The sequence below is a fragment of the Ancylomarina longa genome (assembly GCF_003996985.1).
In the GTDB taxonomy this organism is placed as follows: Bacteria; Bacteroidota; Bacteroidia; order Bacteroidales; family Marinifilaceae; genus Ancylomarina_A; species Ancylomarina_A longa.
The window spans coordinates 230,686-283,955 of the sequence record NZ_RJJX01000002.1 but is presented as its reverse complement, the minus strand read 5'-3'; the positions used below and the strand labels follow the sequence as shown (position 1 = coordinate 283,955).

Below are 53,270 nucleotides of genomic sequence, written 5' to 3'. Positions count from 1 at the left end.
TTGATGCAAAAAGAACCAAAAAATCAAGAAAAAAATATGCTATCCCCACACTCTGGATATTCTTAACGACTTTTCTGGTTAGCAGAAAAGTCTAAATATCCATTCACCCCACCGCCGGCCCGCATTTTTTTCAGGCCACCGCGCATCCACACATCAGCAGACTGCTCCATTTCTTCAGAGCGCCTCCAACAAACTGCACATGCGTTAATTCATAGCTGTCATTGTGAGCGCAGCGTGGCAATCTGCCCAAACATTGCTAGACCAAAAAAAGAAATAGCAACGGATTGCTTCATCCGCTATCGCTACTGTTATTGTGGGGATTCTTTTTATTGTGAGTCATTATCTTAAAAAAAAGAGCCTTCCTCCAAAACCTACTGACAATTAATTCGGGACTAAAATAAACTATCCAAAATATAATAATACATTTGAAGCATCGGGATCCATTGGAACAAAGCAACATTTCAAAGTGAGGATCGTTGGATCGCAGCAGATGCTGCAGATTATTACTAGAACCATTAAGAATACAATCAGCCATATGATTAGAGAAATGACGGAACAGGATGCTAGTAGGATTCTGGAAATCTACGAAATGGGACTGCTCACCAGAAATGCCACATTTGAAACCAGAGTTCCTTCCTGGTCTGATTGGGATTTAAATCATCTAAGGCATACCCGATTTGTTTATGAGGAGAATGGAAAAGTAATTGGATGGCTTGCACTATCTCCTGTATCGCAAAGAAAGGCTTATGAGGGCGTGGCTGAAGTTAGTGTTTATCTCGATACGAATCATCTTGGCAAAGGAATAGGGTCCCTGCTAATGGATAAAGGAATAGGATCTTCTGAAAAAGAAGGAATATGGACCTTATTCTCCAGCGTATTTCCAGAAAATGTAGCTACCATTAAATTGCACGAAAAATTCGGTTTTAGAATTATAGGAACAAGAGAAAAAATTGCACAAATGGATGGCAAATGGAGAGATACCCTATTATTGGAGAGAAGAAGTAGCGTGATAGGAATCTAAAAAACAAGCACTATACCAACTATCTATACCATATTAAGAATGCTGGTAAAAGCCAGAAATAATGCCTTCCCATCCGTCAGAAAATGAACTTGTCAATTTTTCGGTTGTTTGAGATTCTTCTTCTCGCGATATTTGCAATACACTTTTAAGACCGGAATAGTATGTATCAGGAATTATCATTTGAAGAAAAATATAATGCTATAGGGAAAAAAGAATCTTTATATGAAGGATCTTTTGTTACCGCTGTTACTACCACAGGCATATTTTGCAAACCTTCCTGCAGGGCCAAAAAACCAAATGCAAAAAACGTGATCTTTTATGATACGCCTCAGCAAGCTATTCAAAATGGATTTAGACCTTGTAAGATATGTAAGCCAATGAATTTAGAAGGGGAAGCCCCTGAGTATATCAATAATATCATCACAGAATTACAAGATAATCCATACCTTAAAATTAAAGATTTTGATTTAAGACAGAGAGGAGTAGAGCCAAGTAAAATAAGAAGATGGTTCAAAAAACACCATAACATGACATTTCATTCTTATCAGCGAATGCTTCGAATTAACAAAGCATATAATCAAATAAAAGGAGGAAATTCAATAACGAATACTGCTTTTGGTTTAGGCTATGAATCGCTTAGTGGTTTTAATGAGGGATGGCAGAATATATTTGGAAAATCACCTAAAAATCTAAAAGAAAGAAATGTTATTAGTATAATTCGATTTACTACTCCCTTGGGAGCTATGTTTGCCTGTGCCACAGATCAGGGAATTTGTTTATTGGAATTTACGGATAGGAGAATGTTAGAAACAGAATTTCAAGATTTGTGTAGGAGATTAAATGCCGTTATATTGCCTGGTAAAAACAAATATCTGGACTTGTTACAAATTCAATTATTGGAATATTTTGAAGGAAAAAGAAGAGAATTCAGTATTCCCTTGCATACTCCTGGTACCGAATTTCAACAATCTGTATGGAAAATGCTTCAGCAAATTCCGTATGGAGAAACATGGTCTTATAAAGAACAAGCTATTAAACTGAATAAACCTAAAGCTATTCGGGCAGTAGCTAGCGCCAATGGATATAACCGAATTGCTATTCTTATCCCCTGTCATAGAGTAATTGGTAGTAATGGAGATCTAACAGGATACGGAGGAGGGCTTGGCCGGAAAAAATACTTGCTGCAATTGGAAAATAATAACGAGGAATCATCTAAATAGAGAGAATTAACATTTACTTAGACAGCGCCAACAAAAATATAATTATTCAAGTATTCGCACTCATCGGTCGTGATTGATAAAGGAATCATTGACTATCAATAGGGGAATACTATAAAATAGGAAGAAATGGAAAAAAAATACGATTACAATCAGAAGATGGACATTAAATTCAATCATCAGGAATTAATAGATGTTCCAAAAATTGTGGAGGAATGCCAGGAAAATTGGTTCAATCAAACACTTACCAAAATAAATGAGAGTGTGGCAAGAATTGGTATTGTTGAAGGGGACTATCACTGGCATAAGCACGAGGAGGAGGATGAATTTTTCTTTGTTTTAAGCGGTAAATTATACATTGATTTAGAGGATAAAACCATTGAATTGAATCCTCACCAAGGTACTACGATTTCAAAAGGCCTAATGCATAGACCGAGAGCCCCGAAGAAAACTGTGATGCTAATGGTGGAATCCGCTTCTATTGATCCTATTGGAAATGATAAGGTTTAGGAAGGAACCCAATTGAAACAAATTTGCAATGGTGATAATTGTAAGGAATTTGCTTTTAACAGGAAAGGATATTAATGAATTAATTTGGTAGCTATGTCTTTGAAAATATTAGAATTAAAAATAGAAGGAATGACTTGCCCAAGTTGTTCGGCAGCAGTTGAAAGATGTTTGGATGAATTGGAAGGAATACAAGAAAAAATTGTAGATCATCATACCGACAGTGGAAAAATAGCTTTTGATGAGAGTATCATTTCTGAAGAAGAAATTATTGCAAAAATAAACGAAGGCCATTATAAAGTTGCGGGTTTTGAAAATATAGAGAATGCACTGGTAATTCCTGAATGCCCTGAATGTGCCAAATCGGGGCAGTTGGTTCCCAATACCGTTTTTCAATCGAATTTAAAAACCGAGAGTCTCAGGAAAATAAATTTGGGAACTAAGAATTTCATCTGTTTCAATCCTGATTGTAAGATTGCCTATTACAATGAAGAAATTAAAATTGATCTGTCGGAATTGAAAAGAGAACTTTGGTTTAAGAAGGGCTCAAAACGAAAAATCATTTGTTATTGTAATAATATTGACAGCGAACAAATTAAGGAAGCTATTCTTAACCATCAATTAACAACATGGGAAGAAATAACTTCGCATTACAGATCAAAAGTGCTGGAGAAATGCGAAATAATTAACCCAACAGGATATTGTTGCAGAGCAAATTTCAAGAAGGAAATAGATAAGTTTACAAATCAATAATAAGAGAATTCAATACACATTTTCCATCGGGGATAGTTGTGCTTTCCCGTATTGGAATACGATACGGGATACTTCTTAGCTTCTAAATAAATACTCGTTTACATTCAAAATACTGCTTCCGCTATAAAAAGCTGTTAAGAAAATTACTTAGAATAATTATAAATCAGGTTTAATAAATAGAGGCTCAAAAAAAATTCATAGATTTACCTCGCACGAGATTAAAGGTATGAATAGAATAATACACCTACTGCACAATCATTCCTACAAAGGACTCTACGAATGCTGGATTTGTTGATCCGGTAAAATTCTATTACCCATATGTCAATGGGATCAATCTACATTTTATTACAGTTTATAGAACAGTCTTCCTGGGAGGACTAGTTCCTAATATCTAATGACTAAGAGTATGGATGGTGTCGTATTTGATATCAAGCGCTATGCAGTACACGATGGTCCGGGAATTCGAACAACAATATTCCTGAAGGGCTGTCCTTTACGCTGCTTGTGGTGTCATAATCCGGAGAGTTTTTCTCCTGAGATAGAAACCTATGCCCGAATCAATCGATTGGGAGAAAAAGAGGTAAGCGAGAATGTTTTTATAGGCAAGGATTACACATCGGAACACTTATTACGAGAGCTTGCAAAAGATCAGCTTTTCTTTGATGAATCGGGGGGAGGAGTAACTTTTTCGGGAGGAGAGCCCTTGCTTCAAATTGATTTTCTAGAGGATATGTTGCGAGCATGCAAGCGTATGGATTTTCACACTGTAGTGGATACTTCGGGTTTTGCACCATTGGAAAATGTGAAGCGGATTATGGAATTCACCGATCTCTTTCTGTTTGATGTAAAGCACATGAACCAAGCGGAACATATGAAATTAACAGGTGTTTCGAACAAGCAGATTCTGGATAATCTTAAGTTTTTACTGCAAAACGAGAAAGCGCTGATCATTCGGTATCCGATGATACCGGGGTATAACGACTCACAGGAGAATATCAGTCAATTACTTGATTTTCTCAAGGGATTTTCCTGGAAACCAGAAATCAATATCTTGCCTTATCACCGAATAGGAAGGGATAAGTACAATCGGTTTAATAAAGAAAATCGAATGCCAGCGATTTCAAGCTTGAAGCCAGAAGATACAGATTGGGTGAAAGATCAGTTTGTACAGGCAGGATATAAGGTCTGTATTGGTGGATAATAATTCATAATTAAATGGTAATAGAAAGAAGGGGAAGCAGGAAGGAAGGGGATCAAATGCAGAAGAAAAACACCAGTTCCGGGAAACCTATTTACCGTTATCTATTATCTCAAATCTAAAAAGAAATGAACCAAAGAATAAAAATACTTCGCGAGCAGAGTTTAAATGCTATTAATTGTATTTCTCACGAGAGGGCTCTATTGATGACTGAATTCTATAAGTCGGATGAGGCACAGAAAGTTTCGGTGCCAGTTCAAAGAGCAATGTCTTTTCAATATATTTTTGCAAACAAAACAATCTGTATCAATGAGAATGAATTGATTTTGGGGGAGCGTGGTCCGGCACCGAAAGCCTGTCCTACCTATCCCGAAATATGTATTCACTCTCTTGAGGATTTGCAGATATTGAACGATCGGACTAAGGTATCTTTTAAAGTAGAGACGGAAACCAGGAAGGTGTATAAGGATACGATTATTCCATTTTGGAGCGGAAAAACCAATCGTGATCGTTTGATGGATAATATGAACGAGGAGTGGAAGCATGCTTATCAAGCTGGAATTTTCACCGAGTTTCAGGAGCAGAGAGCTCCTGGTCATACTGTTTTGGGCAAGAAAATGTTCCAAAAAGGATTCCTGGAAGTAAAAAAAGAAATTGAAGCAGCAATCCAAAGTCTGGATTTCTTCAACGATACGAAGGCCTATGAAAAACAGGAGGAATTGAAGGCTATGGATCTGGTTTGCGATGGGATCATTCTATTTGCAGAACGTCATGCAGTGGAATTGGAGCGATTAGCCAGGGAAGAGAAGGATAGTGTGCGGAAGGCCGAATTGGAAAAAATGGCTAAGATATGTCGCAGAGTTCCTGCTCATGCACCCGAAACATTTCACGAAGCCTTGCAACATTACTGGTTCATACATCTGGGAGTGATTACGGAATTAAATCCCTGGGATTCGTTTAATCCGGGACGACTGGATCAGCACTTACAGCCATTCTACGAAAAGGAAGTGCTGGGAGGTACGCTGTCGCAAGAAGCAATGTATGAATTGCTTCAGGCATTTTGGATCAAATTCAACAATCATCCTGCTCCGCCAAAAATGGGCGTAACGGCTAAGGAAAGCAATACCTATACCGATTTTTGTCTGATCAACATGGGTGGTGTGAAGGAAGATGGTTCGGATGCAGTGAATGATATGTCCTATATTTTGTTGGATGTAATTGAGGAAATGCGATTGTTACAGCCAAGTTCGATGGTGCAGCTGAGTAAGAAAAATCCCGATCGCTTTATTAAGCGAGCATTAAAGATTGTGAAGACAGGCTTTGGTCAACCGTCCATTTTTAATACCGATGCCATCGTTCAGGAATTATTGCGTCAGGGCAAAAGCATAGAGGATGCCCGAAACGGCGGATGTAGTGGTTGTGTGGAAACCGGCGCTTTTGGAACGGAGAGTTATACCTTAACGGGATATTTTAATCTGGCAAAGATCCTGGAGATTACCCTGAATAATGGATTCGATCCGCGAACCAAGCAACAAATAGGATTGCATACCGGTACAATTGCCGATTTTGCAAGCTATGAAGATCTTTTTGCAGCCTGGCAAAAGCAGGTTCAATATTTTGCTGATATTAAGATTCGTGGAAATAATGTGATCGAGAGTTTGTATGCCAATTATCTGCCGGTTCCCTTTCTTTCGGTTTTGGTAGAGGATTGTATTTCTAAAGGTCAGGACTACAATGCAGGCGGAGCACGATACAATACCAGTTATATACAAGGAGTAGGATTGGGAAGTCTAAGCGATATGTTCGCTGCCATTAAGTACCAGGTTTACGATCAGAAATATATTTCGCTGGAAGAATTGAAATATGCTATGGATCAAAATTTTGAAGGATATGATGAACTGCGTGCCAAATTAGTTTATAATACGCCAAAGTATGGAAATGATGATGATTATGCCGATCAGGAAGCATTAGCGATTTTCGAGACCTTCTATGCTGCCATAAATGCTCGTCCATCATCAAAAGGAGGCGTGTTCCGAATCAATATGTTGCCTACAACCTGCCATGTGTACTTTGGAAATGTGATGGGTGCATCAGCAGATGGAAGGTTGGCGGAAAAACCATTATCTGAAGGTATATCTCCCTTCCAGGGAGCAGACACAAAAGGTCCGACGGCTGTGGTAAAATCTGCTTCCAAAATGGATCACTTACGTACTGGCGGAACGCTTCTGAATCAGAAATTCAGTCCTTCCTTCATGAATAATGATGCTGGAATTACTCAGGTAATGAATTTGGTACGTTCCTATTTCCGAATGGACGGACACCATATTCAGTTTAATGTGGTAAGCACAGATACTTTGAAGGATGCACAAAAACATCCCGAAAATTATAAGGATTTAATTGTCCGTGTGGCCGGATACAGCGATTATTTTAATGATTTGGGAGAGGATCTTCAAAATGAAATCATCGAAAGAAACGAACACGAATCATTTTAAAGAAATGGGAAATCTGTAAAGATGCACTTGCGTGTGTCTTTATGGGTTTTACTCCATCCGATAAACAAACCTAAAAAGGGATTTACGAATCTCAAACCTCATACCATATACAATAATGAAAAAAACAATCTTATTTCTGTTTGCTTTTTTAAGCATCACAGTATTGCAGGCACAAAAGAGCTTTACGCTGGAAGACATTACCCAAAAAGGCACTTTTCATGCTCGTTCGGTTTACGGATTGCGCTCGATGAATAGCGGGGAAAGCTACACCGTTTTAAAACACAGCATGCGAATTGAAAAATTCAGCTATGCAAGTGGCGAATTGGAGGAGATAATCTTCGATTTATCACAATTGGGAAGTGATAAAATCCAGCGAATCGACAGCTATCAATTCTCCGTAGACGAAAGAAAGATATTAATTGCCGGCAATCGCAAAAACATCTATCGACATTCTTTTTCAGCAGAATATTTCGTTTACGACCGCGATAAGAAAAGCTTGGAAGCTCTGTCAGGCGGAAGACAGCAATTGGCTGATTTTTCACCTTCCGGCAATAAGGTGTGTTTTTTCAGAGAGAATAATCTGTTTGTGAAAGATTTACAGAAGGGAAAGGAAATGCAAATCACTTTCGATGGTAAATACAATCATATTATTAATGGTGCTCCGGATTGGGTTTATGAAGAAGAATTTGCCTTCGCGCAAGGGTTTCAATGGGCTCCGGATGGAAAGCGCATTGCCTATATGCGCTTCGATGAGAGCAAGGTGAAACAGTTTAATATGACCATTTTTAAAGGGAGTCATCCCGAAAAGTTGGAGAATTCCTTGTATCCGGAGAATTATACCTTCAAATATCCCAAAGCAGGAGAGGAGAATGCTAAAGTAAGCGTTCATGTTTACGATTTGGATTCGGGAGATACAAAAACAATGGATGTAGGGAAAGAAAGCGATCAGTACATTCCGAGAATCAAGTGGACACAAAATCCTAAAGTGTTGAGTATTGTTAGAATGAATCGCCATCAAAACCATTATGAATTGTTATTGGCCAATGTGCTTACTGGAAATACACATTTACTTTACGAGGAAAAGAATAAGGCATGGATTGATATCAACGATGATTTAAGCTTTTTAAAAGATGGAAAGCATTTTATCCTGACAAGCGAGAAATCGGGCTTCAATCATATTTATTTGTATAATATGCAAGGTGAAGAAGTACGACAAATAACCAATGGCAATTGGGAAGTCACAAAATTTCTCGGATACGATGAGTTGAAGAAATTGTGCTATTATCAGGCTGCAGCCGTATCGCCCTTACAAAGAGAGATCTATGCTGTAGATATTAAAGGCAAGAAGGCTACTCTACTGAGTGAGAAAAAAGGAACGAACGAGGCTCGTTTCAGCAAAGGATTTAAGTATTATATTAATTATTATTCGAGCAATGGGCAACCCACTTTGGTGACTTTGCACAATGCCAAACAGGACTTGGTTCGCATATTGGAAGATAATTCTGATCTGCAAAAGAGAATGCAGGCATATACATTACCGAAGCGTGAATTTTTTAAATTTAAAACATCGGAAGGTGTGGAGCTGAATGCATGGATGATGAAGCCTGTGAATTTTGATGAGACAAAGGAATATCCTGCATTGTTAACGTTCTATGGAGGTCCGGGATCGCAAGAGGTTTTGGATCGTTACCGATTCGATTGGTTTGATTATTTGGCTCAGGAAGGTTTTGTTGTGGTATGTGTTGATAATCGGGGTACCGGAGGAAGAGGTGAAGCATTCAAAAAGTGCACCTACATGCAGATTCAAAATTTAGAAGCTATTGACCTGATTGAAACCGGTAAATATATGGCAAAGCTCCCTTTTATTTCGGAGGATAAAATTGGAGTTTACGGATGGAGTTTCGGTGGTCAAATGTCCTCTTTATGTATGTTTCGCGGCGCGGATGTTTTTGCTGCCGGAATTGCAGTAGCTCCGGTTACAACCTATCGCTATTACGATAGTATTTATTCTGAGAGATATTTAAGAACTCCACAGGAAAATCCTAAAGGATATGATGAATATGCACCAATCTATTTTGCAGATCAACTGAAAGGGAAATTTCTATTAATACATGGAACTGCTGATGATAATGTACACATGCAGAATTCTTTGGAGTTAGCCGAAGTATTGGTTCAACACAACAAACAATTTCGAATGCATTTATATACAAACAGGAACCATGGCATTTATGGCGGTCAAACCCGTTTGCATTTATTCACGATGATGACAGATTTTCTGAAAGAAAATTTATGATAGAATCAAACGAGTTATTTAGACAAGATTTTGTGTAAAGATTCTTGAGGAAAGATATATTAAAGCTTGTTTTATATTTACTTCCATCTAAATTTAAAGCATTGGAGATTACATTTTATTTAATTCTTTAAATAAATAGTATGCTTTGTTGTTCAGTTCGTTATGGGTGTTATTTAGAATATTTATGAAGAAAAAAAAGCAATTGGGAATCGTAGTATTTTGAAAAAAGAGGTTTTTTCCAATATATTTGTCGCATAGATTTGTCAACGTAATCAGATCGAAAGAGAGATTGTAAAAGTTCGTTGACAAAGTTAAAAACAAATGGGTCTTTAAAATATTTTTTAAGGTCGAACAAGTGAAAAAGAAATATGCAATTTAATTCAGTTATTATTATCAGCGTCATTATTCGCGTCCTTATTGGACATGAAACGAGGCTTTGCATATTTAAATAAACGAAATTAGTTTTACAAAATATCTTAAGCCTCTTCCGAAACGAAGGGGCTTTTTTTTGATCAGCTTATTGTATGTTATCATTTAAGGTAGTCATTATCGTCATTATTATTGCCATCGTCATTATTAGAATGAGGATAGGGGAAGACGTGCACACACAATAACTTCGAAACAAACGAAATTATAAGCGCTCTTCCGGACAGAAGGGCGCTTTTTTATTATAAAACTATTAACCACAATGTATAAAAATCAACTACGAAGCAATCAAACCACCCAAGGCCGAAGAATGGCCGGAGCCAGAAGTCTGTGGCGTGCAAACGGAATGAAAGAGGAAATGTTCGGGAAACCCGTAATTGCAGTAGTAAATTCATTCAGTCAGTTTGTACCAGGGCATGTTCACCTGCAAAATGTTGGACAATTAGTGAAAAAGGAAATTGAGAAAGCTGGTTTTTTTGCTGCCGAATTTAATACCATAGCAATAGATGATGGAATCGCCATGGGACACGATGGCATGTTATATTCCCTGCCATCCCGTGAAGTTATTGCTGATAGCGTGGAGTATGTGTGTAATGCTCACAAGGTAGATGCCATGATATGCATTTCCAATTGCGATAAAATTACGCCGGGAATGATGATGGCAGCCATGCGATTAAATATACCTGCTGTTTTTGTTTCGGGAGGTCCGATGGAAGCAGGAGAATCAAAAGGAGAAAAGCTGGATTTGGTGGATGCCATGGTAAAAGCCGGCGACGAAAGTATTAGCGATGAACGCCTACAGGAAATAGAGGAGTCTGCATGCCCGACTTGTGGAAGTTGTTCCGGGATGTTTACAGCTAATTCGATGAATTGTTTGAATGAAGCACTGGGATTGGCTTTGCCTGGGAATGGTACTTTACTCGCTACCCACAAAAATCGGGAAAAATTATTTTTAGATGCAGCCAAATGTATTGTTAACATCACAAATGCTTATTACAAAGATGGTGATGATAGAGTTCTACCCAGATCTATTGCATCTGCTGAAGCATTTAAAAATGCCATGACACTGGATATTGCCATGGGAGGATCAACCAATACCGTACTTCATTTATTGGCAATTGCCAATGAAGCCGAGGTGGATTTCAGCATGAAGGATATGGATGTGCTGTCACGCAGAACGCCAAACCTGTGTAAGGTCGCTCCAAATTCCAATAAATTTTATATCGAAGATGTGAATCGTGCCGGAGGTATCATGAGTATTCTTGGAGAACTTTCCAAAGGCGGATTACTAAATACGGAAGTTTACCGGGTGGATCAAATGAAACTGGATACAGCATTGAATTTGTATAGTTTAAGATCGGAAAATGTTTCGGATCAAGCTCTGGGAACCTATTATGCTGCACCAGGAAGAAGAGGGAGAAATTTAAGTCTCGCTTCTCAGAATGAAGTGTATATAGATTTAGATACCGATAGAAAAAATGGTTGTATTCGAAGCATGGAAAATGCATATACACAAGATGGTGGCTTAGCTGTCTTATTTGGAAATATTGCTCCCGACGGTTGTGTGGTGAAAACAGCAGGAGTACATGAGTCGGTCTTTGATTTTAAAGGAACAGCAAAAGTTTTTGAATCTCAAAGAGCCGCTTGTGAAGCCATTCTCTCTAAAAAGATTAATACCGGAGATGTGGTGGTTATTCGATATGAAGGACCTGCGGGAGGACCCGGAATGCAGGAAATGCTTTATCCAACTTCCTATCTAAAAGCAATGGGCTTGGGAGCCAAATGTGCCTTAATCACCGATGGACGATTTTCGGGCGGAACATCAGGCTTATCCATTGGGCATGTTTCACCGGAAGCTGCGGCAGGTGGCGCTATTGCTCTTATTAAGGAAGGAGATGTAATAGAGATTAGTATTCCGAAAAGAAGTATCAGAGTTTGTGTCTCTGAAGAGGAATTAGAAAGTAGAAGAAAAGCAGAAGAGGATTACGGAGAGGAGGCCTTTGTACCCAGAGGGCGCGATAGAAAAATCTCCAAAGCATTACAGGCATATGCCAAGTTGGTATCCTCGGCAGATAAAGGAGCTATTCGGGTACTTTAAGAAAGACAGAATTTTAAGAAGCTAATTCAGGGATATTATGGAAACAGCAACAAAAACAGAAAATATAGAACGGATGAAATATACTACCGAAAAAAATATATCGGGAGCAGAAATAATGGTTCGAAGTCTGATTCAGGAAGGTGTAGACAATATGTTCGGATACATTGGAGGAGCAATAATGCCTGTATATGATGCTTTGTATGATTATCAGGACGAGTTGAAGCATTTTATGTCGAGACATGAGCAAGGAGCGATGCATAGTGCGCAGGCTTATGCTCGCATCAGCAAAAAAGTTGGTGTTTGTTTTACGACTTCCGGTCCAGGAGCTACCAATGTAATTACAGGATTGGCAGATGCCTATTTGGATTCTACTCCTTTGGTAGTGATTACAGGGCAGGTAGGAAGTGGATTGCTTGGGACTGATGCTTTTCAGGAAACGAATATTGTTGGTGTTTCCATGCCGGTAACAAAATGGAATTACCAGATTACCCGAGCTGATGAAATAGCCGAGATAATGGCAAAGGCATTTTATATAGCACGATCTGGCCGTCCGGGGCCGGTATTGATAGACATTACTAAAAATGCTCAGATTCTTAAAGCAGACTATCATTATAAGAAGTGCGAAGGAATTCGTTCCTATCAGCCAATGCCAAAATTAAATAAGACCGAGATTGAAGCTGCTGCGGCATTGATTAATAGTGCTAAAAAACCACTGTTGTTAGCAGGACAAGGAATATTGTTGTCAGGTGCTGAAGACGAACTTCTTGAGTTTGTGGAGAAAACACAAGTGCCGGTGGCATGTACTTTATTAGGTTTATCGGCTTTTCCTACCAATCATCCTTTGTATGTTGGAATGTTGGGAATGCACGGAAATTATGCTCCTAACATGAATACCAATGAATGTGATGTATTGATAGCTGTTGGTATGCGTTTCGATGATCGGGTTACCGGAGATACCTCAAAATATGCACGACAAGCAAAAATTATTCATATCGATATCGATCGATCAGAACACAATAAGAATATTGTTGTAGATGTACCTGTTTTAGCAGATGCTAAAGATGCATTAAAAGCACTAAACAAGGTAGTTTCCGGGGAATACAGGACGGCTTGGATGAAGAGCTTTAAGGACTATTATCAGATTGAATTTGATAAGGTGATTAAAAAGCAGGCCTATGCAAAGAGTGATCAAATTAATATGGCGGAGGTGATTCGCATCCTGTCGGAACAAACAAAAGGGGAGGCTGTACTATGTACGGATGTGGGGCAGCACCAAATGACCAGTGCTCGTTATTACGGATTTAAAAGACCGAATACGCAGATTACTTCGGGCGGATTGGGAACAATGGGATTTGGTCTTCCGGCTGCTATTGGAGCTCAGGTTGGTGATAGGAATGCAACTGTTGTTTCCGTTTCGGGGGATGGTGGTTTTCAAATGACTTTGCAGGAATTAGCGGTTATTAAGCAATATCATTTACCTGTAAAGGCAATATTGCTGAATAATTCATTTTTAGGAATGGTGCGCCAATGGCAGGATTTATTCTTTGATCAAAGATTTTCAAATACACAATTGGAGAATCCTGATTTTGTGAAGATTGTAGAAGGATACGGAATTCAAGCCAAAAGAGTAAGCTCAAGAGATGATTTAGAAACAGCCATTCAGGAAATGCTGGATAGTCCGGAAGCTTATTTTTTGGAGGTTGTAGTGGAAACAGAAAGCAATGTGTTACCGATGATAGCTCCGGGAGCTGCGGTTTCAGATATGCGGCTTGAATAAAATTGAAAAACGTATTCGGGCAATTCAGAAGGATTTCCCATCTCATCAATCAGATTTAAAAATTATGAAAGAATATACGATTACCATTTTTTCAGAAAACGACATAGGCTTATTAAATGAAGTGACGATCGTTTTCTCGCGTCGGAAAATAAATATAGAAAGTTTGACCGTTTCCGAATCAGAAGTAAAAGGCGTTTCCCGATATACAATCGTTGCATTTGTTGCAGATAATCGAATCGAGAATGTGGTGCGCCAGTTGGAGAAAATAATTGGTGTTTTTAAGGCACTTTATTTTGAGGCTGATCAAATTGTACACCAGGAAGTAGCCTTATTTAAAATTGCTAATTCAACGAAGCTAAATGGCAATTTAGAAAATCTGGTGAGAACAAGAAATGCAAAAATTCTTTCGGTAAATCCAGATTTCTTAGTGATTGAAAAAGTTGGATATAAAGCCGATAATCAGGAGTTGTTTAATGAATTAGAGCAGTATGGTGTGTTACAATTTGCTCGTTCAGGACGTGTGGCAGTTTCTTGCCAAAAGAGAGAATTTACGAGCTATCTAAAAGAATTAACGAATTAATTAACCAAAATAAAAAAATAAAAAATGGCAACAATAAACTTTGGAGGGGTTGAAGAACAAGTAGTAACCCGTGAAGAATTTCCTTTGGAAAAAGCCCGAGAAGTACTAAAAGAGGAAACTATTGCAGTTATCGGTTATGGAGTTCAGGGCCCTGGTCAATCTTTAAATTTAAAAGATAATGGATTTAATGTGATTGTGGGGCAACGTAAAGATTCTAAGACCTGGGATAAAGCTGTAGCAGATGGTTGGGTTCCAGGAGAAACACTTTTTGAAATCGAAGAAGCTTTGGAAAAGGCAACGATCATACAATATCTATTATCGGATGCCGGACAAATTGCCGTTTGGCCAACCGTTAAAAAGCATCTAACTCCCGGGAAAACTTTGTATTTCTCTCATGGATTTGGAATTACTTATAAGGAGCGTACTGGTATTATTCCCCCTAAAGATGTGGATGTGATCTTGATAGCTCCAAAAGGATCAGGAACTAGTTTGAGAAGAATGTTTTTGGAAGGTAGAGGCTTGAACTCCTCCTATGCAATTTTTCAGGATGCTACCGGCAAGGCCTTTGATCGTGTGGTTGCTTTGGGAATTGGTGTTGGATCAGGTTATTTGTTTGAGACAACTTTTAAACGTGAGGTGTATTCCGATCTTACAGGTGAAAGAGGTACTTTGATGGGTTGTATTCAAGGAATTTTTGCTGCTCAATACGAAGTCTTGAGAGCTAATGGACACTCTCCATCCGAAGCCTTTAATGAAACCATAGAGGAATTAACCCAAAGTTTGATGCCTTTGGTTGCAGAAAATGGAATGGATTGGATGTATGCCAATACATCAACAACCGCCCAACGCGGAGCTTTGGATTGGTGGAAACCATTCCGTGATGCTACCAAGCCGGTTTTCGAAAAATTGTATGGCGAAGTAGAAGCAGGTAACGAAGCGCAAAGATCTATCGATTCGAATAGCGAAAGCGATTATCGTGTCAAATTAGATAACGAATTAAAAGAGCTTCGCGAAAGTGAAATGTGGCGAGCAGGTTCAGCTGTTCGTAAGTTGCGTCCTGAAAATAACTAAGAATAGGAAAAGGAAATCGAATTGGAGATTACTTCAATTCGATTTTCCTCCTTTTCCCGTAAATACTTGCATGTTAGAAGTCGTACTGGAATTGTTTGGATATCCCATTTTATAGGACAGGTGATGTTGTGTAATATTCAGGTGTTTAGTGATTTAGTTATTGTTTTTGTCTGTATGAAATGCGGAAGTAAGGTTTTGAATATCGTAGTGGAGTTGCATAAATTGTTTGATCCCAAACGCTTTAGTTTCTAGGTTTGTTCTGGCTTAGTAATAGCTCTAATTCTCACAGAATTAATGGAATTAAATCAGAATAATAAAAATCATACAAATGAAAATTGGTTCTAGCCTTATTGGTATTATTCTAATTATTGACCTCTTTATTGGAGGATCAAATTGGAAGACCGTATGCTAATCTGACACGCAAAAGATGCAAGTACATGGTTCTTCCGAAAATAGGGAGAACTTTTTTTTGTCGATAGAGCTAGTAACATTTCACGTACAAAAGACTAAAAACATGAGTGATAAATTATTTATTTTCGATACCACATTACGAGACGGAGAACAGGTTCCGGGATGCCAGTTGAACACAATCGAAAAGATTGAAGTTGCCAGAACTTTGGAAGCATTAGGAGTGGATGTCATTGAAGCAGGATTTCCTGTTTCCAGTCCCGGAGATTTTCAATCGGTCGTCGAAATTGCCAAGGCAGTAAGCAATCCAACTATTTGTGCTCTAACCCGCGCAGTTGAGAAAGATATTGATGTTGCTGCTGAGGCATTAAAGTTTGCCAAAAGAGGTAGAATTCATACCGGTATCGGAACCTCGCCATATCATATCAAATACAAACTGAATTCCAATCCTGACGAAATTTTGGAGCGAGCAGTTCGAGCAGTAAAGTATGCCAAGCGTTATGTGGAAGATGTTGAGTTTTATGCCGAAGATGCCGGTAGATCGGATAATGAATACCTTGCTAGAGTGGTTCAGGCTGTGATTGCTGCTGGAGCAACGGTTATTAATATTCCGGATACAACAGGATATTGCCTTCCCGCCGACTATGGTGCGAAAATCAAATATTTAATGGAACATGTTTCCAATGTTCATAAGGCAATCTTATCAACGCATTGCCACAATGATTTGGGAATGGCAACAGCCAACTCTTTAAGTGGGGTGATAAATGGAGCCCGACAAGTAGAGGTTACCATTAATGGTATTGGGGAAAGAGCTGGTAATACTTCATTGGAAGAAGTTGTGATGGCTGTAAAAACACATCACGATTTACCATTATATACCGATATAAATACAAAGGGTATTCACAATGCCAGTCGATTGGTTTCATCCCTTATGAACATGCCGGTTCAGCCCAATAAAGCTATTGTTGGTAGAAATGCTTTCGCACATTCATCGGGAATTCATCAGGATGGAGTACTAAAAAATAGAGAAAACTACGAGATTATTGATCCTGTGGAAGTGGGTATTCAGGAATCAGCAATTGTACTTACCGCGAGAAGTGGTCGTGCCGCTTTGAATCATCATTTAAATCAGTTGGGATATGAATTGTCGAAGGACCAACTGGATGATGTGTACAATCGGTTCTTGGTAATGGCAGATAAGAAAAAGAATGTTACCGAGGAAGATTTAGCTGAATTAATGGGCGATAGCAATGATATGGAGAAAGCCGTTGAATTGAAACTTCTTCAGGTAGTATCTGGAAAATCAACTATTCCTATGGCTACGGTTCACCTTAAAATAAAAGGAGAAAGTTGTGCTGCTACTGCAGAAGGAAATGGTCCAATTGATGCTTGTTTTAATGCTGTGAAAAAACTGATTAAGCAGAAATTTACTTTAGGTGAATTTTTAGTGCAGGCATTAACCCGCGGAAGTGATGATTTGGGAAAAGTACATGTTCAGCTGGAACATAAAGGTAAAGTTTACTACGGCTTTGGTGCTAATATTGATATTATCACAGCTTCTGTGGAGGCTTTGGTGAATGCATTATCTAAAATCGTGTAAATCAGAATAGATATAAGCAGTTAATTGAAAACGTTTATGCCATTAAATGATTTTCACTTTAAATAATATTGAAATATAAAAAATGGAACCAAAAACACTATTTGATAAAGTCTGGGATGCACATGTGGTTGAGGAAATTGAAGGCGGCCCAAGTGTCTTGTATATCGATAAACATCTGATACACGAGGTAACCAGTCCACAAGCATTTACCGGTTTAGAACAGCGGGGATTGAAAGTATTTCGTCCTGAAAAAACAATCGCAACACCAGACCACAATATTCCTACTGAGAATCAGCACCTAACCATTAAGGATGAATTATCCAGAAAACAGGTAGAAACTTTAACGGCGAATTGTAAGAAAAATAATATTTCCCTTTATGGTTTACTTCATCCTTACAATGGGATCGTTCATGTGGTTGGCCCGGAATTGGGACATACTCAACCGGGGATGACAGTAGTTTGCGGAGACAGCCATACTTCAACACACGGAGCCTTTGGCGCTGTGGCTTTTGGGATTGGTACTTCGGAAGTGGAAATGGTTTTAGCTACACAATGCGTGTTGCAACCAAAACCTAAAAAAATGAGGATTACCATTGATGGAGACTTGCAAAAAGGAGTTACTGCAAAAGATCTTACCCTTTATGTGATTTCTCAATTGGGTACTGGTGGCGCAACTGGATATTTTGTGGAATATGCCGGTAGTGCAGTTCGAAGCTTGAGTATGGAAGGGCGAATGACTGTTTGCAATATGAGTATCGAAATGGGTGCTCGTGGCGGTATGATTGCTCCGGATGAAGTTACTTTTGAGTATGTGAAAGGAAGGGAGTTTGCTCCCAAAGGAAAGGATTGGGATACCGCTCTTGCCAAATGGGAAGAACTAAAATCAGACGAGGCTGCCGTCTTTGATAGGGAATATAATTTTAAAGCTTCGGATATAGAGCCAATGTTAACTTATGGAACAAATCCGGGTATGGGAACTGGTATCACAGGTAATATTCCCAATGCTGAAAATGTTGTTGCTACTGAATTACCCAGCTTTAAAAAATCCTTAGAATATATGGGTTTTGGATTGGGAGATAAGCTAATAGGTAAGAAAGTGGATTATGTATTTGTAGGAAGCTGTACGAATGGAAGAATTGAAGATTTAAGGATGCTTGCATCGGTAGTGAAAGGTAGAAAAAAAGCTGATTCGGTTACTGCATGGATAGTTCCTGGCTCCAAACAAGTAGAGAAACAAGCGCAGCAGGAAGGATTGATTGAGATATTGGAAGAGGCCGGATTTAAATTGCGTCAACCGGGATGTTCTGCTTGTTTGGCAATGAATGATGATAAAATTCCAGCAGGAAAATACAGCGTTTCCACTTCCAATAGAAATTTTGAAGGAAGACAAGGTCCGGGAGCAAGAACTTTATTAGCGAGCCCGCTAACTGCTGCTGCTGCCGCAGTGACAGGAGTCATTACTGATCCCAGAGACTTGTTTTAAATTGTGGAAATATTATTAATTCAATCTAAGAACAAACAGAAAATTTAAATATTATGCCAATAGATAAATTTAGAATATTGGAATCGACCTATGTTCCGCTACCAGCAGAAAATGTCGATACAGACCAGATAATACCTGCAAGATTTTTAAAGGCAACTGACCGGGAAGGATTTGGAGAAAATCTCTTTCGCGATTGGCGTTATGCTGCTGACGGAACTCCTAATAATGATTTTGTGCTTAACAAATCCGAGTATAGTGGAAAAATATTAGTGGGTGGTAAAAATTTCGGAAGTGGATCTTCGAGAGAGCATGCTGCCTGGGCTATTCACGATTACGGTTTTAAAGTGGTGGTTAGTAGTTTTTTTGCAGATATATTCAAAAATAATGCACTCAATAATGGAGTGTTGCCAGTTACGGTTTCCTCCGAATTTCTAATTAAAATATTTCAAGCTGTCGAGAAAGATGGCAAACAGAAATTAGTGATTGATTTGCAGAATCAAAGTATCCGTTTAAACGGACATGTGGAAATATTTGAAATCAATTCCTATAAGAAAAACTGTCTGCTTAATGGATTTGATGACATCGATTATCTTTTAAACAAGAAAGATAAGATAGAAGCTTTTGAAGCATAAAATAAATCACACATTTTAAATTAAAATGAACGAACTGCGTAGCTTAGAAATAATGGATACCACCCTTAGGGATGGAGAACAGACTTCAGGGGTTAGCTTTAATGCTGAAGAGAAACTGGGACTGGCAAAATTGATGTTGCAGTCTTTAAAAGTGGATCGGATGGAAGTTGCTTCGGCAAGAGTGTCAGAAGGAGAATTTCAAGCAGTACGGCGAATTACCAAATGGGCAGAGGAGAATAACTGTCTGGATAAAATAGAAGTCCTGGGATTTATTGATGGAAAGGCATCCTTAGATTGGATTTATTCCAGTGGAGCTCGCGTGGTGAATCTTCTGGCAAAGGGTTCTTTAAAACATTTACAAGGACAATTGCGAAAAACACCTCAACAGCATGTCAGAGATATAAAAGAGGCAATTGCCTATGCTTCTGAATTAGGGATAAAAGTGAATCTTTATCTTGAAGATTGGTCTAATGGTATGCATGCTTCCAGAGATTACGTTTGGTTTCTTTTAGATGAATTACATCAGGAGAATATTCAGCGATTTATGCTTCCGGATACTTTGGGGGTGATGAATCAGGTGCAGGCATTTGATTTCTGCTATGCCTGTCGGGAGAGATACCCCAATTTGCATTTTGATTTTCATGCGCACAATGATTATGATTTGGCATTGGCGAATGTGTATTCTGCTGTTTTAGCAGGAATGGATGGCATTCATACTACCGTGAACGGACTAGGTGAAAGAGCCGGAAATGCACCTCTTGCCTCTGTGGTGGGAGTAGTGAAAGACCATTTATCCCGAAAAATAAATGTTAATGAGTCCAAGATAAATACCGTTAGTAGAATGGTGGAAACTTTCTCTGGTGTTAGGATTCCATCGAACAAACCATTGGTTGGGGAAAATGTTTTTACCCAGACCTGTGGGGTGCATGCCGATGGTGATACCAAAGACGATCTATATTTTAATAGATTAATGCCGGAGCGTTTTGGTCGTGAGCGAAAATATGCTTTGGGAAAGACATCGGGTAAAGCAAATATCAAAAAGAATTTGGAAGAATTGGGTATGACTCTGGAAGAGGATACCATGAGAAAAGTGACGCAGCGTGTAATTGAGCTGGGGGATAAAAAGGAAAGGGTAACCACCGAGGATCTTCCTTTTATCGTTTCGGATGTGCTAAATCAGGAGATGATAGAAATGCCCATCCAAATCAAGCATTATTCCTTATCCCTTTCAAAGGGAATGCGACCTGTCGCCTCTATTAATATGGAGATTAATGGTGTTATGCACGAAGGCACCTCCTCTGGTGACGGGCAATATGATGCTTTTATGAAAGCTGTCTGGAGTGTGTACGATAGTTTGGACAGAGAACGTCCGGTATTAACAGATTACCTGGTACGAATTCCTCCCGGAGGAAAAACAGATGCTTTGGTAGAGTCTGTCATTACCTGGGATTATAATGGAAAAGAATTTAAAACACGAGGTTTAGATCCCGACCAGGTAGAAGCTGCTATTAAGGCAACATCGCGAATGTTGAATATTATGGAAGAGCAAAATAGTGTGAAAAACATCAAATTAAAAACGGAATAAAAAGATACAATGACTTATAAAATTGCAGTATTGTCCGGCGATGGTATCGGACCGGAAATCGTAAAGCAAGCCAGAATAGTTATCGAGGCTGTTGCTAAAAAGTTTGGACATGATTTTGAATTCACCGAAGCCCTTGTAGGAGCTGTTGCCATCGAAGAGGTGGGAGATCCCTATCCGGCAGAAACTCATCAGCTATGTATGAATTCTGATGCGGTGTTATTTGGTGCAATTGGGCATCCCAGATTCGATAACGACCCTTCTGCAAAAGTTCGTCCTGAACAAGGCCTGTTGGCCATGCGTAAGCAATTGGGATTGTATGCCAATCTTCGTCCTGTAAATACCTTCAAGTCATTAATACATAAATCACCTTTGAAAACGGAATTGGTGGATGGAGCAGATTTTATGTGTATTCGGGAATTGACAGGAGGAATCTATTTTGGTCGTCCACAGGGGAGAACCGAGGATGGAAAAACAGCTTATGATACCTGTGTGTATACTGCTGACGAAATTGAGCGTATTGTACGCCTTGGATTTGAGTATGCAGGCAAGCGTAGAAAAAAGCTCACTATTGTGGATAAGGCAAACGTCTTGGCATCCTCGCGATTGTGGCGGGAAGTAGCACAGAAAATTGAACCTGAATTCCCGGATATAGAGGTGGAATATATGTTTGTAGATAATGCTGCTATGCAAATTATTACCTGGCCAAAACGATTTGATGTGATGGTAACAGAGAATATGTTTGGAGATATATTAACCGATGAGGCCAGTGTTATTTCTGGTTCCATGGGAATGCTTCCTTCGGCATCTATCGGTATTCATACTTCTGTTTTTGAACCAATTCATGGTTCGTATCCACAGGCTGCCGGTAAGAATATTGCCAATCCTTGTGCTACGGTACTTTCTGCGGCAATGATGTTTGAGTATGCCTTTGGAATGATGGACGAAGGTGCATTAATTCGTAAAGCAGTTGATGAATCATTGGAAGCAGGAATTGTAACAGAAGATATTGCCGACGGAAACAAGGCTTATTCTACTTCAGAAGTAGGAGAGTGGTTGACTGATTTTATTCAGAATGCTTAATTTACACATCAATTAATAAAGCGAAAAGCCTGAAGGTACTTGATACTTTCAGGCTTTTTAACTGCTTGGAATAGTTTTCTTACCCCATTAATATTCTCATGATAAATCCATACATGGCTCCTTTGCCTTTGGTGTATTTACTGTGATTTATAGCTCCGTAATGTCCGGCATCTTTTTCTACTCTCAGAAAAATAGGGTTTAGTTGTTTCTCCCTATTTTGCAGTCGTGCCACAAATTTATAGGAATGAAAAGGAGGAACCCGATCGTCATTTTCTGAGGTCATCACCAACATCGCTGGATAATTCACTTCCTCTTTAATATTGTGTAAGGGAGAGTAGCTTCTTAAATTCAAAAAATCTACCGAATCCCGAACTGTACCAAATTCATCGGTATGGAAGTTACCCACTGTATAATCCTCGAAATGTATCATATCCATAACACCAACAACAGGAACCACCGCTGCGTATAAATCAGGGCGTTGAATAGCTGCCGCCGCAACAATTAATCCTCCATGCGAGCCTCCCGTTGAAGCTAGTTTCTTGGGATTGGTATATTTTTCTTTAATCAGAAATTCTGCGGCAGCATTAAAGTCATCAATAGAATTTTGCTTGTGCAGGCCTTTGCCAGCCTTAGCCCATTCTTTACCCAGATCTCCTCCACCACGAATATTAGCAAAGGCATAAATACCACCTTGCTCAATAAAGTAGACAATACCCGGATCAAAGGAAGGGGTTGAAATCGCACCAAATCCTCCGTAGGCTTTCAACAGACACGGATTATTGCCATTTAGTTTCAATCCCTTTTTATAAACTATTGTCATGGGTACATTAATGCTGTCGTTTACCGGATAGCTGATGGATTTGTATTCATAGTTTTGAAAGTAAAAAGTGACTTTAGTAGTTTTTCCAGGTTTGCGTTGAAAGGTTTTTGTATTAAAATGATAGCACAGGGAAGGGGTCGTATATTGCTGATTGTAGAAGATTAAATCTTCATCGTCTATTTCACCACTGAATCCATTTACCGAACTGGCTTCAGGTAGCTCAAGTTGATACAAGGCATGAGCTTGATAATCAAAAATCTTAACAATAGGGTGTTGATTGCTCTGGTAAATACAAATCAATCTATCCTGTTTCACCTTGCAGATTAGCAACACACCATCTTGTAATTCAGGAACAACTTGGCGCCATTGGTAAGGAGCATAAGGATCAATTTCAACAATAGATCCCCCATTATTGTCCTTGAAAGTTCTGCAAATTAGTTTTCCATTATGGCTGTCGAGGACATTAAATTTAGATTTTTGCTTCATCAATAAAGGACGAAGATAAGGCTGTTTGGCCGAGTAATCGATAAAAAAATAGTTGTAGTAGTTGGGAGTTTCTTCCTGTAAAACAAAGAATTGTTCATCGGAAGTAGTCCGGAAAGAAAATTGCGCATTCGGACTTTTGCGTTTAAATATCAATTTATCTTGTGCCTGCTCATCTCCTAATTTGTGATAATATACTTCCTCTCCAAATGCAGCTTTAAATTCACCCTCGTACGGATATTTGGAGTAAAAGAATCCATCATTCATCCAGGCTATGGAGGAATATTTAATTCCAAGAATATGATCTCTTTTTCTGGTGCCAGAAGGCAAGCTTACTACTCTTGCTTCCCTCCAGTCTGTTCCATTGCGATTGATGAGGTAGCATAAATATTTTGAGTCTCTGGAGACAGCATAGGACTGGATGTCCACTTTATCATTTTTAGTATTGAAATTAGGATCTACAAGCGGATAGTCCACCTCTTCGGGATCATCCCCCATATAAAGAACAGGACTTGCTAATTTATTCCGATAGTAAAATGTGAAATAATATTTTCCACTTTTTACAGGATGGGAGGAACGAATATAGGAATACTTGTCAATAAGAGTTTTACAAGCGTATTTTGAAGAAGCTCTGTTGGTGAATTTATCCGACAGATTTTCCTCCTCCTTTATCCATTCTCTCACTTTAGTGTCGTGTACATTTTCCAACCATCGGTAGTTTTCTGTTACTGTGTAAGCATTAAAAAAAGTATCGGTAACAGCATGTTTCGGGCATACCGGATATTCTGGTCTTTGGGCAATGGTATCTGAAAAAGAAAAATAGAGGAACAGAAGGATTAGTAATTGTTTCATGATTTTGACAATTGAGATTAGTGATAATATTTTTAAAAAAAATTAGGGGTGTTTTTTAGAATTAGGAGTACAATATTTAGTTTGGATACAAATGGAATCATAATAAATAGTAATATTCAAATATAGAAAATATTATTTGATAATGATAATTCAAATTATTACATATTATTTTTAGGGATGATAATCAGGAAATACCTTAGGAAAAAGCTTTTTATATGCTGAATATCCTATTTGTTTTAGATAGATGGAGATTTATTTTATTTTTACAGGTCGTTTGACCCCAAAGTCCACTTACTATGCTGCGAATTCTTATTTTATCCTTTCTTATCTGCCTCGGTAACACTACGATTTCCGAAGCACAGAATGATACTTTGGCACAACAATTCGAGAAGACCAATAGGTATTTACATCTGAAGGATAGTATTATCCGGCAAAAAAAACTGGATATAAATGTCTTTAGGGATTCTCTGAAAATTGCTAATCCAAAGAATAAAAAAGAGGAGTTCCGATTATTGCTTCAGCTAAGCAAGCAATACGAGTATTTTGTTTACGATTCAGCTTTTCAGTATGCCAATAGAGCCATAAACATAGCATATCAACTCAAGGATGAAGAGAAGATTGCGGAGGCAAAAACCCGCCTTTCTTTGATTCTGCTTCTGAAAGGTTTGTATAAGGAAACTATTGATAGTTTGCAAAGTATTAATCCCTATGTGTTACAAGCGAAAAAGCGAGTAGAATTTTATTCGGTAGCTTATCGCGCTTATTACGATTTATCGAATTCACGATGGGGATATTTTGCACCAAAATATCTGAAGATTGGTAATTCCTATGTGCGAAAAATTGAGGAGGAGGGCGATCCTGATTCCTTCGACTATTTATTGGCTCGGGCTTTAAAAAGCCTCAATAATCTGGAGAATGATAAGGCCATTAACTTGTATAAAGAATTGGTATATCATCACAATTTGAACCCACATCAGGCAGCGATTAGTAATTGTGGCTTGGGAATAGCTTATATCCGTTTACATGAAAAGGAAAAGGCTAAATATCATTTACTAAAAGCTGCAGTTGGCGACATTCAGTCGGTAACAATGGAAACCCTTGCAGCTAAGGTTTTAGCCGAAGTATTATTTCACGAAGGAGATCTGGAAAAAGCGAATAAGTTTATTGCCGAAGCCCAAAAAGATGCAGGTTATTATGGAAGTAATGCCCGTCGTCTCGAGATTTCCTATATCAAACCAGATATTGAGGCGGCTGTATTAAAGAAAGTGGTGAAAGAAAAAGATCTGGTCCTTTCTGTATCCATAATTGTATCCTTGCTTACGCTGATCATTGTGGCATTTGCAATTATAATTTACAGGCAATTGCGGGAGTTGCGAAAAGCCAGAAAGGTGATAATGGAAAGCAATCGCAGTCTGCGGCAAGTGAATGATCAGCTTAGGGAAGTGAGTAAGATTAAGGAGGAATATGTTGGGTATTACTTTAATTTCAGCTCACAGTTTATCGAGAGGATGGATGCCATGAGAAAGGCAATATCCCGGCAGTTGCTCACCAAACAGTACGATACCATCGAACACGAATTGCGACAATACAATGCTAAAAAAGAACGTCAAAACTTATTTCAGGATTTCGATCGCATTTTCCTAAAACTATTTCCTGATTTCGTCAATCGCTATAATCTCCTTTTCGAGGATAAAGATAGAATTCAATTGAAGGATTCCAATTGCTTGAACACAGATTTAAGAATCTTTGCCTTGATACGCTTGGGTATTATCGACAATGAAAAAATTGCCAGTATTCTCAACTTTTCGGTAAATACTATCTATACCTATAAAACCAAAATTAAGAACCGATCTTTAGTTCCAAATGAGGATTTTGATAGCAAAATCATGGAAATAAAATCGGTATAAGGAGAACTTCAATAATACTCACCGATTCTGTTGAGGAAAGAAAGTCGGAAAGCATCCAACTATGCATTGGTAGCAAAAAGGAGTAATTCGCGACGGTATGAGAGGTGTGTTAAGTTAAATTACGATTTTATTTAATAGTCGAATTCAGCCTAATAATCTCACTCCGGAACTATTTCCCATCTTTATTTGATCTATATTTTTCATCTTCTAAAATAAACCTAAATATCGCTTTATTAAGGCTTTGTGTATTGATATCTGTGGATATCATCTATATATTCCATTAGTATTTAGCAATTGCCTTCCGCCTGTTGTTTCTTTGAATACAGTTAACCGTTATTCGTGAACAATACAGACATATTAAAAATCAAATTATAGACAAATGAAAATCAAATCAATTCTTTTTGCATTTATCGGACTCGCCATTTTGATGGCATCCTGTGCAAAAAGTAAGACTACGGCAAAAGTGGAATCTCCTGATGGAAAAATAGGTGTTGAAGTTGATATGATCGACGGACAAGCCAGCTATCAGGTAGTATTTAATGGAAAAACAGTAATCGATACCTCTAAATTGGGTTTCGAATTTAAAAACCTGCCCGCCATCGAAAAAGGATGGAAGATTGTAGATGCAAAAAACACAAGCAGTAATTCTACCTGGGAGATGCCTTGGGGCGAAAAGCGAGTAGTAACCGATCATTACAATGAATTGAGTTTGGCATTGGAAGAACAAAAAGCACCAAACAGGAAAATGAATTTGGTATTTAAGGTATATAACGATGGTCTTGGTTTTCGATACGAATTTCCCGAACAAAAGGCAATGAAAGAAGTCATTATTACCGATGAGAATACACAATTTAATCTAACTGGCGATCATCAGGTTTGGTGGATTCCAGGCGATTGGGATATCTACGAGCATTTGTATCATACCACAAAATTTACGGGAATTGATGCCAGAAAATATGAGAAAAATAAAAACTTAGCTCAAACTAATATTCCCTATAATGCTGTAAATACACCGGTGACTATGAAAACTGCGGCTGGTATTTATTTAAGCTTTCATGAGGCCAACCTTACCGATTATGCAGGAATGACCTTAAAGATTGATAAGGAACATTTGATGATGCAGAGCGAATTGGTAGGCTCCGACATTACAGGATATAAGGTGAAGAGAAGCCTGCCTTTCCACACACCATGGAGAACCATTCAGATTGCTGATCATGCGGGAGGCTTAATTGAATCCGACTTGATCGTAAACCTAAACGAACCCAACAAAATTGGATCGGTAGATTATTTCAAACCCATGAAATATGTAGGTATCTGGTGGGATATGCACTTGGGAAATAAAACCTGGGATTATGGTGGATCTCAGGATATGAATACTGCAACGGGTCTGAAACCAAATGGTAGGCACGGCGCAACTACTGCTTATGCTAAAAAGCTGATCGATTTTGCATCTGAGAACGGATTGGGAGGCATTTTAGTGGAAGGCTGGAATACCGGTTGGGAACATTGGATTGGTTTTGAGGACAGAGAAGGCGTTTTCGATTTTGTGACTCCTTATCCCGATTACGATTTAAAAGAAGTGGTTCGTTATGGTAAATCAAAAGGAGTGGAGCTGATTATGCATCACGAAACTTCGGCTGCACCAAGAACCTACAATCAGCAAATGGATACCGCATATCATTTGATGAACTCCTTGGGGATTCACGCCGTTAAAACGGGATATGTTGGTAAGATTATTCCGAAAGGGGAGTATCACCACGGACAATGGATGGTAAATAATTACCGACGCGCTTTAGAGATGGGTGCCAAGTATAAAGTGGCTGTGGATGCGCACGAGCCGATTAAAGCTACCGGATTGCGAAGAACCTATCCGAATGCCATCTCCCGCGAAGGCTTGCGAGGACAGGAATTTAATGCATGGTCGAGTGACGGTGGTAATCCTCCTGAGCATCTTTCTATTGTAGCTTTTACCCGTATGCTTGCCGGTCCTATTGATTTTACTCCTGGTATCTTTAATATCAAGCTGAAGCCATACAAAAAAAATAATCAGGTGAATACCACCCTGGCGCAGCAATTGGCTTTGTATGTGGTAATCAATAGCCCCATTCAAATGGTTCCTGATCTAATGCAATATTACAAGGGAAACGATGCTTTTCAATTTATCAGAGATGTACCGGTTACCTGGGAAACTACGAAGGTATTGAATGGGGAAATTGGCGATTTTGTTACCATTGCCCGTCAGGACAGAGCTTCGGATAATTGGTTTGTAGGATCTATTACCGACGAAAATGCACGTGATATGGATATCAGTCTTGATTTCTTGCCAGCAGGAAAAAAATATATGGCAACAATGTATTTAGATGGTAAAACTGCGCATTGGGATAAAAATCCAACCGCTTATCAGATCATTAAAAAGGAAGTTGATACTACTTCTCATTTAAAATATCACCTGGCAGCAGGTGGTGGAGCTGCCATAAGTATCATGGAAATGAAATAGCAGCCTTGATTTTTTTATAGTTTGGCAATCCCGATGAAGATTTAGGCTTCATCGGGATTTTTTTATAGCTAGTCTTTATTCGTCGCTTTTTAAAACTAAAGCATTTTTACACCACTAACAGGTGGGGTATTTTAGAAATAAAAAAACATCCCAGACGCATTGTCTGGGATGTCTTCATGCTTAGTTGTAAATAATTGTATGTAGATCTGAGTAATACAATTCAAATTTCAAACCTTTCATCGCCGGATTCTTACCTACTATCGGCTTCCGGGGCCGATCATCGGAGAAATACCCCCTTTCATCGGCATTTTGAACCTTCTATCGGGTAAATGACCCCTTCTATCGGCATTTTGGGCCTCCTATCGGGTAAATGATCAATCATCGCAAGGGTTTCAGGCGGTTTGTCCTTATCTTAATTTCAGGAGTTTCTCTCTCTAATTTTTCGGGAATAGTCACTCGAATACAATTTTACTTTATCCTCCTCTTTCCAGAAGGCGTATTTACCGTAATCGCGAATTTCGTCTACAGCTTGCTTTAAATAAGTGTAGGCACGATCGCGCAGTTCTTTCTCTAGTTTGCCGGCATCCTTTCTAATGCCATTTACTTCCCCTAATAAGGATAATAGGCTATTTGACATTGTTATTGCAAGATCTAATTTCTGCATGTCGAAATTTATTGCTTCTAATGCTTCTTTATTGGCTTTACCCAAGGAGGCATAGTCTTTTAAATCCTGTATTAAATCGGCGTGTCCGCTTCCTTCTGCAATACGGTTAACTTGTGTTGTTAATTTGTGCTCATTTCTAAAGGCAAATCGAAAAGAATGCAGTAGTTCTGCTTGTAATTCGTAAGCTTTTTCCGACTCCTTTTTCCATTCTTCCAGAGTAATTTCTTTTCCATTGTAAACGGTCATCCACGCTGCTTGACAATCCTGTAAAAAGGTGATTCGGGGCAGCAAATCTTCAATTAAAGTTGTGTTTAATCCGCTTTCTACCAGTGTTTCTTTGTCATCTTTGGCGAAGTGGTAAAGGTTCTCTGCTTCTAAAATTACAATATCCACAGGAATGGTTGGAGTAATTTTCTGTTCATCAGGGATACCAAGAACTTTGTCTTTAATTGTTGGGGCAGTTGTTGTATCTGTCATACTTTAGGGTTTTGTGATTGGGGGTTACCAATCGGGTTATAAATTTATTTTAACGAGTATGAAGTTAAATGAAATGATACAATAATGCAATATATAAATGCGAAAAAGTTAAATAAAATACATTCCTTATTTAACTCACAGAAAATGTACGACTTAAGATAATTGCAGATGTGAACTTTACTTAAATTAAGTATGTCCTACAACATAAAAAAGACATTTCGTCCTTCGTTTTACCGAAATTTGAAATGCCTGGTTTTAAATAAACTAATCAGAACACAGATGACACGGATCTTGCGGATCATTACAGATAAAAAGAATATGTGTTATTTGCGTTATCCGCGTTCCATTTTCTGATTTAAGCATTATTCCTCATCGCTTAATAGCATTAAGAAATGTGCAGCCGACCATGAGAAATGATTTGCATTTAGTCCTTTACCCGTTAGTGGATGGTAATTTTCTCTGATAGGAGCATCCTCCAACAGTCCTTCGGCGTGCTGTAGTAAATTTTCACTTAAAGCATCCGCATCCTTTTTAAATCCATAGTTTTGGAGTCCTTTAATACCAAAATAAGCCTGATCGATCCAAACCGGACCTCTCCAATATCCCTTTAAGGGATTGAATTTGGCATGATCTGCAGCTAAAGTAGGGAAGGGCATATAGCTTGCAAATTTTGTGCTATCCACAAGAATATTTCGAACGGCAGCAGCCTGTTTTTTACTTGCGATTTTGGTGTATAGGGGAATCCAACCTTCGGCTCCTTGCTGAATGGTTAAAAGTTTTCCTGTCTCTAAGGCTCTATCGTAGAAAAATCCTGTTTGCTCATCCCAGAATTTGGTGGCAATTTGCTGTTTTAGACTTTTTGCCTGTTCCTGATAAGTGTTTGCTTCAGCTGTTTTGTCCAGCAGCAAGGCCAGAGCTGCCAATTGGTTTTTTTCTGCATACAAATAGGCATTTAAATCCACCGATTCCTGATTCATCGACCAGGCGTGAGCATTATTTTTCAGCATTTTAGCATCATCAAAACGCACGGCATTGTCCATTCCACTTTCCCATTTTGCTGCTATTAAAGTGCCATCTGTAGAGCCATACTCGCACAAACCATTCCTGTCGTGATCGCGATTCTGATACCACCAGTTATGATATTTCACCAGTTTGGGATACATCTCTTTCACAAAATCCAGATCATGTGTTTCCTGATAAATTTGCAGTACTGCCCAAGCGGCTAAAGGAGCTTTGGTATCGCGCCAGTTGTTCTCCGAGGCATCGAAATAAATACAATCGGCCACCATTCCCATTTTATCCTGATAATCGAATAGGGAGCGAATATTGCTTTTTGCCAATTGAGGTTGAAAGTGTGCCAAAGCAACCGCTTGTTTCCAGCTATCCCACGACCAAAATCCATAAAAGCCCTGATAGGCTGCTGATGGAAAAACGCCATCGTGTTTTAAATCTCCGGCAGCAGAACGCCAATTGGTAAGCAGTGTCTCCACACATTTAACTGCAAGTTTTCGGTTCTCTGCTTTGCGCAGGAGTGGATTCTTACTCTCTAATGCCTTACTCAAATATCCGTTCCATCGAATTTTATTGGCGCTAAACAAGCTATCGCTTTGTGCGAAGTAATCCGAAATCTGATTGCTTTCTAAGGATGCTTCTTCAGGATTAAAATAATAGGAATGAAGCAGCTTTAGCTTCCTGGCTTCACCTGCTGGCAGGTCTATTGGTTTTTTTACGATCAGATGATAGGATCGCCGATCTGCCGAGATCATCACATCCTCTTCTTTATTCGTTTGAATCAGAAAATGCTTTTTCCCATTTTCGAAATCTACCTGAATTCCGTTGGGGCACTCAGAAAATTGTAATCCTTTTGCGAAGAGCCTACCTTTCCAACCCGTAAAAATGCTGGCATTCGTATCTTTTTTGTTGAGAATAGTGGTCTCTATCAGGCTCGTTCTGTTGCTTACAAATATCAATCTAAGTTGGATACGCCAATCTTTCAACTCCAGATTTTGTTGCAGTCTGCCCGGCAGGTAAAGCATTTCTGCTTTGGCTTTGCTCAGGTCAATGGCTTCCATTGTTGCAGCATCGGTTAGTTCCAGCTGACTAACACATTTACCCAACCATTGTCCCCACATTTTCATGCACAGAGGTCCCGAAAAACCACCATAGTATTCCGTACTATCTTTAGGAGGTAAAGCGTAGCCATGCCATGCTCCCAAATCGGAAAATCCAAAGGGCTTTAAATCGAACTGAGATGCCGGAATTCCCTGTATATTGAGGATGTTGGGGAAGGAGTTTTGCAGATCTTTTGCTTTTTCCACTTTAGGTTGGCAGCTACTCCACACAAGAAAGGTGATGAGAAGTAAGGTGAGGTTTTTAGATGTCATTTTATAGCTTGTGTTAATCTTGTTTTAGTTCCCCCCCCCCCTTTTTGGGGAGGTTTTTGATTATCCATTTTTCGCCCATTGCATAGGCGGTTATTCATGTATAGCCACTTCGTGGCATTTTTTATTAGCTGAAGCAATAAATTCTATTGCTATGTTACTTTATTTTGTGTTTTAGTTCGTCTGTCTTCAGGGATGATTTTTGTTATTGATATTATCGCCCATGGTATAGGCGGTTATTCATGTTTAGCCACTTCGTGGCATTTTTTATTAGCTGAAGCAATAAATTCTATTGCTATGTTATTTTGTGTTTTAGTTCATCCGTCTTCAGGGATGATTTTCGTTATTGATCTTACCGCCCATTGCATAGGCGGTTATTCATGTATAGCCACTTTGTGGCATTTTTTATTGATTGAAGCAATAGCTTCTATTTCGTTTTAGCCCTGAAAGGGTTTGATTTTAATAACCGTCCATGAAATGGACGGAGGATAAATAAGTGAAGCATTTCCCCGAAGGGGGTAAATTACTTCAAGAAGTAACGTTCGTCAATATCAATTCCCTCAGATTCAAGAAGTCTTCTAAATTCCTTTGAAAAAGATTCGGTTTGATGATGGTTTTGTTGATTTTTAATATAGTTAAGGACATCATCCTTATCACCATATGAGACCGTTAATGCAGCATATCCATCTGCCCAACCTTTAAAGTCGCTAAATTCAGTTTGTTGTTTTAGCCATACCGAAGAAGATGTTTTTATTTCTCTCATGAAATCAGCTAGTGAGATACTGGGATGTAAATCAGATAAAATATGAATATGATCTTGCATTCCATTTATTCTATATAAATGACATCCTTTTTGTTTAATTATTCCGAATATATAGGCAAATAATTTTTCGATATGGCTTAACGGCAGGATTTTCCCACTCTTTTTTGTTCTAAAGATGATATGATAATATATTTGTCGGTAACTGCTCATAATAAGAGGTTTTAGTTCACCCCCTTTCGGGGATGATTTTCGTAATTGATCTTACCGCCCATTGCATAGGTGGTTATTCATGTATAGCCACTTCGTGGCATTTTTTATTAGCTGAAGCAATAAATTCTATTGCTATGTTACTTTATTTTGTGTTTTAGTTCATCCGTCTTCAGGGATGATTTTCGTTATTCATATGACCATTCATTTTGTGGAAGCTTATTCAAATATAGCCACTTTGTGGCATTCTTAAATTAGCTTAGGGCTTAATTTTAATAACCGCCCATGTAATGGGCGGTAGGTAAATGATTGTGGATAATCCCCGAAGGGGGTAAATTATTTTAAGATTTCATTTAATCATTAGTTCACGGCCTATTTTGGTAGGCTTTCCATTATTCACTTTATCAACTATTGTATATGGGCTAAGCCAAATGTTGGCATTTTTTATTCGTTATCGTATCTTTTCTTGCTCAACTCATCCAAATCTTTTTGGCCATTTATAGGGCGCAAAATGAAGCGATAATGATAAGGCTGTACTGGCAGGCAGTAGGCTGCATGTACCGGTGCTCCCCATGAATTGTCGCCGCCTACACCCATTTGTTTGTAATCAATTTGGAAGCTGATAACATCACCTTGTTTTATTTCATTGCCATGTTTTTGTGGATTTCCTTTTCCGGAGTGATACAATTGCTTATAATCAAAAGGTAATGCCGATGCAGATAGTAAAGGGGCACCAATAGCCATCAAGCCTTTGCCTTCCTTATTGCTTAACGCGATCCATCTCACATCTGTTTTGTTCCCTGTTTCCTGAGGACGCACATAGGGATGATATTGCTCCCAAGCTGTTCCTTTGTAGTGACCAACCGGGGCACCCGATTTTCTGTCCCACATGTTTTCCTGTGGTCCGCGACCAAACCATTCCACTTTGGTGAAATTTTTTGGCAGTTGCATTTGCATACCCATACGTGGAATCATTGGTAGTTCGTCAGTATAAGGTATAAATTGATTGTCAACAAGTATATCGCCATTTCCTGATATTAAATAATGAGTTTCGTATTTGCTGGAAACACTTGTCAGGTTTAGTTTTACATCTATCTCGATTTGTTGCGGATTAATTTGCTTGCTGGTGAAGGAGAGGAGTTTTGTTTTTTCTCCTGCATCTTTCCAAACCTTGCATTTGGCAGGTGTCCCATTTCCTAAGTCATTATCGGTAACCGCTCGCCAGAAGAAGGCTTGCAAAGCTCGCGCAATCAACTCGGTTCCCTCTAATTTATATGATTTTATCTTTCCTTCTGTTTTGGAAAATATCATGTTGAAATGCTCCCCTTCAATTTTGATTTCCTTTTCATTTTCTTCTAATTGCAAAGCAGGCAGAGTTGATATATCAATAGGTTTTATATCTTTTGTCCAGGGCATTTTGAATTGCTCCCAGGCAATCAGATGTCCTTTTGGTACTAGAGCCTGATCTTTTTTACTACGAGCCTCCAACATCAGAAAATATTCCTTTCCGGCTTTCACATCTACATCAGGAATTTCTATGCTGAATTCCCGGGATTGATGAGCAGCTAATCCTTTTGCATTAATCTTTCCGCCTGCTATTTCCTTGTCATCTTCTTTCAGATTCCAGCTAATATCCAAATCATCGAGATTCAGAAAGTCGAATCGGTTGATTAGTCTGAATCTGTTATTGGTAAGCTGAACACTTTCGAATGCTATTGGCTGATAAACTTTTTTCACTTCCCATATGTGAGGATGTAATTTTCTATCGGAAGTAATCAGACCGTTGGCACAAAAGTTAGAATCGTTTTTGATTTTATAAACGCCCATATCGCCACCATAAGCAAATATGGTATCTCCTTTTGCTGTCACTTTTCGAAAAGTTTGATCCACCCAGTCCCAGATAAAACCTCCTTGCAGCTGCCTGTGTTTGTAAATCAAATCCCAATAGTCTTTTAAATTACCAACGCTATTGCCCATGGCATGAGCATATTCACATTGAATTAAGGGACGTTTTTGAATCTTTTCGGCATATTTAGCCATTTCCCACATGCGATCGTACATGGGGCAAAATATATCGGTATTGGAATCCAGTCCAGCATCTTCCGATTGCACCGGACGTGTTTTATCTCTATTTTTAATCCATTTGTAGGTAGCCCGGAAGTTTTGTCCTTTTCCGGTTTCATTTCCCAGCGACCAAATGATGATGGAAGGATGATTTTTATCTCGTTCTACCATAGAGATAGTCCTATCCAGAAATGCTTTTTTCCAATTGGGTTTATCCGCCAGTGTTGTTTTGGGATTGTAAGGTCCGCTACCATGAGCTTCGATATTTGCTTCATCGATTAGATATAATCCGTATTGATCGCAGAGTTCGTACCACCGCTCTCTGTTTGGATAATGAGATCCGCGCACCGCATTAATATTGAATTGTTTCATCAGCTGAATATCCCGAATCATTAGTTCTTCGGAGATTACTCTGCCGTGATCGGGATCGTGTTCGTGGCGGTCTACACCGCGAATGGTAAGCGGAACACCATTAATTTGAAGCAATCCATTTTTGATTTCGCTGGTACGGAATCCAATTTTTCTTCGAATTACTTCTTGGATATTCTTACCCGATTTTAAGGTAATTTGAAGTGTGTATAGGTTGGGAGTTTCGGCGGACCATTTCTTCACATCACGAACCGAAGTAGTGAAAATAACTTTATTGTCTCCCTTTTTAAGCATCATCTTTTTGGTTGATGTATAGATCTGCTTATTACCATCCAGAATTTGTACGGAAATATTTCTTTTCGCTGATTTGAGGAAAGGATGGGCTACTTCAACATTCAGATGAAAAATACCATTGGTATATGCGGAGTTCAATCCGGCAGTTACTGAAAAATCGTTGATATGTGTTTTGGGGCGAGCGAATAAATAAACATCGCGTTCAAATCCACTTACCTTCCAATAGTCCTGATCCTCGAGGTAACTACCATCACTAAAGCGGTAAACTTCCACGGCAAGTTGATTGATTCCTGCTTTAGCATATTTGGTGATATTAAACTCTGCTGGCGTTTTACTTCCCTGACTGTAGCCTACTTTTTCACCATTTATCCATAGGTACATCGCGGATCTTACTCCTCCAAAATGAATATAGATTTCTTCCCCATTCCAATTTTCAGGGATGATAAATTCTCTCTTATAGGAACCAACAGGATTATAATCGTGCGGAATGTAAGGTTCGTTATTCGGAAAAGGATAGGAAACATCAGTGTAAATAGGTACGCCATATCCTTCGAGTTCCCAGTGAGCAGGAACTTTCATATCCTTCCACTTACTCACATTATAATCGGTTTTATAAAAATCTATAGGGCGATCAGCCGGCTTTTCCACCCAATTAAATTTCCATATTCCGTTTAAATCGATAAAGAATGGGGAATTGCTTTTTTTGTTTGCAATTGCCCTTTTGCTAGTGCGAAATGCAAAGAAGGAAGCCCTTGGCTTTTCCTTGTTCTTACCCACTACTTGTGGGTTTTCCCAATCGTTTTGAATAGCTGTGGTTTGGGCTGATATAGATACTGATAGCAACATCATCAGTACAGCAATACTAATCTTATACATATTTAATTCTCTATGTTTGATGTTTCAAGTTGACTTGGAGTAAGAAGATTTCGAAATTGGATTTCGAAATCTTCTTTTCAGATGTTAGTGTTCCTAATTTTTTGTTAGGAAGCTTGCTTGTTGTTTGTTACTCTTTCTTGATTTTCATTCCCAGCCATATTTCCAGTGTTTGAATGATTTCGTCCTGCATTTTGGGAGGAAAATTTTTGATTCTACTTAGGTGTGATCCTTTAGGATTGATAAATTTTCTGCATTTGTTATTGCCATTTAAATCCACAGCTGTAGCCGACCATGTATCGTATTCTCCGTAGATGAATAGCATTTTTTCTGCATCTGTTTGCAACCATTTATTAACTGCAATCATAGAAGAAGGATCGAAAATTCGTTTTGGCTCATTCGGGAAAATATGATCGAATGTCAAATCCTTATCGTAGGTCAAATATTTTTTAAAAGGTGCAATTTCATAACTATACATTCCTATTTCGGTAAGTGCTTGCTGATAGAAAGCTAAGCTAGATTCCTGACTACGACTATCAAAAAAGTCCATTCCCGAGACTTTAATCAGATGTTGAAATAGTGTTTCAGCCGATGCTGTTTTATCAGGAATCGATTCGCAGGGAGTTTTTCCCCACTGCCAAAAGGCAAAGGAATATTCCAAAATACTTAGATCTAAAGCCTTCTCTAAACCCATGGTAAAGAGGTAGTTTTTTTCTTTTGCCAGTTTGGCCGCCATAGGAAGTAATTCTTTTTTGTGTTGAAAACAGGCCAATTGAAACTGATAAATTTTATCTCTGCATTCTTTCGTTCCTACAGTTTTTAGGTGTTGATGAATCCGCTCATCTTCGCGAGCCAGGTTCATAGGAGCAACATAGGGAACACTCACATCAACATCCTTGGGATAGAAATAACGATGGTAAATAGTGGTTTGTCCTCCTTTACTAATTCCAGTTGCTAACCATTTTCCTTTATAGATTTTTTTTAAAGCTTGAATAATTGTGTGCTGATCGGCAGCAGCCTGTTTGATATTCAGATATTTCCAATCCAAACTATCAGGACGGGAATCTTTAAAGTACCGATGTTCGATGGTAAGTTGGTTTGCATCCAGTAGTTTGCTTAATTCACCGGCTTTCTCTGTCCAGATATTGTAACCTTGTAATTCCACTACCATGGGATGATCTAAGCCTCTGTTTCCAAGTAATACTCTCTGTTTGAAGCTTCCTAATTCAGGATGATCATGATCGAGCGGTTGTGTAAAATACATTTCATAATAGGAAGCAAAAGTAGTGTCGCCTGTAATTTTTTGAACGCTGGCGTTGGGTATTTGCTTTAAACGAGCTTCCAAATCGATGCTTGTGGCCTGATTACAGGCTGAAAATCCTAAGGTGAAAAGGAAGAGAATACTTAGGATGTTGTATCTGATTTTATTCATGATATTTTAAGTAATGAAAAGGGTTCGTAAATGTTTTAATTTCGTTGCTGTTCTACATCTGCAATAGTTTTAGGAATAGGTTTTCCTAATAATCTTGCACCATCAGGAGTAATCAAAAAGTCTTCTTCATTTCTCAATCCACCAAAGTCTTTGTACTGTTCTACCTTCTCGTAATTGATAAATTGTTCGAATCTTTTTTCCGTTTTCCATTTCTCAATTAATTCCGGAATAAAATAGATTCCCGGTTCGATTGTTAAAACAAAACCTGCTTCCAATTCTCGTCCCAAGCGTAAGGATTTTAATCCAAATTGTGTGCTTTTGGCTTGTCCGTTATATCCTACGAATTCTTCTCCCAGATTTTCCATATCATGAACATCCATTCCCATCATATGTCCTAAACCGCAAGGGAAGAATAGAGCATGAGCACCTTGTTGGATGGCTTCCTCCAAATCTCCTTTCATAAATCCCATTTGTTTCATTCCCTCGGCAATAGTCAGGCATGCTTTCAAATGAACATCTTTAAAGCGAACTCCTGGTCTTAGTGCTGCTATGGCGGCTTCATGCGCATTTAAAGCAATCTGGTAAATTTCTTTTTGTCGTGGGGTAAATTTTTTATCAACCGGAAAGGTGCTGGACATGTCGCCCGCATAGTGCATGCCATTTTCTGCACCGCAATCTATCAAAACCATATCTCCGCTTTTTAAGGTATTGCCATGATAATGGTTGTGAAGTGTTTGACCATTTATGGTAGCAATAGTAGGAAAGGACAACTGACCACCAGCGGCAAGAGCAATCTCCTGAACTGCTGCGGCAATCTCGGCTTCTTTCATGCCTGGCCGAGCCATTCGCATAGCAGTAAGGTGCATATCTGCTGTAATATTTACGGCATTTTCAATCTGTACTATCTCTTCGGCTGATTTGTAATTACGTTGGTTCACTACTGCCTGAATGAAATCTGCGGAAGCATTTTTAGCAGCAATATTGGGGTGTACTTGCAGTAAATCAAATAATTTAATTTGATGTTCAGGTCGGTAGGGAGGAAGGTGGTGAACCATTCTTCCTTTTGCAACGGCCTTATCCAGATAATCCTTTAAGCTTGAAAGAGGAGCTGTTTCATTGATGCCAACCGCTTCACTTTTTTCTTTAATGCTAGGTTGGGTTCCCATCCAAACAATATGGTCGATTGTTAGTTCATCTCCAAAAATGATCTCGCGATTTTCATCAATATCAATAATGGCTGCTAATCCCGGATAATCGGAACCAAAGAAATATAAAAAGCTACTATCCTGGCGGTAGTGGAAGGTATTGTCGGCATAGTTCATGCTACTTTCCTCGTTCCCCAGAAAAAGCAGAATTCCTGATTTTACTTGTTGTTTTAATTGATTTCTACGTTGTTGATAAGTTTCTTTTGAAAACATAAGGTTTGGGTTTTAGGTGCTGTTTTATATTTTATGGGATACAAGAGTCCCAATAAATGATTTTAAGAATGATAAAAAGATGATTTCCGGAAAGGAAAAACAGGTAAGAAATTAACAAATCCAGCATTCGTACAGACCTTTGTACGAATCGTTGTAGTGTAAGATGAATTTGTTTTCGTAGTACATTTTCTTTTGTGTTAGTATTTCAAATTGTAGGTTATAAAAGGAAAACCCCACTAGAAGAAACGATAAATTCAATTGATATTCAGGGAAGTAAATTTATTAAAAAATGACAATTTTCAATTATAATTCAAATAATATTTGTGTTTCTATCAGTAAGAAAATAGTTATAGGATTTCGAGAATGAATGGAACCAAAAAGGGTACCAGAATAGTTAAAACGATACCGCTAAATACTGAAATAATTGCCCATTCCTTTCCGCTATACTTTGATATAATCGGTAAGGTGGTATCCATAGCCGTTGCACCGCCACAAGCAATCCCTGCAAGCTTTCCAAAATATTTAACAAAAATAGGAGTGGCCAAAAGGGTAATAATCTCTCGTAATATATTTGATAAAAGAGCAACTACTCCCAGTGTTTCGCCACTAATTTGTGTAATGAAAATTGAGGAGAGGCTATAGTAACCAAATCCTGCCCCAACGGCAAGGGCTTCTTTTAGATGAATTTGCGGTAAAAATATTGAAACAGCTGCAACACCTAAGAGGGAACCTATAACTACACACAGGGGAACTAATATTATTTTGATATTGGTTTCTTTGATCACTTTCCAGGAGGAGCGATCGGCTCCAATACCAATCCCAACCAAAAACATCAATAAATAAAGGGCATACATGCTAAAGTCTGATTCCATGATAAAATCAGGAAGGAATTTGCTTAAACCTAAAAATAAGCCTAAAACAAAAAAACCTAGTATAATAAGACTGTTTTTCATGAGATGATTAAAGGAATTATTGCTTGGGTTTAAAAAATAGATTATAGGTAATATAAGCAAGGATTAAACTCCCTATCAATGCACCAATGGTGAGTATTACCGCCTGCACTCCAATAGTAGGGAGATTGTTTATGATTTTTTTATTTAATCCGACTCCAATGCCTAAAAGAAATAGCAATAGATAAATAGCCCAATTAGTCATTTTATCCACTGCTTTTATGATTTTAGGGCGCTGGTTGATGAAAAAGCCAAGCAATATTCCTATTGTCATCAAGGCTAGTACTGTTATCATACTCGTTATATTAAAATTCGTGGGAAAGTAACAATTTTTCTGTTAGCACCACAATTTCTGTTAAAGAAGTGCCCCTAATTTTAGGGGCACTTTAACAGTTTTATAAAAAAGCTAAAAAACTAATTATTATTGATTAGAGGATTTGCGTTAACTTCTTCCTCGGGTACGGGTAGATAGTAGTTTGCTTCTCCTGAAAATCCGGTGCGGTTTGCGGTAGCCATGGCGCTTTCCAATTTTCCCCATCTGCGTAAATCAAGAAATCTTGAACCTTCCAGTGTAAATTCCATGATTCTTTCGTGTTCGATTTGAGCAGTCACTTCAGCTTTGCTTGAACCAACCATTGCTGGCATATCGCCATGCGCTGACCGTACTTGATTAATGAAAGGAATAGCAAGAGCTGTTTCTTCGGTATCATTTAATACTTCGGCATACATTAACAATACATCTGCATATCTCATTAATGGCATGTTAACAGCAGAACGATCGTAAAATTTATCCGAACTGGCAGGAAGATATTTTCTCATATTGATTTTACTGGTAGAGCTACCAAACCAGCCGTCATAAGTATCTCCATAAACATTCGGATTGTTGGAATCATTGAAATAATCATCGCGGAAAAGACAGGTTTCGTACAATCTGCTGTCGTAATTTCCTGAGGTTGATAGTTTACCTTCCTTTTCCATTTCGTTGATTAAAGCATCGGTTCCTACAATTTCTTCCCAGAATCCAAATTCGGTAGGTCCAACGAAATACTGAAGCCACATATCGTATTTTGCACCACCATCTTTAATAGATGAAAGTTGTAATTCGAATACCGATTCGGAGGAGTTTTCGTTACTTCCATCGAAAAGAGAAAGAAAGTTATCTTCCAGATTATAAAGTCCGGATTGTATAACTGCATTAAGTGCTGATTTAGCTTCGCTTAGGTAGGATGGATTATTCTCTTCTCCTGCCCGATACAGATAAACTTTCCCTAAGTAAGCATTGGCTGCGCCTTTAGTAGCACGTCCTATATTATTGGCATCTTGAGTGCTAACCAGATCTGTTGCAGCTGCTTTTAAATCAGAAATGATGAAGTCATATACTTCTGATCTTGGCGAATCAGCTTTAGGAAGATCTGCATCTCCTTCAGGTACTTTGGTTCTGATAATTACCTTTTTGTAATGACTAAGTAGTTTAAAGTGATAATAGGCTCTAAGAAATTTAGCTTCCGCAATGATTTGTTTCCTTGCTTCAGCACTAATCTTATCATCAGGAATTTGTGGTACATTTTCCAGAACCTGATTACAAAAATTAATACCTCGGTAATTTGTTTTCCACATAAGATTTACGGCATAATTTCCTGGCGTATATGAAAAGTTGTATAGATCGGTCCACCAAGTATAGTTAAAAGCGTCAGCTCCCGGGTTTAGCATATCGTTTCTATAGTATTCCACAACAGGGCGACCTTCCTGCCATTCGTCCCAGCCTACAAATCCTTCCAATTGAGAATATGCCGAAGCCAAGCCGGCTAGTGCATCATCTTCATTTCTCCAGAATTTATCAGAGGTTAGTTTGTCAGGAGATTCTTGTACCAAATAATCATCGCAACTCGTAATAGGAGCTATAAGGATGATGAAAAGTATGTAATATATTATTTTTTTCATGTGTCTATTATTTCTGTAAATTAATTGAACTAGAAATTTGTTCTGGATTAGAATGTTACCTGAAGACCAAAAACATATGATTTAGTCATCGGATAGATGGTTCTATCCACACCTTGAGACAAGGCATCTACCTGACCTGAACTATTAATCATACCAGCAACTTCAGGATCAATACCACTATAATCAGTAATGGTGAATAAATTTTGCCCACTAACGTAAAGACGAAGTTTATTCATTTTCAACTTCTCGCATAAGGATTTAGGCAAATTATAACCTAATTGAATATTTCTAAGTTTAAGGTAAGATCCATTTTCAAGAAAACGGGTGGATTCATCGGTGTTTCCATTAGGATCACCAAGTACTGCGCGTGGCATATTGGTGTTTGTATTTGTTGGAGTCCATGCATTCAGCGTATTTCGTGTGAAATTTCTACCGGCTTCCATACCTTCCATTTCAAAACGGTTTCCATTATAGATTTTGTTTCCGGAAACACCTTGCCAGAACATGGTAAAATCAAAGTTTTTATAGCTTGCTGTGAAGTTTACGCTATATTCAAAATCAGGAACGCCACTACCACTATATACTTTATCATCTTCATTGATTTTTCCATCGTCATTAACATCTTTATAGCGGATATCACCAGCTTTCGCATCGGATTGGATTGCATTTCCATCTTTTGCATATGCTGCAACTTCTTCATCAGACTGAAAGATGCCATCGGTTTGATACAAGTAAAATGCACCAATTTCGTGACCTACACGGGTTTGGTTTGGATAATGAGAAGATCCATACTTTAGACCTTGTCCGTAAAGCACCTGATCTTTGTCGGAAAGAGAAACCACTTCGTTTTTCATGGTGGTGAATGTTCCGGTTATATCATACTTAAATTCTTTTTCGCGGTTCGAATAGGTTAATTCCAGTTCCAATCCTTTATTTACGATTTCACCCACATTTATGGTTGGGTTATTCACACCTGCCGACGGAGCTACACTTTTAGTGATTAACATGTCGGAGGTTGTATTCTTGTAATAGTTGATTGATCCAAAGATCTTGCTATTTAGAAATGAATAATCTAATCCAATATTAATTGATTCGGTTTCTTCCCAACGCAGACTTCTGTTTGCTAAATCCCACGCAGCAGATCCGGTCCATGCGTTTTCACCATTTCCTTTGGAATAGCCACCGGCATAGGTGTTGCTATTGTAAATTAATGATTGATACTCGTAATTGTTAAGGGTATCCTCATTACCTAAAAGTCCCCAGCTAGCTCTTAATTTCAGGTTATCCAGAAAATCAAATCGTTTCATGAAAGCCTCTTCGGTAAGGCGCCATCCGAATGATGCAGAAGGGAAGTTACCATACCTCTCTTCACTACCAAATTTTGATGATCCATCTCTACGCATGGTAAACTGGAATAAGTATTTGTTGTCAAAGGCATAATTGATTCTACCCAATACCGAAAGGCGGTTGTAAGTATAGTTTGATCCTCCGGCTGTATAGGTTCCTCCTTTTCCTGCGTTGATTGTTTTAAAATCAGGATCATCAAATCCAACAGGAACAACTTTTTCTACAATATTGCCATTTTCATCTACCGACCTCTCTATGGTTTTTCCTTCTACCTGAGCATTATTCCATTCGTTGGTATTGTGATTTAAGGAAAATGCAGCAACACCATTCAGCGAATGTTTTCCAAAGTCTTTCTGGAATGCCAACATGTGTTCCATGATTTGTTCGCGGTAGTTGCTATTGTATTCGGCAACAACCGGGTATTTGACAATCACGGTTGGATTTGCAATGTAATCCGGATGATAGGAATATTCTTTAAAATCACTGTTTGATAATCCTAATCGAGTTGTCCAGATAAGTCCTTCAGCTAATTTGAAATCTAAGTTAACATTGGCAACCGTATAATGCGTTGTTTTTTCCTGTGTGTTGAAATGATCCATAGCCACAGGATTATCATTATTTGGTAAATTGTTTCTGGTTAATCCATATCCATACTTTTCATTTTCGTCCAAAACAGGTACTAGCGGAGAGATATGGTAGGTTTCCCGAAGCGAAATCTGATACGGGTTATCTTTAGTTTCGGTATAAGCAAGAGAAGCATTAACCGTTAATCTTCCTTTTGTTGTTCCCATTTTAGCACGAAGCGAGTTGCGATTATAATCAGAGCCCAACACAATACCTTCGTCATCGGTAAAATTACCGGATATACTAAAATGACCATGCTCGCCAGCACCACTCACTCGTAAACTATAGTTTTGTGAACTCGACTTGTCTATCACCTGGTCAATCCAGTCTGTGTCGTTCGTGCCTGGATTCGTAATATAGGTAGGAAGTGCGCTACCAGCATTTTCATACATTTGACGATGAACCTGAACATACTCATCAGCATTTAATAAATTGTAGGTTTTTACAGGTTTGTTGATACTTAGGTAAGAGCTAAATTCAACAGATGTTTTTCCTTTTTTACCTTTTTTGGTAGTAACCAACACAACGCCATTTGCTGCCCTGGAACCATAAATAGCTGCTGCTGCACCATCTTTTAAGACTTCGATAGAGGCTATATCTGTGCTACTAATAAAATTGATGTCACCAGGTATTCCATCAATAATATACAGCGGTTGATGATTACCAACAGTACCGATTCCTCTGATTTTAACATCCAGACCGGCACCAGGGGCTCCTCCAATTTTAGTAATGCTTACCCCGGCAATTTTACCTTGTAATGCTTCCGTAGGATTTGTGGCAGCTACTTTCGCGATTTCGTCACTTTTCACTGAAGATACAGCACCAGTTAAGTCGCTCTTTTTTTGCACACCATAGCCAACTACAATAACTTCATTTAACCCCTGAATATCTTCTTTTAGAATAATATTGAAATTGGTTTGATTGCCAACTGCTATTTCCTGATTTAAATATCCGATGAATGAAAATTGAAGCAATGCATTATCCGGTACATTAAGCTCGAATTTCCCATCAAAATCTGTTACTGTTCCCGTGGAGGTTCCTTTAATAATGATATTAACTCCTATTAAAGGCATTTGTGCTTGATCAACAACAGTACCACTAACCGACTTTAAAGCTTGTTGTGTGTTGCTGAGGTTTGTTGAAAGGGCTGCATTTGCCGTAAAAGGCAAAAATAAAACAACCAAAATGCAAAGTTTCATCATGGATGAAACAAAGCCATACTGCATAGACTCTTGCCATACAGCAGTTTTTGCGTTTTTTTTCATAAATTTAGATGCGTTAAAAGTTAGTTTTGTTGTTTCCTGATTTAGGCTTGAAACAACAAAGAATTATTAATGTGTAAACAGAGATTGTTGGTAGCTTTCTCTGTTTTTTTTTATATGTTTTTATGAATTAATGGTGTTGCTGATACTTGATATTTGTTTTGAATAACTGTTGTGGGGATTCAGTATCCGAAATAAACAGAAGATCGATATTACAATGAAGTAATGTATAAAACACCCCAGGTGGTTTGGCTAAAACATTTAGGAACCATGCTGGAAGAATAGTGTAATTCTATTCTTAACGAAGTAGTATTAACAAATCAAACACTCAAATAATCCTTTGTGTGAATGTCTGTAAACTAATTTTACTGAAGTTGATTTTTGCATGGGAATTCGTTTTTGTACGATAAAAACAATCCAATAAATAATTCAATAAAAAGGTTGTTAGAAATCCTTTGCGACAAATATATAAAAAAATCCTACCAGTACATACTAGTAGGATAAAAAATAACGAATTAATTGTTGGGATGTCAGAAGACGTGTATATATTGAAATGATTCTTTTTATCCACTAATAATTCAGCCTGTATATTTTTGAAAATATAAGACTTAGCCTTGATGGTAAAAAAAAAGCCGCATCATTTTGATACGGCATCGGAGACATTATTAAAAGATAAACCTGTAATTCGTTTGTTGTTTGTAAATCTCCCCAGGGTGTAACCAACCATGTTTAAAGTTGGGATGATTGGGAGCATCCGGATAGCCTTGCGCTTCTATAGCAACTCCAGCAAAAGGACCAAATTTTTTCATTTTCCCTGCATCGATATATTTTCCGGAGTAGAGTTGTAAACCTGGGAAGGTAGTATGAATCTCCATTGTGAGCGTATCCTTCTCATCTGTTAATTCCGCTACTTTTCTGGGTTCTTTAGTGCTTTCTTTAAAAGCAAAACAGTCGTCGTAGTTTTCCAACTCTTCAATATCTTGTTGGATTGTTTTTTTAGTGCGGAAATCAAAAACAGTATTTTCCACTTCCAGTAATTGTCCGCCGGGAATTAGCGAATCATCTGTTTCCAGGATATAATCGGTGTTTATTTTAAGCTGATGATCTAAAATATCCTTTGGCTGTTCCGAAAGATTAAAATAGGAATGCTGGGTAAGGTTTATCGGTGTAGTTTGATCGGTAACGGCCTGATATTTGATTTGCAATTCGTTCTCATTGGTAAGTGTATAAATCACATCTACTGCAAGCTTACCAGGGAAATTTTCCTCCCCATCCGGACTGGTATAGCTTAATTTTAATTCAAAATCTGAAAGAATTTCCGCCTTCCATATTTTCTTATCAAAACCTTCCAAGCCACCATGTAAATGATGATCCCCGAGATTACAGTTCAGTTGAAAATCCTTGTCTCCAATCCTGAATTTACCTTTATTTATTCGGTTTCCATATCTTCCGATTAAAGCTCCAAAATACGGGCAATTGCTTATATATTCGGTATTTGTATATTCATCCAAATCGTCGAAACCTAAAACAACTTCTCTATTTTTTCCGGAAACAGGAATGAGTAGCGAGGTTAAAATACCGCCATAGTTGGTTATTTTAGCCGTCATTCCTTTTTCATTTTTTAAAGTATATAGTTGAACTTTCTCTCCGTTAGGGGCAATTCCGAAATCCGTTACATCAATCATCTAAAAATATTATTAGTTTTACTTTTTAGTTGTCGAAATTACAACAAAAAAATCGGACAAGCATTTAGAAAGAATTCAAACATCAATTTCAATATTTAAAATTAACTCTAATATGGAAACTACATTTTCATTTCTTGATTATGCGATCTTCATTATTTATGGAATCGTAATTGTGGGCGTTGGCTTGTGGGTGTCGCGAGATAAAGAAGGACATCAGAAGAATGCTGATGATTATTTTTTGGCGAGCAAGTCGTTGCCGTGGTGGGCGATAGGAGCCTCCTTAATTGCAGCCAATATCTCGGCCGAGCAGTTTATTGGCATGTCGGGTTCTGGTTTCGCCATTGGATTGGCCATTGCATCTTATGAGTGGATGGCTGCTCTAACCTTGATAATTGTGGGAAAATATTTTCTTCCCATTTTCATTGAAAAAGGATTGTACACCATCCCCGAGTTTGTGGAACAGCGATTCTCAACCAACTTAAAAACCATACTTGCAATCTTCTGGATTGGCTTGTATGTATTTGTAAATTTGACATCAGTGCTTTATTTGGGTGCGTTGGCCATGGAAACAATTATGGGGATTCCGATGATTTACGGTGTGATTGGCCTGGCACTTTTTGCGGCTAGTTATTCCTTGTACGGAGGTTTGTCGGCTGTAGCCTGGACCGATGTAATTCAAGTTGTTTTTCTTGTGTTTGGAGGTTTGGTAACTACCTATTTGGCTTTGGATTATGTGTCTGCCGGACATGGAGTGATTGCCGGATTTAAGCATATTTATGAGGCAGCACCAAATAGTTTCCATATGATTTTAGATAAATCGAATTCCCAATATATCAATTTACCAGGAATTGGAGTATTGATTGGTGGAATGTGGGTGGCAAACTTATATTATTGGGGATTTAATCAATACATAATCCAAAGAACTTTAGCTGCTAAATCATTAAGAGAGTCGCAGCGGGGAATTGTTTTTGCAGCAGTATTAAAACTGATCATCCCTATAATTGTAGTTATTCCTGGAATTGCAGCTTATGTAATGGTAAACGATCCTCAAATACTTGCCGGTCTTGGAGAGGCCGCAAAGCATAATTTACCAAGCATGGAAGCTGCCGACAAGGCCTATCCCTGGTTGTTGCAATTTTTACCTTCGGGATTAAAAGGAGTTGCATTTGCAGCATTGGCTGCCGCCATTGTTTCTTCACTGGCTTCGATGCTGAATTCAACCTCTACGATTTTCACATTGGATATTTACAAACCTTATTTTAATCCGAAAGCTTCGGATAAAAGAACCGTAAATGTGGGACGATTGTCTGCTGGATTTGCCCTGGTAATTGCTGGAATCATGGCTCCGCTTTTGGGAGGCCTCGATCAGGCATTCCAATATATTCAGGAGTACACCGGTATCGTGAGTCCTGGTATTCTTGCTGTTTTCTTAATGGGATTGTTTTGGAAAAAGACGACAAACAAAGCTGCTATTGTAGGAACATTGTCCTCTATTCCGGTAGCGTTTTTCTTTAAGGTTGGTCCAAATGGCTGGGTGCAAGGCACGGTTTTGGAATCTATCTTTCCATCCCTGCCATTTCTGGATCAGATGGGGATTATCTGTTTAGTTTCTATTGCAATAATTATATTGGTGAGCTTGCTTCAGAATAAAGGAGCCGATGATCCAAAAGGAATTGAGGTAAGCAGAAAAACCTTTAAAACAGGTTCGGTTTTTAACCTGGTATCTTATGCAATTTGTATTTTGCTGGTAGTACTTTATGCACTGTTTTGGTAAATACAGAAAAATGATAAATATAGACAAACAGGCTATTCTTAAGCAGATTAGCCTGTTTTTGTTTCTTATAAACTGATGATTCCTTCTATATTCTTTGCCTGATCGTAGATTTTAAGCACTGTATCGGGCGAATCCATTATAATTTTCACGGTAATTCCGATAAAACGAATATCACGCGAAGTTTTAAAGACAAATTCGGTATTCTCCGGGAATAAGTTTTTTATTGCTGTCAATTTATCTTCCTTATTCGGGATAATAAATTTGAACATATATAGGGATGGCCAATTGTTTGAGTCTAACAGCTGTTGGCGCATTTGTTTATATTTCTCCTGATCCATTTACTTCTTATCTTGATTTGTTTGAACTGCAAAAATGGGAAATATTTTTTGATGATTATACTTCCTCTGTACTTCTAATAAAAAAATGCCGTTCGTTTGTTTCGAGCGGCATTTTTTATTGGCAGAAAGTAATTTAAGTCAGAATAAGATTTTATTAATTACTTTCTTGTTTTATTAAAAGAACCCGATACAATATAGAACATTATCATTGGAAAATCAAAATCAGCAATTGATATTTATCTATGTTGTAGTTGTTTACTGAAGATTTGCATTCTTTGGTTTCCCAAAATTATCAGGAACCAAAACAGCTATTACCTCACCAGTTACGCACAGCATATCATCAGCAAATAATTCACAGCTTACTTTTACTTTACGTTCTGTGATTTCACTTATTATTCCTTTGATTTCAATTTCGCTACCTATTGGAGTTGGTTTAAGGTATTTCACCTGTAACGAGGCAGTAACACAACGAGGAGCATTGCTTTTGTCGAGCACGATATTTTTTGCTTTTGCAAGGGCCAGTGCCGCCGATCCTGTTCCATGACAATCAATTAATGATGCCAGTAAACCACCATACACAAATCCCGGAATGGCGGTATGATAGGTTTTGGGTACAAATTTCGTTATGGTTTCGGCTCCATTCCAATTGGTTTTAATCTGATGTCCGTGCTCGTTTAATCGTCCGCAACCGTAGCATTGCGCAAAATGATCGGGATAGTAATCTTGAATTCCTTTCATGTGTTATAATTTTTATAGGGAAGATAATGGTTTTTTAGGAATCTGAGCTTTTGATATTCATCATCAAATTGGTACTAGCTTATAAAAGCGATTCTGCTGTTTGAGTGATCTGGATAACTGTGCTTGTAAAGCGGACTAATTCTTTTTGTAGTGAAAAGACAATAGAAACTATTCTGATGTTTGGGAAGTACTACCCCGGTTGTTTGGGAAGTACTACCCAAGTTGTTTGGGAAGCACTGCCCAAGTTGTTTGGGAAGTACTACCCAAGTTGTTTGGGGGGCAGAAGCGAATCGGATTAGGGGTAAAAAAAGACAGATGCTCATTTGATCTTACAAACGAGCATCTGTTTACTATATCTGCTTTATTTTTATTTTACAGGAATCAGATCGTTTAATAAACGACCTTTTTTCATGGTATTGGAATGATGAAAGATACTGCGTAATTCTATTTGGAACGTACCTTCGCTCAACGAATCGGGTACGAAGAAAAGCACTTCGGATGGTTTGTTTTTGATTACATTTTCTACGCGGGTTTCTTCTCCTGTTGTATTGATGAAAAATATGCCTTGTTGGGAATCCGTTGTATCGAATTTAAGCAAAGAACCGCGAATAGATGCTACCTGTCCGGGTGTAAAGGTCTCGTTAATTACTTTCGATTTAAGATCAACAAATTGTTGCAATACAGGTTGTGGCGATACAATTTCCACTTTATGTAATTCAATATCTGCAATGGCAGCCCTTAATCTTGAACCAGCAAGTAAATTCAATTTTATGGCATGTCGCGAAGCATCGAAATGATCCTGTTTATCGTTAAATACACCGGCCACACTAGGATGAACTTTGAATAATCTGGTGTTCACATTGTTTCCGTTTTTTACTGCTTCTACTACAGCATATTCAAATTCCTCAATTACCGAAAGGGCTTCGGCTTTGGTTACCGTAGAGCCTTTGCCAATCATTTGTTCTACAATTTGCTCTTCGTTAACCGACTCATTATCTGTTACTATTCCCATATAATCATCCGGATCGTCGGTAAGACTATTGGGTGTTAAACCATATCGTAAACTCATTTTTAATACGAATTTAGTTTGTATATTGTAGGGCTCGTCGACCTCTTCTTCCAGTGGCTCGCTAAATCTATCCGGTTGATGACCAGTCGACGAGTTACCTATTTTGACAAGTGAAAATATTGATAAATTGTGTAAAATCAAAATTGTTTCTATGTCAAGTTATAAGCGATTTGTTTATTTATACGAATCCTAAATTATTGTTGGTGAAAGAATAAAAAAATGTTTTTATCTCTTTTTTATAAGTAACAACTTTAGCATTAAGGGGGGTGTAACTTTCTATAAGTTACATTTGTCACAAGCTTCGATTGATAGTATCAGCAATACTTTTTCCTGCCCGGTTACCTCTGATTTTAATTCCTGTAAGCTTCGATTGATAGAAGTAAGGGAAGACAAAAGCATGACACGAAATCAATCTTTTTATGCGTTCATTGTCCCGATATTTCTCTGGAATTGAAATTTTTGCAAGTAGATATGATGTCTTACTTTTGTGAGAAACTGCTAATTTTATCGGGAAAGTGCCGTTTTTCTTAGCTTTACGGGTGTCTAATATCCGTTTTGCAGTAGCCGTTTAGGGTGATTTTTTTTGCAAGTTTTTACACTTTTAAAGCTACAAAAAGCATCTTAAACCGCAATATTTAAGTAAAAATAGGACAAAATAAAAGCGATTACAGATACTGTAATCGCTTGGTATTTATTGGCTTTAACTAGTCGGGGCGAGAAGATTCGAACTTCCGACCCCACGCCCCCCAGACGTGTACTCTAAACCTGGCTGAGCTACGCCCCGATTTGTGATGACAAATATAAGAGATGTTTCAGAATTGGCAAAAAATAGAGATACTGAGATTCGAAAAAATTGATTACAATATCTACTTTATCTATTTAAATTTACACTTGTAGTTATCTGGATATTTTGTAGATTTGCTAGGCTAAAATACAATTTAGAAACAGAATAAGTAAACATATGGAATTTAAATCAATGAACCTTAAAGATGAAAATAAATCAACTCCCGAAGGAGATGTTGAGAAAGTAAAATGTCTTATAGTTGGTTCTGGTCCAGCAGGATATACTGCTGCGATATATGCAGCAAGAGCAAATCTTAAACCTGTGTTAATTGAAGGACTTCAACCAGGAGGCCAGCTAACAACTACAACTGAAATAGATAATTTCCCTGGTTATCCGGATGGTATTACGGGTTCGGAAATGATGGCGGATTTGAAAAAGCAAGCAGAGCGTTTTGGAACCGATTGCCGATGGGGTTTGGTTACTTCTGTTGATTTTTCTAGCTATCCGCATAAGGTTATTGTTGATGATAAAAAGCTTATTGAGGCGGAGACGGTAATTCTTGCTACAGGTGCAACTGCAAAATATTTAGGATTCCCTACTGAGGAAAAATATATGGGGTCTGGAGTTTCTGCATGCGCCACTTGTGATGGATTTTTCTATCGCGGGAAGGATGTTGCCGTTGTAGGAGGAGGTGATACCGCTGCTGAAGAAGCTACCTACTTGGCCGGTTTGTGTAATAAAGTGTATTTGATCGTTCGCAAACCATTTTTAAGAGCATCAAAAACTATGCAGGATCGGGTGTTTAGAACTAAAAATATAGAGGTTCTATTTGAACACAACACTAAAGAATTATATGGAGATGGAGTGGTGGAAGGTGTAAAATTAATTAAGCGAATGGGGGAGCCGGATGAAAGCGAAGTAGATGTGAAAATTGATGGTTTCTTTTTGGCTATAGGACATACTCCAAATTCAAAAATATTTAATGGATACTTAAAAACAGATGCACAAGGTTATGTCTTGACAGAACCAGAAACTA

37 protein-coding genes and 1 tRNA gene (1 of these 38 running past the window's edge) are annotated in these 53,270 nt (G+C 38.3%); 21 read left to right on the top strand and 17 right to left on the bottom strand.

Annotated features, from left to right (window positions below; all coding sequences use genetic code 11):
- The first annotated feature begins 535 nt into the window (after nt 1–535).
- From DLK05_RS03250 to leuB, 17 genes are all read left to right on the top strand, one after another.
- Nucleotides 536–1,021, top strand: coding sequence for a GNAT family N-acetyltransferase (locus DLK05_RS03250; protein ID WP_127342552.1), 486 nt, complete (start codon nt 536–538; stop codon nt 1,019–1,021).
- Between the two features lie 161 nt (nt 1,022–1,182).
- Nucleotides 1,183–2,241, top strand: a complete 1,059-nt coding sequence (locus DLK05_RS03245; protein ID WP_127342542.1) for a bifunctional transcriptional activator/DNA repair enzyme AdaA — start codon at nt 1,183–1,185, stop codon at nt 2,239–2,241.
- Nucleotides 2,242–2,367: 126 nt separating this feature from the next.
- The gene (locus DLK05_RS03240) at nt 2,368–2,748 is read left to right on the top strand and encodes a cupin domain-containing protein (RefSeq protein ID WP_127342541.1); all 381 of its coding nucleotides are present in this window, start codon (nt 2,368–2,370) and stop codon (nt 2,746–2,748) included.
- 93 nt (nt 2,749–2,841) lie between these two features.
- Nucleotides 2,842–3,498 carry a cation transporter gene (locus tag DLK05_RS03235; RefSeq protein WP_127342540.1) on the top strand — a complete coding sequence of 219 codons (657 nt, stop codon included), beginning with the start codon at nt 2,842–2,844 and terminating at the stop codon, nt 3,496–3,498.
- 394 nt (nt 3,499–3,892) lie between these two features.
- On the top strand, nt 3,893–4,699 hold the full coding sequence (locus DLK05_RS03230; RefSeq protein ID WP_127342539.1) for a glycyl-radical enzyme activating protein: 807 nt from the start codon (nt 3,893–3,895) through the stop codon (nt 4,697–4,699).
- A 125-nt stretch (nt 4,700–4,824) separates the two neighbouring features.
- Complete coding sequence (gene hypD / locus DLK05_RS03225) at nt 4,825–7,188, top strand: trans-4-hydroxy-L-proline dehydratase (RefSeq protein ID WP_127342538.1); 2,364 nt, start codon at nt 4,825–4,827, stop codon at nt 7,186–7,188.
- A 115-nt stretch (nt 7,189–7,303) separates the two neighbouring features.
- Complete coding sequence (locus DLK05_RS03220) at nt 7,304–9,481, top strand: S9 family peptidase (protein ID WP_127342537.1); 2,178 nt, start codon at nt 7,304–7,306, stop codon at nt 9,479–9,481.
- Between the two features lie 688 nt (nt 9,482–10,169).
- The gene (ilvD, locus tag DLK05_RS03215; protein WP_127342536.1) at nt 10,170–12,005 is read left to right on the top strand and encodes a dihydroxy-acid dehydratase; all 1,836 of its coding nucleotides are present in this window, start codon (nt 10,170–10,172) and stop codon (nt 12,003–12,005) included.
- Between the two features lie 37 nt (nt 12,006–12,042).
- Complete coding sequence (ilvB, locus tag DLK05_RS03210; protein WP_127342535.1) at nt 12,043–13,782, top strand: biosynthetic-type acetolactate synthase large subunit; 1,740 nt, start codon at nt 12,043–12,045, stop codon at nt 13,780–13,782.
- Nucleotides 13,775–14,362 carry an acetolactate synthase small subunit gene (gene ilvN / locus DLK05_RS03205; RefSeq protein ID WP_235831944.1) on the top strand — a complete coding sequence of 196 codons (588 nt, stop codon included), beginning with the start codon at nt 13,775–13,777 and terminating at the stop codon, nt 14,360–14,362. The genes ilvB and ilvN overlap by 8 nt, the downstream gene beginning before the upstream one ends.
- A 24-nt stretch (nt 14,363–14,386) precedes the next feature.
- Nucleotides 14,387–15,433 (top strand): ketol-acid reductoisomerase, encoded by a 1,047-nt coding sequence (gene ilvC / locus DLK05_RS03200; RefSeq protein WP_127342534.1) that lies wholly within the window; start codon nt 14,387–14,389, stop codon nt 15,431–15,433.
- Nucleotides 15,434–15,454: 21 nt separating this feature from the next.
- Nucleotides 15,455–15,685: a hypothetical protein gene (locus tag DLK05_RS03195; protein WP_127342533.1), complete on the top strand. Its 231-nt coding sequence runs from the start codon at nt 15,455–15,457 to the stop codon at nt 15,683–15,685.
- Nucleotides 15,686–15,947: 262 nt separating this feature from the next.
- Nucleotides 15,948–17,441: a 2-isopropylmalate synthase gene (locus DLK05_RS03190; protein WP_127342532.1), complete on the top strand. Its 1,494-nt coding sequence runs from the start codon at nt 15,948–15,950 to the stop codon at nt 17,439–17,441.
- 82 nt (nt 17,442–17,523) lie between these two features.
- The gene (leuC, locus tag DLK05_RS03185) at nt 17,524–18,924 is read left to right on the top strand and encodes a 3-isopropylmalate dehydratase large subunit (protein WP_127342531.1); all 1,401 of its coding nucleotides are present in this window, start codon (nt 17,524–17,526) and stop codon (nt 18,922–18,924) included.
- 53 nt (nt 18,925–18,977) lie between these two features.
- Nucleotides 18,978–19,556: a 3-isopropylmalate dehydratase small subunit gene (gene leuD / locus DLK05_RS03180; protein WP_127342530.1), complete on the top strand. Its 579-nt coding sequence runs from the start codon at nt 18,978–18,980 to the stop codon at nt 19,554–19,556.
- A 25-nt stretch (nt 19,557–19,581) separates the two neighbouring features.
- Nucleotides 19,582–21,141, top strand: coding sequence for a hydroxymethylglutaryl-CoA lyase-like TIM-barrel protein (locus DLK05_RS03175; RefSeq protein WP_209319682.1), 1,560 nt, complete (start codon nt 19,582–19,584; stop codon nt 21,139–21,141).
- Nucleotides 21,142–21,150: 9 nt separating this feature from the next.
- Nucleotides 21,151–22,221, top strand: a complete 1,071-nt coding sequence (leuB, locus tag DLK05_RS03170; protein ID WP_127342529.1) for a 3-isopropylmalate dehydrogenase — start codon at nt 21,151–21,153, stop codon at nt 22,219–22,221.
- 79 nt (nt 22,222–22,300) lie between these two features.
- On the opposite strand, the gene DLK05_RS03165 is transcribed toward leuB, so the two are convergent.
- Entirely contained in the window at nt 22,301–24,376 is a 2,076-nt protein-coding gene (locus tag DLK05_RS03165) for a prolyl oligopeptidase family serine peptidase (protein WP_127342528.1), read from the bottom strand.
- Between the two features lie 296 nt (nt 24,377–24,672).
- On the opposite strand from DLK05_RS03165, the gene susR reads away from it, so the two are divergent.
- The gene (gene susR / locus DLK05_RS03160) at nt 24,673–26,283 is read left to right on the top strand and encodes a SusR family glycan utilization regulator (protein ID WP_127342527.1); all 1,611 of its coding nucleotides are present in this window, start codon (nt 24,673–24,675) and stop codon (nt 26,281–26,283) included.
- A 379-nt stretch (nt 26,284–26,662) separates the two neighbouring features.
- Nucleotides 26,663–28,780: a glycoside hydrolase family 97 protein gene (locus DLK05_RS03155; protein ID WP_127342526.1), complete on the top strand. Its 2,118-nt coding sequence runs from the start codon at nt 26,663–26,665 to the stop codon at nt 28,778–28,780.
- 418 nt (nt 28,781–29,198) lie between these two features.
- Here DLK05_RS03155 and DLK05_RS03150 read toward each other — a convergent pair whose 3' ends face one another.
- The 11 genes from DLK05_RS03150 to DLK05_RS03100 form a co-directional block, all read right to left on the bottom strand.
- Nucleotides 29,199–29,921, bottom strand: coding sequence for a hypothetical protein (locus DLK05_RS03150; protein ID WP_127342525.1), 723 nt, complete (start codon nt 29,919–29,921; stop codon nt 29,199–29,201).
- Nucleotides 29,922–30,283: 362 nt separating this feature from the next.
- Nucleotides 30,284–32,305 carry an MGH1-like glycoside hydrolase domain-containing protein gene (locus DLK05_RS03145; protein WP_127342524.1) on the bottom strand — a complete coding sequence of 674 codons (2,022 nt, stop codon included), beginning with the start codon at nt 32,303–32,305 and terminating at the stop codon, nt 30,284–30,286.
- 520 nt (nt 32,306–32,825) lie between these two features.
- Nucleotides 32,826–33,275 carry an IS200/IS605 family transposase gene (gene tnpA / locus DLK05_RS03140; protein ID WP_127342523.1) on the bottom strand — a complete coding sequence of 150 codons (450 nt, stop codon included), beginning with the start codon at nt 33,273–33,275 and terminating at the stop codon, nt 32,826–32,828.
- Between the two features lie 441 nt (nt 33,276–33,716).
- Nucleotides 33,717–36,875, bottom strand: a complete 3,159-nt coding sequence (gene lacZ, locus DLK05_RS03135; protein ID WP_127342522.1) for a beta-galactosidase, LacZ type — start codon at nt 36,873–36,875, stop codon at nt 33,717–33,719.
- 127 nt (nt 36,876–37,002) lie between these two features.
- Complete coding sequence (locus tag DLK05_RS03130; RefSeq protein ID WP_127342521.1) at nt 37,003–38,304, bottom strand: S28 family serine protease; 1,302 nt, start codon at nt 38,302–38,304, stop codon at nt 37,003–37,005.
- Nucleotides 38,305–38,339: 35 nt separating this feature from the next.
- Nucleotides 38,340–39,722 (bottom strand): aminopeptidase P family protein, encoded by a 1,383-nt coding sequence (locus tag DLK05_RS03125; protein WP_127342520.1) that lies wholly within the window; start codon nt 39,720–39,722, stop codon nt 38,340–38,342.
- Between the two features lie 347 nt (nt 39,723–40,069).
- A complete protein-coding gene (locus DLK05_RS03120) occupies nt 40,070–40,675 on the bottom strand; it encodes a LysO family transporter (protein ID WP_127342519.1) in 606 nt (201 codons plus the stop codon).
- 16 nt (nt 40,676–40,691) lie between these two features.
- Nucleotides 40,692–40,967, bottom strand: a complete 276-nt coding sequence (locus tag DLK05_RS03115; protein ID WP_127342518.1) for a LysO family transporter — start codon at nt 40,965–40,967, stop codon at nt 40,692–40,694.
- Nucleotides 40,968–41,086: 119 nt separating this feature from the next.
- Nucleotides 41,087–42,613, bottom strand: coding sequence for a RagB/SusD family nutrient uptake outer membrane protein (locus DLK05_RS03110; RefSeq protein WP_127342517.1), 1,527 nt, complete (start codon nt 42,611–42,613; stop codon nt 41,087–41,089).
- Between the two features lie 47 nt (nt 42,614–42,660).
- Entirely contained in the window at nt 42,661–45,849 is a 3,189-nt protein-coding gene (locus tag DLK05_RS03105) for a SusC/RagA family TonB-linked outer membrane protein (RefSeq protein WP_127342516.1), read from the bottom strand.
- A 662-nt stretch (nt 45,850–46,511) separates the two neighbouring features.
- A complete protein-coding gene (locus DLK05_RS03100; RefSeq protein ID WP_127342515.1) occupies nt 46,512–47,531 on the bottom strand; it encodes an aldose epimerase family protein in 1,020 nt (339 codons plus the stop codon).
- Nucleotides 47,532–47,643: 112 nt separating this feature from the next.
- Between DLK05_RS03100 and DLK05_RS03095 the strand changes: the two genes are divergently transcribed.
- Nucleotides 47,644–49,305, top strand: a complete 1,662-nt coding sequence (locus tag DLK05_RS03095; protein ID WP_127342514.1) for a sodium/sugar symporter — start codon at nt 47,644–47,646, stop codon at nt 49,303–49,305.
- A 65-nt stretch (nt 49,306–49,370) separates the two neighbouring features.
- On the opposite strand, the gene DLK05_RS03090 is transcribed toward DLK05_RS03095, so the two are convergent.
- The 5 genes from DLK05_RS03090 to DLK05_RS03070 all read right to left on the bottom strand — a co-directional run bounded on the left by DLK05_RS03090 (nt 49,371) and on the right by DLK05_RS03070 (nt 52,234).
- Complete coding sequence (locus DLK05_RS03090) at nt 49,371–49,643, bottom strand: DUF493 family protein (RefSeq protein ID WP_127342513.1); 273 nt, start codon at nt 49,641–49,643, stop codon at nt 49,371–49,373.
- Between the two features lie 255 nt (nt 49,644–49,898).
- Entirely contained in the window at nt 49,899–50,381 is a 483-nt protein-coding gene (locus tag DLK05_RS03085; protein ID WP_127342512.1) for a PaaI family thioesterase, read from the bottom strand.
- Between the two features lie 367 nt (nt 50,382–50,748).
- Complete coding sequence (locus DLK05_RS03080; RefSeq protein WP_127342511.1) at nt 50,749–51,450, bottom strand: DNA-binding domain-containing protein; 702 nt, start codon at nt 51,448–51,450, stop codon at nt 50,749–50,751.
- A 292-nt stretch (nt 51,451–51,742) separates the two neighbouring features.
- The gene (locus DLK05_RS17980; protein ID WP_127342549.1) at nt 51,743–52,000 is read right to left on the bottom strand and encodes an Arm DNA-binding domain-containing protein; all 258 of its coding nucleotides are present in this window, start codon (nt 51,998–52,000) and stop codon (nt 51,743–51,745) included.
- 158 nt (nt 52,001–52,158) lie between these two features.
- Nucleotides 52,159–52,234 (bottom strand) — tRNA-Pro (locus tag DLK05_RS03070).
- A 177-nt stretch (nt 52,235–52,411) separates the two neighbouring features.
- Here DLK05_RS03070 and trxB point away from each other — a divergent pair.
- Nucleotides 52,412–53,270, top strand: partial view of a thioredoxin-disulfide reductase gene (gene trxB, locus DLK05_RS03065; RefSeq protein WP_209319681.1) — the 5' portion only. It continues 134 nt past the right edge of the window; 859 of the gene's 993 nt are visible here — the first part of the coding sequence; the start codon lies at nt 52,412–52,414; the stop codon falls past the right edge of the window.

Coding starts and splice junctions, on each gene's coding strand:
- DLK05_RS03250 (WP_127342552.1), top strand. CDS start 536: ATGATTAGAGAAATGACGGAACAGGATGCTAGTAGGATTCTGGAAATC.
- DLK05_RS03245 (WP_127342542.1), top strand. CDS start 1,183: ATGTATCAGGAATTATCATTTGAAGAAAAATATAATGCTATAGGGAAA.
- DLK05_RS03240 (WP_127342541.1), top strand. CDS start 2,368: ATGGAAAAAAAATACGATTACAATCAGAAGATGGACATTAAATTCAAT.
- DLK05_RS03235 (WP_127342540.1), top strand. CDS start 2,842: ATGTCTTTGAAAATATTAGAATTAAAAATAGAAGGAATGACTTGCCCA.
- DLK05_RS03230 (WP_127342539.1), top strand. CDS start 3,893: ATGACTAAGAGTATGGATGGTGTCGTATTTGATATCAAGCGCTATGCA.
- hypD (WP_127342538.1), top strand. CDS start 4,825: ATGAACCAAAGAATAAAAATACTTCGCGAGCAGAGTTTAAATGCTATT.
- DLK05_RS03220 (WP_127342537.1), top strand. CDS start 7,304: ATGAAAAAAACAATCTTATTTCTGTTTGCTTTTTTAAGCATCACAGTA.
- ilvD (WP_127342536.1), top strand. CDS start 10,170: ATGTATAAAAATCAACTACGAAGCAATCAAACCACCCAAGGCCGAAGA.
- ilvB (WP_127342535.1), top strand. CDS start 12,043: ATGGAAACAGCAACAAAAACAGAAAATATAGAACGGATGAAATATACT.
- ilvC (WP_127342534.1), top strand. CDS start 14,387: ATGGCAACAATAAACTTTGGAGGGGTTGAAGAACAAGTAGTAACCCGT.
- DLK05_RS03190 (WP_127342532.1), top strand. CDS start 15,948: ATGAGTGATAAATTATTTATTTTCGATACCACATTACGAGACGGAGAA.
- leuC (WP_127342531.1), top strand. CDS start 17,524: ATGGAACCAAAAACACTATTTGATAAAGTCTGGGATGCACATGTGGTT.
- leuD (WP_127342530.1), top strand. CDS start 18,978: ATGCCAATAGATAAATTTAGAATATTGGAATCGACCTATGTTCCGCTA.
- DLK05_RS03175 (WP_209319682.1), top strand. CDS start 19,582: ATGAACGAACTGCGTAGCTTAGAAATAATGGATACCACCCTTAGGGAT.
- leuB (WP_127342529.1), top strand. CDS start 21,151: ATGACTTATAAAATTGCAGTATTGTCCGGCGATGGTATCGGACCGGAA.
- DLK05_RS03165 (WP_127342528.1), bottom strand. CDS start 24,376: ATGAAACAATTACTAATCCTTCTGTTCCTCTATTTTTCTTTTTCAGAT.
- susR (WP_127342527.1), top strand. CDS start 24,673: ATGCTGCGAATTCTTATTTTATCCTTTCTTATCTGCCTCGGTAACACT.
- DLK05_RS03155 (WP_127342526.1), top strand. CDS start 26,663: ATGAAAATCAAATCAATTCTTTTTGCATTTATCGGACTCGCCATTTTG.
- DLK05_RS03150 (WP_127342525.1), bottom strand. CDS start 29,921: ATGACAGATACAACAACTGCCCCAACAATTAAAGACAAAGTTCTTGGT.
- DLK05_RS03145 (WP_127342524.1), bottom strand. CDS start 32,305: ATGACATCTAAAAACCTCACCTTACTTCTCATCACCTTTCTTGTGTGG.
- tnpA (WP_127342523.1), bottom strand. CDS start 33,275: ATGAGCAGTTACCGACAAATATATTATCATATCATCTTTAGAACAAAA.
- lacZ (WP_127342522.1), bottom strand. CDS start 36,875: ATGTATAAGATTAGTATTGCTGTACTGATGATGTTGCTATCAGTATCT.
- DLK05_RS03130 (WP_127342521.1), bottom strand. CDS start 38,304: ATGAATAAAATCAGATACAACATCCTAAGTATTCTCTTCCTTTTCACC.
- DLK05_RS03125 (WP_127342520.1), bottom strand. CDS start 39,722: ATGTTTTCAAAAGAAACTTATCAACAACGTAGAAATCAATTAAAACAA.
- DLK05_RS03120 (WP_127342519.1), bottom strand. CDS start 40,675: ATGAAAAACAGTCTTATTATACTAGGTTTTTTTGTTTTAGGCTTATTT.
- DLK05_RS03115 (WP_127342518.1), bottom strand. CDS start 40,967: ATGATAACAGTACTAGCCTTGATGACAATAGGAATATTGCTTGGCTTT.
- DLK05_RS03110 (WP_127342517.1), bottom strand. CDS start 42,613: ATGAAAAAAATAATATATTACATACTTTTCATCATCCTTATAGCTCCT.
- DLK05_RS03105 (WP_127342516.1), bottom strand. CDS start 45,849: ATGAAAAAAAACGCAAAAACTGCTGTATGGCAAGAGTCTATGCAGTAT.
- DLK05_RS03100 (WP_127342515.1), bottom strand. CDS start 47,531: ATGATTGATGTAACGGATTTCGGAATTGCCCCTAACGGAGAGAAAGTT.
- DLK05_RS03095 (WP_127342514.1), top strand. CDS start 47,644: ATGGAAACTACATTTTCATTTCTTGATTATGCGATCTTCATTATTTAT.
- DLK05_RS03090 (WP_127342513.1), bottom strand. CDS start 49,643: ATGGATCAGGAGAAATATAAACAAATGCGCCAACAGCTGTTAGACTCA.
- DLK05_RS03085 (WP_127342512.1), bottom strand. CDS start 50,381: ATGAAAGGAATTCAAGATTACTATCCCGATCATTTTGCGCAATGCTAC.
- DLK05_RS03080 (WP_127342511.1), bottom strand. CDS start 51,450: ATGAGTTTACGATATGGTTTAACACCCAATAGTCTTACCGACGATCCG.